A 56,019-nucleotide genomic window follows, 5' to 3' on the forward strand; every position below is an offset into this window, starting at 1 on the left:
AGAACCCGGCGCAGGCCGGCCTCGCGGTCGAGCAGCGCGGTGACGGCCGCCAGCTCGTCCGCGAGCTGCGCGGCGTCCACGGACGTGGAGTCCGTCAGCGCGTCGAGACGCTCACGTGCGGCTGCCAGGGCCTCGCGGCTCGCTCCGTTCATCGCGTGGCCTCGGCCTTCTCCTCGAGCTCGTCGAGGAAGCGGTCGATCACACGGCTCTGGCGGGCGTGGTCCTCGAGGGACTCGCCGACGAGCTTGCCGGCCAGGTCGGTGGCGAGCCTGCCGACGTCCTGCCGCAGCGACTGAGCAGCGGCGTTGCGGTCGGCCGCGATCTGGGTGTGACCGGCGGCGACGATCTCCTCGCGCTGGCGCTGGCCCTCCGCCCGCATCTCGGCGATGAGCGCGGCACCCTGCTCCTGCGCCTCCTGGCGCAGGCGCGCGGCCTCGTGCCGGGCTTCGGCGAGCTGGGCCTTGTACTGCTCAAGGACGCTCTGGGCCTCGGTCTGCGCGGCCTCGGCCTTCTCGATACCGCCCTCGATGGCCTCGCGACGCTCTTCCAGGACCTTGTTGATGGTCGGAAGAAGCTTCTTGGCGAGGAAGCCGAAGACGATGACGAAGGCGATCAGGCCGATGACGAGCTCCGGCCACGGCGGAATGAGGGGGTTCTCCTTCTCCGCCGCAAACTGAACCCATGCGTGGGTCATCTCAGTGCCTTTCGTCGAATGGGGCTGTCGCTGACGTTCGTCTTAGTAGACGAACGGCATGACGAGGCCGATAAGGGCCAGCGCCTCACAGAACGCGAAGCCGAGGATCTGGTTGGCACGGATCAGACCGGCCGCCTCGGGCTGGCGGGCGAGGGCCTGGGTGCCGTTACCGAAGATGATGCCGACGCCGACGCCCGGGCCGATCGCAGCGAGGCCGTACCCGATGGAGCCGATGTTGCCCTGGACGCCGGCGGCAAGGGACTGGAGAGCGGACATGCCGGTTCTTCCTTCTCTTTCAGTAACCGGTGGGGGTTGGCCACCGGATGTCTCTTGGGGGGTGGAGGCGGTGCTCAGTGGTGCTCGGCGAGCGCGCCCTGGATGAAGGTGCAGGTCAGGAGGACGAACACGTACGCCTGAACGGCCTGGATGAAGAGCTCGAAGGCGGTCATGATGATGACCATGACGAACGAGACGGCCGAGTACGCGATGCCGATGCCGTTGAGCATGTACCAGCTGGCGACCGTGAAGAGCACCAGCAGGGTGTGACCGGCGAACATGTTCGCGAAGAGTCGCACCGCGTGCGTGAACGGGCGGACCAGCAGGTTCGAGAAGAACTCGATGGTCATCGACAGCGGCAGCACCGCTCCCAGCGACTTGTCGTAGCCGGTGACGTTCTTGAAGAAGCCGACGAAGCCCTGACGCTTGAACGTCAGCGTGACCCAGGTGATGTAGACGATCGCGGCGAGCACGATCGGGTACGCGATGATCGACGTCACCGGGAACTGGGCGACCGGAATGATCGACCAGAGGTTCATCATCCAGATGAAGAAGAACAGCGACACGGCCAGCGGGACGTACTTCTCGCCCTCGCGCTTGCCGAGCGTCTGGTAGACGATGCCGGTGCGGACGAAGTCGTAGCCCGCCTCGGCGACCATCTGGAGCTTGCCCGGGACGACCTTGGGCCTGGCGAACGCGGCCCAGAAGAAGCCCACCACGATGATGGAGCCCAGCAGGGCCAGCAGCATCGGCTTGTTGAAGTAGAGGCCGTTGCCGTCTGCGTTACCCCAGAGCGGCTCGAAGAGGAACGAGTGCAGGCCCGGAGCGACGTTGTCGAAACCACACCCGTCGAACAGGTGGCAGCTCGAGTCGAAAGCGAGCGTCTGCGTCGGGTCAGCACTCACCGCGGGCTCCTTCAGCGTGGCGCATAGGTACGGCAACCTCGTTGTGTCGGCGCGGCGTGAGGCCGCAGTTCGGCACGGGACTGGTGTTACGGATGGTGGGGCGGCTGGGGGGCATCTCGCCTCGCGATTGAGCAGGCGTCAGCTCGGATGCCCGCGCCCGCGATGCCGCAGTTGGCACCGGACGATAGCAGGATCTCTCATGCGTCTTTATCCCGGCCCTACCTCTCACGACGAGTGCCCCGACTTGTGGGGCTTGCCGTCGTGGGAGGACGGGGTCGAATCGGGTTCGACGTACAGGATCTTGGACTTCATGTGCGCACGCGTCTGCGCGGCGATCCAGGTGAGGGTGCCGGCGACGAGCGTGAGCGCGAAGGCTTTGGGGTTGAACAGCGTGGTGTGCTTGAAGACGGCCACGAAGACGAACAGCAGCAGGATCTGCGCCGCATAGAGCATCAGCCCCATGGCCTGGAACAGATGCGGAAGCGATTTGGCAGTGCGCTGCAGGACGTACAGGCCGAGCCCCATGAAGAGGATCACGATCAGCGTCGCAACAACGGCTCCGATCGCTCCCTTGCCGCCCGCGACCACACCGCTGACGACGGCGGCAAGCGCGCCGACGGCAGCCGTGGGTACGGCGGCTTGGGCCAGGATCCGGACGTCATTGGACGGCATGGCGGCAACTCCGCTTTCACAGGGGGGCAGGGTGTCGTCATGGACGAGCGTAGTCCCGGGCTGAGTGATCGAGACCTCACACCAATGGACCGTCGCACTACGGTCCTTCGGCTCTATCCGGGGTTCTCGTGAACCGTATCACAAACTATTTGATGAGGTCTTTACCTGCTAAGTGTGCTTGCTGTCACACATGAGAGTGACAGTGCCCGTCTGTGCAAAAACCGAGCCCACTTGTCTGGTATTGGGGGTCTTTGCTCCCCCACGACTTGGTAACGCTCTCGTCAGATTCTTACCTTGTGGCCTTGCCGATACGCGAACGGGGGCCGATGGCAGTCGCACCGTTGACGCCTGTCGCACCAGCGGTGACGGGGGCCCGCTCCTCGTCCGCCGGGGCCTCGTGATCGACCGTTCCGACGGCTTCGGCCGGCAGTTCGGCGGCCCGACGGCGCCTGCGGTAGCGCGGGGGGACGAAGTGCTGTGCCCAGGCCGGTACGCGCGGGGTGAAGCGCGGGAGCAGCAGCAGGACCAGCCCGATCGCGCTGAGGAAGACCACCCCGAGCACGATCCACATCGACGCCGAGTTGACCGAGTACGCCAGCGCCCCGAAGCCGATCAGTGCCGACCAGAAGTACATGATCAGCACCGCCCTGCTGTGCGAGTGGCCGATCTCCAGGAGCCGGTGGTGCAGGTGGCCGCGGTCCGCGGCGAACGGCGACTGGCCGCGCCAGGTACGGCGCACGATGGCCAGCACCAGGTCGGCGGCCGGCACCGCGATGATCGTCAGCGGCAGCAGCAGCGGGATGTACACGGGCACCGTCTGGTGCACCGCCGCCTTCTCCGAACCCGTGAACAGGGCCAGCGCGTCCGGGTCCACCTGGCCCGTGATCGAGATCGCGCCTGCCGCCAGGACGAGGCCGATCAGCATCGAGCCCGAGTCGCCCATGAAGATCCGCGCGGGATGCATGTTGTGCGGCAGGAAGCCCAGGCACATGCCCATCAGGATCGCCGCGAAGAGGGTCGCCGGAGCGGCTGCCTCGATGCCGTACGAGTACCAGATGCGGTACGAGTACAGGAAGAACGCGCCCGCGGCGATGCACACCATGCCCGCCGCGAGACCGTCCAGGCCGTCCACGAAGTTCACCGCGTTGATCGTGATGACCACGAGGGCCACCGTCAGCAGGGTGCCCTGCCACTGGGTCAGCGCCACGTTGCCGACGCCCGGGATGGGCAGCCACAGGATCGTCAGGCCCTGCATGACCATGACGCCCGCGGCGATCATCTGGCCGCCCAGCTTGATCAGCGCGTCGATCTCGAACTTGTCGTCCAGGACGCCGATCAGCCAGATCAGGGCGGCCCCGGACAGCAGCGCCCGCGGCTCGTTGGACTTGGCGAAGACCTCGTTGAGGTTGGTGAGGTGGTCCGCGACCAGCAGGCCCGCGCACAGGCCGAAGAACATGGCGATCCCGCCGAGGCGCGGAGTGGGTTCCCGGTGCACGTCACGTGCCCGGATCTCCGGCATGGCTCCGGCCACGATCGCGAATTTCCGTACCGGCCCTGTCAGCAGATACGTCACCGCGGCCGTGATGCAGAGCGTCAGCAGGTATTCACGCACGGGCTTCCCCACAGGTCTCGCTGGCCATCACAGCCCCACACCCTAGCGACGGATGCTTATGGATGAGGACTTCCGGGTAGCGACGATGGTTGCACGTGTGGCTGTGCACGACGGTCACATCCGGCTGTACGGACGTCCGCCTACCCCCTCTCAGCGGGGATACGGCGGAAAGCCGCCGGTCAGCTCGCGTACCTCGTCCCGCGCCGCGGCCGGCTCCCTCTCGCCCCGCAGGACGGCCGCCAGCAGCGCGGCGATCCGGGCCATCTCCGGCCGCCCCATGCCCTGGGTGGTCACCGCCGCCGTGCCCAGGCGCAGCCCCCGGCCGTCGCCGTGCGGCAGCACACAGCAGTCCAGGACGATCCCGGCGGCGGCGAGCCGGCCGCGCGCGGCGCGCCCGTCCACGCCGAGCGGGGCCGGGTCCACGGTGATCAGGTGGGTGTCCGTGCCGCCGGTGGTGACCGCGAGCCCCTCGGCTCCCAGGTGACCTGCGAGAGTCCGGGCATTGTCGACCACCTGATGGGCGTACGCGCCGAACGCCGGTGTTGCCGCCTCGCCGAACGCGACGGCCTTGGCGGCGATGGTGTGCATCTGGGCGCCGCCCTGGGTGAACGGGAAGACCGCCCGGTCCACGCGCTCGGCCAGTTCGCTCCCGCACAGGATCATCCCGCCGCGCGGGCCGCGCAGCACCTTGTGGGTGGTGGCGCACACCACGTCCGCGTACGGCACCGGGCTGGGCGCCGCTCCCCCGGCCACCAGGCCGATCGGATGCGCCGCGTCGGCGATCAGATAGGCGCCGACCTCGTCGGCGACCTCGCGGAAGAAGGCGTGGTCGAAGTGGCGGGGGTAGGCGATGGAGCCGCACACGATGGCCTTGGGCCGGTGGTTGCGGGCCAGGTGACGCACCTGGTCGTGGTCGACGAGCCCGGTCTCGGCGTCCACGCCGTACCCGACGAAGTCGAACCAGCGGCCGGAGAAGTTCGCGGGCGAGCCGTGGGTGAGATGACCGCCGTGCGGCAGCCCGAGCGCGAGGACGGTGTCGCCGGGGCGCAGCAGGGCGGCATAGGCGGCCAGGACGGCCGAAGAACCCGAGTGGGCCTGGACGTTGGCGTGTTCGGCACCGAAGAGGTCCTTGGCCCGCTCCACCGCGAGGCGTTCGGCGACGTCGACCAGTTCGCAGCCGCCGTGGTGCCGGGCGCCGGGATAGCCCTCGGCGTACTTGTTGGCGAGCGCCGAGCCGAGGACGCTGAGCACGGCCGGCGACGTGAAGTTCTCGGCGGCGATCAGCTGGAGCGTCGTCGACTGCCGCTCCAGCTCCCCCTGCAGGATCTCGGCCAGCTCCGGGTCCTGCCGCCGCAGGACATCGGTCTCTAGGACGGGTGTGACCGACATGACGGGCTCCGGGCGGTCGTGTTCGACGGCGGTTCACCTCCGGGGCGCCGCAGCCCGTGCCGGGCGGGTGATCGTGCTCGGCCCTCCGGGCCTGCGCGCGTTCGCCCGCCCACCACCGGCGCACCCCTTGGGATCGCTCGCCACGGTGACGTAGGTCCAATGTAGGCCCGGGGCGGGTGGGGTGCGCGGTGTCAGGCCCGTGCGGGTACGCCGGTGAGCGCCGTCACCACCGGATCCAGCGCCTGGTGTATCTCGTCCCCGACCGAGCGGAAGAACGGCAGCGGCGCGCCGTAGGGGTCGTACACCTCGTCCGCCTCGGCGGTGGGCGCCAGCAGCCATCCGCGCAGCGCCGCGGCAGCCCGGACCAGCGCGCGCGCACGCGCGACCACACCGTCCTCCAGCGGCGGCAGCGTGGCCGGATCTATCGCGCGGACCAGCCGGGTGAACTCCTTCAGGGTGAACGTCCGCAGCCCCGCCGAGTGCCCCATCGAGATCACCTGGGCCCGGTGGTCGCGCGTGGCCGTCAGCACGAGGTCGGCCATGATCACGTGTTCGTCGAGCAGCTCCCGGCCGACGAACCCGGAGGCGTCCGCGCCGAAGTCGGCCAGCACCCGCTCCGCGTTGGCCTCCATGGGCGCGCCCTCGTGGCCCCAGGTGCCCGCGCTCTCCACGACCAGCCCACCGCCGAGCACGCCGAGGCGCTCCGTCACGAAATGGCGGGTCAGGCGCTCGGTGATGGGCGAGCGGCACACGTTGCCGGTGCTGACGTGCAGGATGCGGAACGTGTCACGCGGGAACCCGAACGTCGTCGTCTGCTCCGCCGCCCGTTCCCCGTTGTCTATGCCACGCCCCGCCTCAGGGGCCGTCAATTCGCCACCTCGAGGTCGGGTACGACCTTCCTCAGCTCGTCCGGGGAGATCGCGCCCTCGCGCAGCAGCACCGGCACCGGGCCGGAGACGTCGACGATGGACGACGGCACGATGCCCGGGGTCGGGCCGCCGTCGAGGTAGACGGAGACGGAGTCGCCGAGCATCTGCTGGGCGGCGTCGCAGTCCTCCGGGGCCGGGTGGCCGGTGAGGTTCGCCGACGACACGGCCATGGGGCCGACCTCGGTGAGCAGCTCGATCGCGACGGGGTGCAGTGGCATGCGCACGGCAACCGTGCCACGGGTGTCGCCCAGGTCCCACTGCAGGGACGGCTGGTGCCTGGCGACCAGCGTCAGGGCGCCCGGCCAGAACGCGTCGACCAGCTCCCAGGCCAGCTCGGAGAAGTCCGTGACGAGGCCGTGCAGGGTGTTCGGGGAGCCGATGAGGACGGGAGTGGGCATGTTGCGGCCCCGGCCCTTGGCGGCGAGCAGGTCGGCGACGGCCTCCGAGGAGAACGCGTCGGCGCCGATGCCGTACACCGTGTCGGTCGGCAGCACCACCAGCTCGCCCCGGCGGACGGCGGACGCGGCCTCGCGCAGACCCGTCGCGCGGTCGGTCGCGTCGTTGGTGTCGTATCGCCGTGCCATCTAGCTGGCCTCCTCGTACACGTACTGCGGGGTGTAGGTCGTCGGGGTGCTCACGGCAGCGCCTTGCGGGCGGTCGCGAACCGGGGGCGGTTGTTGAGGTCGGGGTGGTCGGCCGCGTCGGCCCAGCCCCGCTCCTCGGTGAAGATCCACGGCACCTGGCCGCCCTGGGTGTCTGCGTGCTCGATGACGACGACCCCGCCGGGGCGCAGCAGCCGGTGCGCGGTGCGCTCGATGCCACGGATGAGGTCGAGGCCGTCCTCACCGGAGAACAGCGCCAGCTCCGGGTCGTAGTCGCGGGCCTCCGGGGCGACGTACTCCCACTCGGTGAGCGGGATGTACGGCGGGTTGGAGATGACCAGGTCGACCTGGCCGTCGAGGTCCGGGAAGGCGGTCAGGGCATCGCCCTGGCGCAGGTCGACCCTGGAGCCCGCCACGTTCTTGCGGGTCCACACCAGGGCGTCCTCGGACAGCTCCACGGCGTGCACCCGGGAGCGCGGGACCTCCTGGGCGAGGGCGAGCGCAATGGCGCCGGAGCCGGTGCACAGGTCGACGATGCACGGCTCGACCACGTCCATGGCACGCACGGCGTCTATGGCCCAGCCGACCACGGACTCGGTCTCGGGCCGGGGCACGAAGACGCCCGGCCCGACCTGCAGCTCCAGATACCGGAAGTAGGCCCGCCCGGTGATGTGCTGCAGCGGCTCGCGCTGCTCACGCCGGGCGATGACCTCCCAGTAGCGGGCGTCGAAGTCGGAGTCCTTCACGGAGTGCAGCGCGCCCCGCTTCACGCCGTGCACGAACGCGGCGAGCTCCTCCGCGTCGTTGCGCGGCGAGGGCACGCCGGCGTCGGCCAGCCGCTGGGTGGCCTGTGCCACCTCTGCGAGCAGCAGGTTCACGCAAGTCCTCCGTGTGGTACTCGTACGTGCCTTTATGCAGCTGCCAGCTTCGCCGCCGAGTCGGCGTCGACGCAGGCCTGGATGACCGCGGCGAGGTCGCCGTCCAGGACCTGGTCCAGGTTGTACGCCTTGAAGCCGACCCGGTGGTCCGAGATGCGGTTCTCCGGGAAGTTGTAGGTGCGGATCTTCTCGGAGCGGTCGACGGTGCGGACCTGGCTGCGGCGGGCGTCGGCGGCCTCCCGCTCGGCCTCCTCCTGCGCCGCGGCAAGCAGCCTGGAGCGCAGGATACGCAGAGCCTGCTCCTTGTTCTGCAGCTGGCTCTTCTCGTTCTGGCAGGAGGCGACGACTCCGGTCGGCAGGTGCGTGATGCGCACCGCGGAGTCGGTGGTGTTGACCGACTGGCCGCCCGGGCCGGAGGACCGGTAGACGTCGATGCGGAGGTCGTTCGGGTTGATCTCGACGTCCACCTCCTCGGCCTCGGGGGTGACGAGGACACCGGCCGCGGAGGTGTGGATACGGCCCTGGGACTCGGTGGCCGGCACGCGCTGCACGCGGTGCACACCGCCCTCGTACTTCAGCCGGGCCCACACGCCCTGGCCGGGCTCGGTGGCACCCTGGCCGCCCTTGGTCTTCACGGCGACCTGGACGTCCTTGTACCCGCCCAGCTCGGACTCGGTGGCGTCGATGATCTCGGTCTTCCAGCCGACGCGCTCGGCATAGCGCAGGTACATGCGCAGCAGGTCACCGGCGAACAGCGCGGACTCGTCACCGCCGGCGCCCGCCTTGATCTCCAGAATGACGTCCTTGTCGTCACTCGGGTCGCGCGGGACCAGCAGGAGGCGCAGCTTCTCGGTCTGCTCCTCGCGCTGCTTCTCCAGGTCCTTGACCTCGGCCGCGAAGTCGGGGTCGTCGGCGGCAAGCTCACGTGCGGTCTCGATGTCGTCGCCGGACTGCTTCCAGGAGCGGTACGTGGCGACGATCGGGGTCAGCTCGGCATAGCGCTTGTTCAGCTTGCGCGCGTTCGCCTGGTCGGCGTGGACCGACGGATCGGCGAGCTTCTTCTCCAGATCGGCGTGCTCTGCGACGAGCTCCTCGACGGCCTCGAACATCTTTCGGCTCCTGATACTGCGGGTGAACGGCTGGCGGGCGACCAAAAACGCCGGTCCCGGGCACACCCCCGTGAGGGCGTGGCCGTGGACCGGCGAAATCGGGCTCGCTACTTCTTGGAGCCGGCGGCAGCCTTGCCGAAGCGGGCCTCGAAGCGGGCCACACGGCCACCGGTGTCGAGGATCTTCTGCTTACCCGTGTAGAACGGGTGGCACTCGGAGCAGACCTCGGCCCGGATGGTGCCGGACTCGATGGTGCTACGGGTGGTGAACGACGCACCGCAGGTGCAGCTGACCTGCGTCTCGACGTACGCGGGGTGGATGTCGCGCTTCAAGGTGTCTCCTAGGTTTCGGGAGGGCGCCGGGTCGCTGCCACGGGATGCGGAAGCGTGAACCGGAGCCGACGTACCAGTCTGCCAGGACTGGCGCCATCCCCCAAAACCGGGGGTGCGGCTGTTCTATTCCTGGTGCGCCCCAGAGGGGTGCCGCTTGACCATCGTGGGCGGGTGCGCAATCCGTTGCGGCTTGTCGCGGCCGCGCGGCGGAGCCGCACATCGATACGGCCGCGCGCCCCTCACGGGGCGCTGACCACGCCCTTGGCTTCGCCCGTGGCCGTGCCTTCGGTCGCCGACTTCGGGATCGGGCCGTCGTTCTTCAGGGCGGTCCAGATCAACCGGGCCTTGGACTTCTCCAGGAGGACCCGGTTGGGGTTCGCCGGGTCGTACTGCACCGGCATCGTCACCATCTTCATGTGGGACGAGCCGATGCCCTTCAGGCCGTTCGCGAAGTCGGCGAGGGCATTGACCGAGCCGAGGTCGGAGTCGGTGGTGACGGTCTTGGTGGCGGTGTCGGCGAGGTCGTACAGCTTCTTGGGGCTGCTGAGGACGCCGACCTGCTTGACCTGGTCGAGCAGCGCCTTGATGAAGGCCTGCTGGAGTTGGATGCGCCCGAGGTCGGAGCCGTCGCCGACGCCGTGCCGGGTGCGGACCAGGCCGAGGGACTGCTTCCCGTTCAGCGTGTGGGTGCCGGCCTTGAGGTTCAGGTGGCTCTGCGGGTCGGCGATGTTCTTGGTCGTGGTGACCTGCACCCCGCCGAGGTCGTCGATGAGCTTCTGGAAGCCCGCGAAGTCGACCTCCAGATAGTGGTCCATGCGGATGCCCGTGAGGGACTCGACCGTCTTCACGGCACAGGCGGCGCCACCGGTGGAGTAGGCCGAATTGAACATCACGCCCGACGCCGCCGGGTACGCGTGGCCCTTGGTGTCCGTGCAGGAGGGGCGGTCGATGAGGGTGTCCCGCGGGACGGAGACCACGGCGGCCTTCTTGTGGCCCTTGTAGACGTGGACGATCATCGCCGTGTCGGAGCGGGCGCTGCCGTCGTCGGTGCCGCCGCCGAGCTCCTTGTTGCTGCCGGAGCGCGAGTCCGAGCCCAGGACGAGGATGTTCTGCGAGCCGTTGTCGACCTTCATCGGACGGTCGGCACCGAGTGCCTGGTTGATGTCGACGCTCTTGATGTTGCCGTTGAGCTTGAAGTAGACGTATCCGAGGCCCGTACCGCCCAGCACGACCACGCCCGCGGCCGTCCAGGCCGTGACCCGCAGGGCCTGGCGGCCCTTGCTGCGGGGCCTGCGGCGGCGGCCCTTGCCACGACCGGAAGTGCCGATGGTGGTCGACTCCGGTATGCCGGGCTCCGGCGTGCTCTCGGCGGACACATCACTCCTAGGTCTCGTCCGGTCGGTTACCCCCTGCTGTCAGGGTCGGGTGCGGTCATCACCGCACCATCGTCGCTCTGTCGGGTCAGACGGAGAAACTCGGCACAGGGTTGCACAACGCACGGTGCCCACCGCGTACAGCGATGGGCACCGTGCGTAGTCGCCCAAACGGGACGATCCTCTGCTCACCTGCGATTTCAGCCGAACAGGTCGTATTGCTGGAAGCCGGTACCGATCGAGACACGTGTGGCAAAGATCTCGCTGGTCGCCTTGCCGGTGCCCTTGTACAGGTAGAGCGTGCCGCCCGGGGTGCGCGCCAGGAAGTCGGCCGAGCCGTCGCCGCTCACATCGCCGACCGCGTCGAAGGCGTTGTAGCCGGTCCAGGCGCTGCGCACCTTGACGCGGGCGGAGAAGGCGCCCGAGCCGGACGTGCCGGTGCCCTTGTACAGGTACAGGTCGTCGCTGCCGGACTTGCGGGCGATCAGGTCGGCCTTGCCGTCGCCGGTGAAGTCCCCGTGGCCGCGAACCGAGTTGTACTGGTTCCAGCCGGTGCCGACCTCCACGCGCGAGCCGAAGGTGCCGTTGCCCTTGCCCGGGTAGATCCACAGCGCGCCGGCGGAGTCGACGGACAGGATGTCGGGCAGGTAGTCGCCGGTGACGTCGCCCGGGGCGATGATCCGGGTGCGGGTCTTCCAGCCGCTGAAGATCTTCGTGTCGGTCCAGGAGCCGCTCGTGCGGGCGCTGTTGAGCACGAAGTGCTCCCAGTAGACGTCACCGGTGGAGCCGACCCGGTACACGAGGTCCTGGTAGCCGTCCCGGTCGAGGTCGGTCTGCAGGACCAGGTTGGCGCCGCTCCAGTCGCCCCAGGAGGACCGGGTGCCGAACGAGGTGCCGCTGGAGTCCTTCTCGTAGCCGGTCTTGCCGGAGGAGGCCCGCACGAAGATGTCGGCCTTGCCGTCCGGCTTGTTGTTGAAGAGGCTCAGGTTGGTGTCGTCGATCTGGTGATAGGCCGAGCTGACGTAGGCGCCGACCTTGGTGAAGACGCTGTAGTAACCCTTCTCCACGCAGTCCTTGATGCCCCAGGAGACCACTCCGGCGATCCGGCCGCCGACCACGAGCGGGCCGCCGGAGTCGCCGTTGCACGTCGCGCTGGTACCGGTGTCGCTCCCGCTCTGCGTGCCCGCGCAGACCATGCGCCCCGCGACGAAGGCCGAGCCGTAGACGCCGGAGCAGGTGCTGTCGGAGTGCAGGGTCAGCGCGGTCGTCTTCAGCGTCTGGGAGATGTCCTGGCTGGTGGAGCTGGTACGGCCCCAGCCGTAGACCTTGGCGCTGGTGCCGGCCGCGTACGACGCGGTGTCGCCGGAGGTGACCATGCGGATCGGCGTGGCCTTGACCGGGACGGCCAGGGTGAGCAGGGCGAGGTCGTCCCCGTTCTTCCCCTCCTCCTTGTCCACCGGGTCGTACCCCGGCTGCCACCACTGGCGCAGCACGGCCGTGGCCTGGCCGCCGTGCAGGTCCGTGGTGCCGGTGGAGTCCGTGGTGGGCAATTGGTCGGTGCCCGTGACGACGGTGCCGTGGGCCTGCCAGTTGTAGTCCTTGTTCTCGTCCCTGACGCAGTGGGCGGCGGTCAGGATCTTCGTCGGCGAGACGACCGAGCCACCGCAGAAGAAGCTCACGTCGTCGCTGGTGTCGGTGGTGTTCCTGTCGTCGTAGTACCAGAGCTGGGCCATCCAGGGCGCCGAGGAGATGGTGGTCTCGGTGCCACCGATGATCTTCGGTGATACGGCGGATCCGCTGCTGCTGGTGGCGGCCGGCCTGTCGGCACCGAGGGCACCCGCGATCCGCTTGTCCAGGGTGGCCCGGGAGGGCTGGCTGATGACAGGGGCGGCGCTCGGCTTCGGCAGCACGGTGGCCGCACCGGCGGAGGTGGCCATGAGAGCCGCGGTCACGGCAGCGGCGACACCTGCGGCGCCGAGGGGCAGAGCAAGACGTATACGCCGTCTGTGCCGCCCGGGCAGGGGCATGAGCAAGGGAGTCTCCCCAGGGAGAGATGAGACGGGAGGGGCGCGTGTTGCGCTCCGTACCTCTCAGCGCCAAAAGGCCGCCCCCCGTCACTTCTCGACGGGGGGCGGCCTCGGCACCCTGGGGGCGCGGGACTGTATTCAATGTGCGGCTCCGCCGCGCGGGCGCGGCCGGCCGGCAACAGTCACCTCAACGGTGCTCAGTCACCGTTGCCCGGAGTCGGCGTCGTCTTCTGAATCTGCATCAGGAACTCGACGTTCGACTTCGTCTGCTTCATCTTGTCGAGCAGCAGCTCGATCGCCTGCTGCTGGTCGAGCGCGTGCAGCACCCGGCGCAGCTTCCAGACGACGGCCAGCTCCTCGTTGCCGAGCAGGATCTCTTCCTTGCGGGTGCCGGACGCGTCCACGTCCACCGCCGGGAAGATGCGCTTGTCGGCGAGCTTCCGGTCGAGCTTGAGCTCGGCGTTGCCGGTGCCCTTGAACTCCTCGAAGATCACCTCGTCCATGCGGGACCCGGTGTCCACCAGGGCGGTGGCGAGAATGGTCAGCGAGCCGCCGTCCTCGATGTTGCGGGCCGCACCGAAGAAGCGCTTCGGCGGGTACAGGGCGGTCGAGTCGACACCACCGGACAGGATGCGGCCGGAGGCGGGCGCGGCCAGGTTGTACGCACGGCCCAGACGCGTGATCGAGTCGAGCAGCACGACGACGTCGTGGCCCAGCTCCACCAGGCGCTTGGCGCGCTCGATGGCCAGCTCGGCGACCGTGGTGTGGTCCTCGGCCGGGCGGTCGAAGGTCGAGGAGATGACCTCGCCCTTCACCGACCGCTGCATGTCGGTGACCTCTTCCGGACGCTCGTCGACGAGGACGACCATCAGGTGGCACTCGGGGTTGTTGTGGGTGATCGCGTTGGCGATCGCCTGCATGATCATGGTCTTGCCGGTCTTCGGCGGGGCCACGATCAGACCGCGCTGGCCCTTACCGATCGGCGACACGAGGTCGATGATGCGGGTGGTCAGCACGCCCGGGTCCGTCTCCAGGCGGAGGCGGTCCTGCGGGTAGAGCGGGGTCAGCTTGTTGAACTCCGGGCGGCCACGGCCGTGTTCGGGCGCCATGCCGTTGACGGAGTCCAGGCGGACCAGCGCGTTGAACTTCTCGCGCCGCTCGCCTTCCTTGGGCTGGCGGACCGCGCCGGTGATGTGGTCGCCCTTGCGCAGGCCGTTCTTGCGGACCTGGGCGAGGGAGACGTACACGTCGTTCGGACCGGGCAGGTAGCCGGAGGTCCGGATGAACGCGTAGTTGTCGAGGATGTCGAGGATGCCCGCGACGGGGATCAGGACGTCGTCCTCGGCGAGCTGCGGCTCGGCACCCATCTCGTCGCGGCCACGGCGGCCACGACGGTCGCGGTAGCGGCCGCGACGGCCACGGCGGCCGCCCTCGAAGTCGTCGTCGTCCTGCGGACCGGCGTTACGGTCCTGACGGCCGCCGCCCTGCTGCTGGCCCTGCTGCTGGCCCTGCTGGCGCTGGCCGCCCTGGCCCTGCTGCTCTTCGCCCTTGCCCCGGCGGTCGCGGTCACGTTCGCGGTCCCGGCCGCGCTCGCGGCGGTCGCGGCGGCCACGGCCCTCGCCGTCACCGGCGTCGCCCCGGGCCTCGCCCTGCTGCTGCGGCTGCTGGGCGGGCGTCTCGGCCTTGGCCTCGCTCTTGGCCTCGGCGACGACGGTCTCGGCGCTGCCCGCGGCCGGGCTGCCCGCCTCGGCGGTGGCGCGGCGGCGACGGCGCTCGGTCGGCGCGTCGTCGCTGGCCGGCTGGCCGGGGATCTCGATCTGCTGCTGGGCCACGGCCTTCTCGGCGGGGGCCTCCGCGGCCTTCTCCGCCGTCTTCTCGGCGGCGGCCTCGGCCGTACGGGTCTTCGAGGTGGCCCGGCGCTTGGGCTTGGTCTCGGTGGCGGCCTCGGCCTTGGGGGCAGCGCCCCCACCGGCCTGCGCCTCCTTGATGACCTCGATCAGCTGGCTCTTGCGCATGCGCGCGGTGCCCCTGATGCCGAGGCCCGAGGCAACCTGCTGCAGCTCGGCCAGCACCATGCCCTCGAGGCCGGTACCGCGGCGCCGCCGGGAGCCGGCACCGGTGGCAGGCGCGGAGGCGTCCGTGGCGGGCGCGGCAGCGGTCTCCTCGACACGTGCGCCCATCAGATCGGTGGTGTCGCTCACGAAGGGTCCTTCCCTGGAGCGGACGTCGGCCTGTCTGGCTCGGCGACCGGTTGTGCTGTCCGGATACGGTCCTGTCTCTGTGAACCGTGCCGGGGCGGTGGTCCGCCAAAGCGGCGGAACAGATTTCTGGTGATGGCGCTTCCGCGAGCCGTGGCACCCAGTGTCACGTGGCGTGGTAGCACCGGCTCCGGAGCGTGCCCGCTGTCCTGCTCAGTGCCCGCATGCGACGTACTGCCCAGGTACGGCGCACGGAACACGGAGTGGCTCGGGAGGCTCCCGGAAGAAGGTCTGTCCCGGACGGGGACACGAGGCACCTCGCCATGGTGGGGTCGGGTGCAGACTTGAGATTAACACTACCGGATCCAACAAACATTCCCCCTCTCCAAATCCGGCAACCGTGTGTCAGGTCGCAAGCGGCAGCACGCTCGCTCCCTGCACATCGAGACTCAGCCGGTTGGCGGCCCACTCGGCGCCGGCGAGGGCCTCCACCTTGTCGGCGGTGCCGGCGTCGGCCAGGGCCATGACGGTGGGACCGGCGCCCGAGATGACGGCCGGGATCCCGTCGGCCCGCAGCCGCTCCACCAGCGCGGCGCTCTCCGGCATGGCCGGGGCGCGGTACTCCTGGTGGAGGCGGTCCTCGGTGGCGGGCAGCAGCAGCTCGGGGCGCCGGGTGAGGGCCTCGACGAGCAGGGCGGCGCGGCCCGCGTTGGTGGCGGCGTCGACGTGCGGCACGGTGCGCGGGAGCAGGCCGCGCGCAGTCTCGGTCAGGACCGGCTTTCCGGGCACGAAAACCACCGGAACGATGGAATCGTTCGGCTCCATCCTGATCGCCCGGGCGGCGCCGGCCTCCATCCAGGAGAGGGTGAAGCCGCCCAGCAGGCAGGCCGCCACGTTGTCCGGGTGCCCCTCGATCTCGGTGGCCAGCTCCAGCAGCGCGCCGTCGTCGAGCCGGGCCTCGCCGCCTATGGTCACCGCGCGGGCGGCGACGATGCCGGCGCAGATGGCGGCCGAGGAGGAGCCCAGGCCCCGGCCGTGCGGAATCCGGTTGGCGCAGACGATCTCCAGGCCGCGGGGCTGTCCGCCCAGCAGATCGAAGGCGGTGCGCAGGGAACGGACGAGCAGATGACTCTCGTCCCGGGGCAGGGTCTCGCTGCCCTCACCCGCGATGTCGATGTGCAGCCCGGAGTCGGCCACCCGGACGACCACGTCGTCGTAGAGCCCCAGCGCGAGGCCCAGGGCGTCGAAGCCCGGGCCGAGATTGGCACTGGTGGCGGGAACGCGCACCCGGACGGCGGCGGCGCGGAACGCTGGACCGGCCATCGCTCGTTGACTCTCCTTGAGCTGCGTGATTGTCGAATGACACTCGATGGACATCCGATGGACATTCGATGACGTACGAAGACCCGTCGGGCCGCAAAGACGGCGCGGCGCCCTGCCACACACGGATGGCATATGCGGTGGGCGGGTTCAGTACAGCCTATCGAAGGAAGGTTCTGTGGCGACATAGGGCGCACAGGAGGCGCACGATGCGTGTCGTATGCCCCCTGTGCACCCCGTCGGGGTTTGCCCCTGCCGGGGCGGGGCTGCTCAGGGCCGGACCGCTCAGGGCCCGGCCCTGCACAGGCTGGTGGGGCCGGGGCTCAGGCCAGGCCGAGGCGCTCGGCCGCGGTGGCCGCGTCGACCGGGACGGTGACCGGCTGCGGAGCGCCGGCGACGGCCCAGTCGGGGTCCTTCAGGCCGTTGCCGGTGACCGTGCACACGATCTTCTGGCCCGGGTCCACCCTGCCCTGCTCGGCGGCCTTCAGCAGACCGGCCACGGAGGCGGCGGAGGCGGGCTCCACGAAGACACCCTCCTGCGCGGCCAACAGCCGGTAGGCGCGCAGGATTTCACGGTCCGTCACCTCGTCGATGGCACCGCCGGACTCGTCCCGCGCCGCCAGTGCGTACTGCCAGGAGGCCGGGTTGCCGATGCGGATCGCGGTGGCGATGGTCGAGGGGTCCTTGACCACCTCGCCGCGCACGATCGGGGCGCTGCCGGAGGCCTGGAAGCCCCACATCCGGGGGGTCCTGGAGGAGACGCCGTCGGCGGCGTACTCCTTGTAGCCCTTCCAGTAGGCGGTGATGTTGCCGGCGTTGCCGACCGGCAGGACGTGGATGTCGGGGGCGTCGCCGAGCATGTCCACGATCTCGAAGGCGGCCGTCTTCTGGCCCTCGATACGCACCGGGTTGACCGAATTGACCAGCGCCACCGGGTAGTTCTCGCTCAGCGCACGGGCCAGCGTGAGGCAGTCGTCGAAGTTGCCGTCGACCTGGAGGATCTTCGCGCCGTGCACGAGGGCCTGGCCCATCTTGCCGAGCGCGATCTTGCCCTGCGGCACGAGGACGGCCGACACCATGCCCGCACGCACCGCGTAGGCGGCGGCCGAGGCGGAGGTGTTGCCGGTGGAGGCGCAGATGACGGCCTTCGCGCCCTCCTCCTTGGCCTTGGAGATGGCCATGGTCATGCCGCGGTCCTTGAAGGACCCGGTCGGGTTCGCGCCCTCGACCTTGAGGTGGACCTCGCAGCCGGTGCGCTCGGAGAGCACCTGCGCAGGCACGAGGGGCGTGCCGCCCTCACGGAGTGTCACGACCGGCGTGGTGTCGGACACCGGCAGCCGGTCCCGGTACTCCTCGATGATTCCGCGCCACTGGTGGGTCATTGCTGGTTACTCTCCTTCAACCCGCATGATGCTGGCGACACCCCGCACGGTGTCGAGCTTGCGCAGCGCCTCGACGGTCCCGGACAGGGAGGCGTCGGACGCGCGGTGGGTGACGACGACGAGGGAGGCCTCGCCGTCCTTGCCCTGCTGCCGAACGGTATCGATCGACACCCCGTGCTCGGCGAAAACGGTCGCGACCTGGGCGAGTACACCCGGTTTGTCCGCGACGTCAAGGCTGATGTGGTAGCGCGTGACGACGTCACCCATCGGCGAGACGGGCAGGGCTGCATACGCCGACTCACCGGGCCCCGTTGCGCCGTTGAGCCGGTTGCGGCAGACGGCGACCAGGTCGCCGAGGACCGCGGAGGCCGTGGGCGCACCACCGGCGCCGGGGCCGTAGAACATCAGCTGCCCGGCCGCGTCGGACTCCACGAAGACGGCGTTGTACGCGCCGCGCACGGAGGCGAGCGGGTGGGTCAGCGGAATCATGGCGGGGTGCACCCGCGCGGTGACCGACGCGCCGTCCTTCGAGCGCTCGCAGATGGCGAGCAGCTTGATGGTGCAGCCCATCTCCTTGGCCGAGCGGAAGTCGGCGGCGGTGACCTCGGTCATGCCCTCGCGGTAGACGTCGTCCAGGCGCACCCGCGTGTGGAAGGCGATGCCGGCGAGGATGGCGGCCTTGGCGGCGGCGTCGAACCCCTCGACGTCGGCGGTCGGGTCGGCTTCCGCGTACCCGAGGGCGGTGGCCTCGTCGAGGGCCTCCTGGTAGCCCGCCCCCGTGCTGTCCATCTTGTCGAGGATGAAGTTGGTGGTGCCGTTGACGATGCCCAGCACCCGGTTGACCTTGTCGCCGGCGAGGGACTCGCGCAGCGGCCGGATCAGCGGGATGGCACCGGCGACGGCGGCCTCGTAGTAGAGGTCCTTGCCGTGCTCCTCGGCCGCCGCGTGGAGGGCGGCCCCGTCCTGGGCGAGCAGCGCCTTGTTGGCGGAGACGACGGACGCCCCGTGCTCGAAGGCGGCGGTGATCAGGGTCCGCGCGGGCTCGATGCCGCCGATGACCTCCACCACGACGTCGATGTCGCCGCGTTTGACCAGGGCGGTGGCATCGGTGGTGACCAGGGACGGGTCGATGCCCTCCCGGACCTTGGACGGCCGCCGGACCGCGACGCCCGCCAGTTCGACCGGGGCGCCGATCCTCGCGGCGAGGTCGTCGGCGTGCGTCGTCATGATGCGCGCCACCTCTGAGCCGACAACCCCACAGCCCAGCAGCGCCACCTTCAGCGGACGCGTACGCATCATCCGACCTCGTTTCCTCATACCGTCTACGGTTGGACCAGTCTCACTCACCGGACGGGAGTTTCTACCCTTCGTCCGGATCGTGAGACATCTATTTCATTTGTGCAGGGGTGGAAGACCGGAGATCTTCCACCCCGAAGCCTTCGGGTCGTCCGACCAGGTCATCCGACGTCGAGACGCAGGAGATCATCCTCCGTCTCGCGCCGGACGATGACCCGGGCCTCGCCGTCACGCACGGCGACGACGGGCGGACGCAGCACGTGGTTGTAGTTGCTGGCCATGGACCGGCAGTAGGCGCCGGTGGCCGGTACGGCGATGAGGTCACCGGGTGCCAGATCAGCCGGCAGGAACGCGTCCTTCACCACGATGTCCCCGCTCTCGCAGTGCTTGCCGACGACGCGCGCGAGCATCGGCTCGGCGTCGGAGGTGCGGGAGACGAGGGCGACGCTGTACTCGGCGTCGTAGAGGGCGGTCCGGATGTTGTCGGACATGCCCCCGTCGACGGAGACGTACGTCCGCAGCCCGTCGAGGGGCTTGACGGTGCCGACCTCGTAGAGCGTGAAGGCGGTGGGGCCGACGATGGCGCGCCCCGGCTCGACCGAGATCCGCGGGGTGCGCAGCCTGGCGGCGTCGCACTCACGGCTGACGATCTCGGTCAGCGCCTTGGCGATCTCGTGCGGTTCACGGGGATCGTCGTCGCTGGTGTAGGCGATACCGAGGCCGCCCCCGAGGTCGATCTCGGGCAGTTCGACGCCGTGCTCGTCCCGGATGTCCTTGAGCAGGCCGACCACGCGGTGCGCGGCGACCTCGAACCCGGACATGTCGAAGATCTGCGACCCGATGTGGGAGTGGATGCCGATCAGTTCGAGCCCGTCGAGCTGGAGGGCCCGCCGTACGGCCTCGGCGGCCTGCCCGCCGGCCAGCGGAATCCCGAACTTCTGGTCCTCGTGGGCGGTGGCGATGAACTCGTGCGTATGGGCCTCGACGCCGACGGTGATCCGGATCTGGACCTTCTGCCGCTTCCCGAGGGACTGCGCGATGTGGGCGACCCGCACGATCTCCTGGAAGGAGTCGAGCACGATCCGCCCGACGCCGGCCTCCACGGCCCTGGTGATCTCCTGGACGGACTTGTTGTTGCCGTGGAAGGCGATGCGCTCGGCGGGCATTCCGGCGGACAGCGCGGTGGCCAGCTCCCCACCCGAACACACGTCCAGGTTGAGCCCCTCCTCGTGCAGCCAGCGCACGACGGCACGCGACAGGAAGGCCTTGCCGGCGTAGAACACGTCGGCGTCGGCACCGAAGGCGGTGCGCCAGGCACGTGCCCGGGCACGGAAGTCGGCCTCGTCGAGGATGTAGGCGGGCGTGCCGAACTCCTCGGCGAGCCGGGTCACGGTGATCCCGCCGACGGTCAGGACACCGTCGTCGCCCCGGCCGACGGTCTGGGCCCAGACCTTGGGGTCGAGGGTGTTGAGGTCGGCGGGCGGGGCGGAGTAGTGCCCCTCGGGAAGGACGTCGGCGTGACGGGGCCCGGCAGGATGCGCGGAACGACTCATGACGTAGCTCTCAGACTCTCTGTCTCTTCTCCGGGGCGCATGACTTCGTTCTCCGGCCCTCAGAGGTGATCGGGTGCGTCGATGCCGAGCAGGGACAGGCCACCGGCCAGCACCGTCCCGGCGGCTTCGGCGAGGGCCAGCCGGGCGCGGTGGGCGGCCGAGGGTTTCTCCTCGCCGCACGGAAGCACGGAGGGCAGCAGCGGCAGGACGGCATCGGCGACGGTGACGAGATGCCGGGCAAGCCGGTCCGGGGCGCGATGGGTGGCGGCCGCGGTGAGGATGCGGGGGTGGTCGGCGAGGGCGGTGAGCAGCTCACGCACCCCTTCCTGCACGGGCACGGGCCCGGGCTCGGCACCGAACCCGAGGCGCCCGGCGTTACGGCTCAGCGCCCGCACACGTGCGTGCGCATACCGCACCCGGAACAGCGGGTTGCTCTCCCGCTGCACGAGGTGGTCGGCGGTGATCCGGGGTCTGTCGTGCGGCGCGGGGTGCAGCAGGGCCCACTGGGCGGCGTCGGCCCCGAGCGGCGCGGGATCCTCCGGCGCCGGAACGGGCCTCAGGTTCACGGGCTCACCGTGCTCGACCTCGCCCCGCCCGCCCTGCGTCGCGACGATCCGTACGACCGCATCGGCGACGGCCTCGGCCCGTGCCTCGTAGGGCACACGCAACACGACGACCTGCCCGGCGAGGGCGTCACCGCACCCGTAGGCGGCACCGCGCTCGCGGATGTCCTGCACCAGGCCGGCCACGAGGTCGCCCTGCTCCTCGAGGCTGATGTTGAGGAACCCGGGCCCGGTGACGACGACGTCCCGGACCCCCTCGGCACGGACGAGATGGCTCCGCAGGATCTCGGCCACGTCCCGCGGCGACCGCCCGGCGGGCCCGGCGAGCTGCAGGGCGACGTTGGTGGCGTAGTCCCCGCACCCCCCGGCCCCCGGCTCACTCACCACAACCCGCTCCGGCACGGTCACATTCAGCTCCCCCCGCTCCACAGCACACCGCACCGCGCGCAGCACGGTACGGGAGAGCTCGACGGGGGTCACGGGACAAGCGTAGGGGAGGAGGGGGGTGGGTATGCGAGGCGGTTTCTGTCGGGGTGGGGGGAGGGGGTGCTGGGGGCGGCGGTGGGCGGAGGGAGGTGGTGGGGGCCGACCGGGTGAGGGGGAGGGGATGTTGGGGCGGCGGGAGGTGGGAGGTGGTGGGGGCCGACCGGACGAGAGGGACGGGATGTTGGGGCGGCGGGTGGTGGTGGGGCCGACCGGATGAGGGGGAGGGATGTTGGGGCGGCGGAGGACGGCGGGAGGTGGCGGGGAGCCGACCGGATGAGAGGGAGGGGACACGGGGTGGGGCTGAGTACGACGGAGGTGGAGGGCTGGGTCGGGACCGGGCGAGAGGGAACCGGGGAAGGACCTGGTGGGCTCCAGTGGGACGGAGCCGAAGAATGATGGTGCGAGCCCGGGTCGGCTATCCGCCGTCGGAAACTCCGTAGGCCACCTTGGCCACCACAACCGCCTCGGCCACCTGAACCGCCTCAGTCACGGGAACCGCCTCAGTCACGGGAACCGCCTCAGTCACGGGAACCGCCTCAGTCACGGGAACCGCCTCAGTCACGGGAACCGCCTCGGTCGCCGGAACCGCCTCGGTCACCTCGGCCACAGCACCGATATGCCGTCGGCCACCACGATCGCCCGCCAGAAACCCTTCCCGCTACCTCGATCCGCGCCAGGAACCCTGTCGGCTACCTCGGTCCCCCGCCAGGAACCCTGTCGGCTGCCTCGGCTGCCGCGGCTGCCGCGCAGGAAGTGGAGCAGGGAGTGGAATCGATCGCCCCGCCGCCGGCACCCCCTTCACCGTCTTCCCCGTCACTCTCCCCCTCACTTTCACCATCGCCTTCATTTCTCTCCCCGCTCCTGCTTCCCTCCGGCCTGCGCTCGATGAGGTGCTTGACGAGCCGGACGAGTTCCGCGGGTTCGAAGGGCTTGGCGAGGAAGGCGTCGACACCGACGTCGAGGCCGGTCTCCACCTCGTACTGCGTGCAGGCGCTGATGATGGCGAGGGGAAGGTCGTGAGTGCGGGGATCGGCCCGCAGCCGAGCGGCGGTGCGGAGCCCGTCCAGCCGGGGCATGACGACGTCGAGCGTCACGACGTCGGGCCGCACCTGATGCACCACATCCAGACACTCGGCACCATCGGCCGCGGTCACGACCTCAAGCCCCTCCAGCTCAAGGTTGACCCTGATCAGCTGCCGGATGACCTTGTTGTCGTCGACAACAAGCACCCGACCCGACGCGCCTGGCACAAGTCGAGAGTAGGTCCGCCCCGGCCACCGCGTCCGGGTTTTCCCCACTTCCGCCCCCACCGGGGGACCCGTCCGGTCCTGCCTCGGGGATTGCCGGTCCTGCGTCGGGACTTGCCCGGTCTCGCCTCGGGACCCGTCCGATCCCACCCGGGGACCCGCCGTCGCTGCGCGCCGGGAAACCCGTTCCTGATCACCCCGAAAGACCTGCTAGGGTTCTACCCGTCGCCGCGAGCGAGAAGCTCAGCGCCCGACACGCCCCCGTAGCTCAGGGGATAGAGCAACGGCCTCCGGAGCCGTGTGCGCAGGTTCGAATCCTGCCGGGGGCACTCGCCGGTCAGCCAGCAAGAGTCAAGCTCTGACCAGCGCGAATGCCGACTTGAGAGAGCGGGAGTCAGTCTCACTGACTCCCGCTCTTTCTCGTTGTCTGTCACTGTCCGCGCACCATCTGCGATACACGCGACACACCTCCGACACACTCACGTGTGGATGCCACGCGGCGGCGGAAGGATGCGGATATGCCCAAGCCGACGAGCTTCACCGCGTGGTTGAAGACCCACGCCGATCAGGACAACGCTATTGGTGATCTCGCCCGGGATGTCTCGCGCGATCCCGACTGGCCCTCACGCAAGGGCCTGCCGGGCCAGCGCACCTACCTTGAAGAGCGAGGCGCCATTTCGGCCGCCGTTGAGACACTCGAACGTGCCTGGACCCAGTACGAGCGATACAAAGCCACTCAAGACAAATGACGGCGGCCCTCCCCTTCACTACTAGGTCGTCTCTTTCGGATCTTGCCGGTTAATACTCCAGCCTCCCGATGACGCCGCCGCCACCAGGCACGTGCCCGACGCTGTCACTAGATGCGGTGCGGGCACCCGTTGGTGGGACGACCTGTCCAAGACCGTCCCACGCATGCCGCACTCCCGCTACGCTCCCCACCGCCAGGCTGTTGACCAGCAGAAATACAGAAGTCCGGCTGGAGTACTAGTAATCCAGCTCCAGATCGTGATCTTGCTGATAAGGCCCAGGTCTCGATCGTGCGGATCCCTGTGCCGATGCCCCCGAGGCCCGTTGATCTCCCCGGAACTCATGGTCGGGCCGGTCACCACGGGCACCCCCACGATGGTGTCGGTACCGCACGACGGCAACAGCGATCCGGGGGCAGCAGCCCCCCTCCTGGCGAACTCCACCGGCTGACCTCCGGCGACAGCAGCGGGACCCGCCGGACCACACCGCGGCAATTCGAGTTGCAGGTTCCGCAGGGTCAGGAATATTTGGTCGTAGTTTTTCCTACTTAGCACCCCAGCAGCTTCCTGCTGCCTACGCCAACGGAGAGAACGCGGGAGGACCATCAGCGGTCAAGGTCGCCACCTGCCTCATGGCGGGCGGTGGTCATCTCGCACCAGGTTGCCGGAATTCTGAAGCCCCCGGCCGAGCATCGCAAGAAGATCGCCGCACAGGGCGGACCGAGATCTCCGCCGGCACCACTCGCTGTGCGCAGTTGTCCTCAAACGTCCCTGGCTCCTCTGTGCACTCCGCTTGTCGGAACGGCGGCAACGCTGGGCCAAAGCTGTTCGCGAGCAAAAGCCTCCGCGGAAAGGCACATCAGAAGCATGTCGACCACGGTAATCCAGCACGTTCTGAACCGGCTGCGGGACATCGGCGTACGTCACGTGTTCGGCGTCCCCGGCGACTACGCCTTCCCCATTGACGACGCCCTGGTTGAGCACCCGGACGTCGAGTGGGTCGGCTCCTGCAACGAGCTCAACGCCGCCTACGCCGCCGACGGCTACGCCCGTGTGCATGGCATCGGCGCTGTGTGCACCACGTACGGGGTCGGCGAGCTCAGCGCGCTCAACGGCATCGCCGGCGCCTACGCCGACCACCTACCGGTGTTCCACCTGGTCGGCATGCCCAAGATGCCCGTCCAGTCCCACCATTCGCTCGTCCATCACACCCTGGGCAACGGCGAATTCGACCTCTTCCAGAAACTGTCCGGGGCGGTGGTCTGCGCGAGCGCCATCATGACCCCGCAGAACACCGCGGCCGAGACGGAGCGTCTCATCGCCGCGGCGCTCTACCACCGCCGTCCGGTCTACATGGCCTTTCCGGCCGACCTGGCGAACATGCCGGTGGTCGGGGCGGCCCAGCCCATTCCCGCCCCCAAGAGCGATCCAGCGCAAGTGAAGGCCGCTGTTCAGGCGATCACCGACATGCTCGGCAAGGCCCGCAGCGCCTGCGTCCTTCCCGGCGTCCTCACGGCGCGCTCCGGCCTCGCCACCGAGCTACAGCAGTTCATCGACGCCACCGGACTGTCCTTCGCCACGATGATGGCCGACAAGGGCGTCCTGGAGGAGGAGCAGCCGGCCTACGTCGGCATGTACGAGAACGTCCGCCGCTTCGTCGAGGACAGCGACGTCGTCGTCCTGGTCGGCGCACTGATGCATGACTTCAACTCCGGAGGGTTCACGGCCAGCCTCGACCCGGCCCGCATGATCGACATCCGCCACCACCACGTCAGTGTGGACGGCATGACGTATCAGAGCGTGGAGATGAAGGACCTGCTCAAGGCTCTGGCCCAAAAGCTCCCCCACAAGGACTGGCCGACCCTGTCGGCTGAGGCGACCCGCATCGCCCCGGCCACCGGCAGCGGCGGCGACTCCATCACTGCCGAGAACCTCTACTCCCGCTGGGAGGGCTTCCTCAAGCCCAACGACATCCTCGTGGCCGAGACCGGAACCGCGTCGCTGGGCATGGTCTTCGCCCGTCTGCCCCAGGGCGCCACGTTCCACAACCAGACCCTGTGGGGCTCCATCGGCTGGGCCACCCCTGCGGCAGTCGGTGCCGCCCATGCCGCCGGAGACGACCAGCGTGTCGTCCTGGTCACTGGTAAAGGCTCCCACCAGCTCACCGCCCAGGAGATCAGCCAGCTCGGACGGTACGGCCTGCGCCCGGTCGTGTTTGTCCTGAACAATCACGGCTACCTGATCGAACGGCTCCTGTGCAAGCACCCGGACAGCGAGTACAACGACGTGGCCAACTGGAACCATGCGGATCTGCCCAAGGCCCTCGGCTGCAAGGACTGGTACACCGCCCGGGTGACAACCGTCGCCGAGCTCGACGAGGCCATGGGCAAGGCCGCCAAGACAAACACAGGCTGCTACATCGAGGTCATGACGGACACCTACACAGCACCGCCTCTGGCCAACCAGCTCCACGACAACATGGAGTCGCTCTACTCCACCTGATCCAGGGTCTGTCCACCCAACGGCTCTGTCGCGTAGTCAGTGGTGACGAAGCGATGCCGACGATCCCGGCCACGCTTCGGCACCACCGACCACGCGACAGAGCTGAAGACTGTACAGACCTCCATCACGCGGCCCACCGACTCGACTGGTCCCACTGGCGACGCCGCCACCAGGCCCGATCCCATGCCAACCACTACCAGCAGCAAGCCGCTCGGGCATGAAGATCACGATCTGGAGCTGGAGTATTAAAGCCCGCGTCGTCCGGTGCCATGGGGTCTGCCCAGGACCGCAGGGCCGAGGGGAAGCATCGGCGTGTTGGCGGGGCGCCTGCGTACTGGACGTACTTGGTGCTCCGCCGACGCGGCGAGGTGCGGTGCCGGGCGGCGCGGGTCAGGCAAGACCCGGAAGAGACGGCCTAGTTGTTGATGATGCGCCGCATCGGGCCGCAGGAGCCTTCCAGTATCTCCTTCGTCGCCCAGTCACCCACGCACGCCGCCCAGTCGACGTAGTACTCCTCCGCCAGATCCTTGTTCTTCCACCGCAGCGTCCCCGCGCCGTCCTTGTTCCACACGTTTCCGCCCCGCATCACGGAACCGTTGGCGTCCTTCAGCCGCCACAGCGCCACCGCCGAGTAGCCGTCCTTCGTCTTGTCCCGGACGATGAACCAGTCCCCGTACATGTCGAAGCAGGCCCGCGCGCCGGAGGTGTCCGGCGCGCAGTCCGACACCCCGCTCGGGTTCGGTGTGGTTCCCGCCAGATCCTGTTCCGTCGTCCACGCCTGCGCCGGGACCGTCGCGAGCGCCGTGAAGGCACCGGCGGCAAGGACGAGCGTCGCTATTCGTGATTTCTTCATGATGATCACGCTAGGCGGTGGCAGCCTCCGCTTCAGGGGGCAGACACGCCACCCGAAGCCGACTCTGCGCCAGATCTGCCGCTACCCGGACACATCCTGCACATCCCGCACCCGTCCCCCATACGCGCCCCGCGCGGTGCGCGGCCAGAGGTCCAGATCCGCTGCACCTCTGCCGCAGCTCCTGCACCATGTGCTCGTAGGCGCCCTGGGTCCGCGTCCATGCGGTGGACACCTCGGGACGTCCGGCCGCGCGCCGGTCGGCGTTGCCCCACTGCCGGAACAGGCGCCTGCGTTCGGGCTCGCCGCCGTCCTCGCGCAGCGGACGCCGTCGACGACATCGGTTGGACCGTGTCGGTCGACTCCACCGTCGTCCGGGCCCATCAGCACGCCGCCGGAGCACTCAAAAGGGGGCCGAAGGCCGCAACGAGCCGGCCGACCACGCACTCGGACGCTCCCGCGGCGGGCTGAGCACCAAGATCCACCTGGCCGCAGACGGCCATGCACGGCCCCTGGCTCTGGCCGTCACAGCGGGCCAGGCCGGTGACGCGCCCGCCTTCGAGACAGTGATGGCCCGCATCCGGGTGCCGAAATCTGGCCCGGGCCGGCCCCGGACCCGCCCCACCATGGTCCTGGCCGACCGCGCCTACTCATCCCGCGCAATCCGCGGCCACCTGCGCCGCCGACAGATCCGCGCGGTCATCCCGCAGCCGTCGGACCAGATCGGCCACCGTCTACGCCGGGGCCGCCAAGGTGGGCGCCCGCCCGGCTTCGATGCGGATGCCTACAAGCAGCGCAACACCGTCGAACGGTGCATCAACCGCCTCAAGCAGTGGCGCGGTCTGGCCGCACGAACCGACAAACTCGCGATCGCCTACCGGGCCGCACTCCACCTCGCCGCCATCCTCATATGGGCACGGCGATGACCAAAGAGACAGAACCTAGTCGAAGAGGTCGAGTTCGTGGAACTCCAGTCCGTCCGGGCCGAGTCCGGTGTTCTCCGCATGCTCGGCCATCCGCGCGGCGTACTCGGGATGCGCGGCGAGCGAGGTGTAGGTGTCGAAGTCCAGGTCCAGGACGTCGGCGAGGTCCGCGAGGTACACGTCGAGACCGGGGTACATCACGGCCACGTACGGCAGGTCGTCGATATCGGTCACCAGCACCGGGTACTCGCCCGTGGAGTCCGGCGAGCCCAGGTAGAGCAGGCGGCGCGAGTCGCTGCCGCCGACAAGCGGCAGGCACACGGCGGGCAGCAGTTCCTCGAAGTCGCCGAACATCGCGGCCATGCCGCCGCAGGAGCCGTACATCCACTCCGCCGTCGCCCCCAGCCCCCGGTCGCCGAGGACGGGCTCGGCCGGGTCCTCGTACCAGCCGACGTCGGCGAGCCAGGAGCCGTCGAAGGCCAGCCAGCGGCGCAGGCTGGGCGGCAGCGGCCGACCGCCGGGCAGCCTCAGCCGGTCGAGCACCTCGGGCGCCAGCGGCACCGGTTCATCGAGGTCCGGGGCGTCGCAGGTGGGCCAGCCCTGCTCCCGGACCCGTTCGATCACCCGGTCGATCAGCACGGCGCCGTGCATGTCCTCGTTCATGCGGTGCACTGTGCCACGGGCCACCGACAACGCAGGCCCCAGGCCGTCTCTTCCGGGTCTTGCCTGACCCGCGCCGCCCGGCACCGCACCTCGCCGCGTCGGCGGAGCACCAAGTACGTCCAGTACGCAGGCGCCCCGCCAACACACCGATGCTTCCCCTCGGCCCTGCGGTCCTGGGGAGACCCCATGGCACCGGACAACGCGGGCTTAACCGGCAAGATCCGAAAGAGACGGCCTACGCCGTATCCCCGTCTTCTTCCAGCGCCTTTGTGATCTTCGCGTTGCCGCTTCTTCGTGGCCATCGATGCAGCCGTGGTAGCGGCGGTGGATCACCTCGGGAGAGTTGCCGACCCGCCGAGCTACCTCGGCGATCGGTACTCCCGCGTTCAGCCACCGCGTGATGCAGGCGTGCCGCTGGTCGTACGGGCGCCCAGCCAAGGGCGAGTCGGCGCGCTCAGGGGGGAGCGCGTACTCCCGTGCTTCCTCCCACACCCGCCAATAGGTGGATGAGCCGACCACTCCCCCACGTTCGTTACCGAACACGCGCCCTTCCTTGGCCGTGCCGAACGTCTCTAGGTGAGCCCGGAGGATCGCCACGAGGACAGGCGGGATGGGCACCGGTCGGTCGCTCTTGGCCTCCCGCGCCTTAAGCCCCCGGCGGTCGTGACCTTCCCCGGAATCGGTCCACTGCTTTCCGGAGACGGGACGCGTCTCCCGGAGCGTCAGTGTGCCCCATCCTGTGTCCGGGAGATGGCAGTCAGACCGCCTCAGTCCTACCGCCTCAGCCGGGCGCAGCCCCGCGTAGTACAGGACCGCATAGAAGGCCACCAGGCGTCTCCCGCGGCACCGATCCCACGATCCGACGTAGGAGACTGCCGCGAGCAAGCGCACCGCGTACCGGTACCGCCCCACGCCTCCAGCACCCCCCGCTCCTCGACGGACCCGGCTCGTAGACGCCTCCGCCCCCGCTCCAACTGCAGTCGGGACAAAGAGGTCGTGGGTTCAAATCCCGCCACCCCGACGCCGGTCAGAGGGCCGACCGCATGATTGCGATCGGCCCTCTGGCGTGCTCGGGAGGCCAAACAGGGGGCCAAACGAAGTTGAACAGAGTCCTCGCTGTCAGGACTGCTTGTCCGGAGACGGACAGCATGGACGACAGCAGCGCTGCCGTGAAGCCGGGCAAGCCGTACACGGCGGTCACAGACATCGGTGCACCCTCTGAAGACGGCGGTATTCTCGCCGGTCATGGAGCTACGGACGCTTCGCTATTTCGTGGCGGTCGCCGAGGAACTCCACTTCGGCCGGGCCGCCGCGCGGCTGCACATGAGCCAGCCTCCGCTGAGCCGGGCGATCAAGCAGCTGGAGACCGACCTCGGCACCCCTCTGCTGCACCGCTCCGCCGCAGGCGTCACTCTCACCCCCGCCGGGGCGACGCTGCTGAACGAGGCGCGCTCCCTGCTCGACCGGGCCGACCGGGTACGCGTCCGCGTGGCCGCGGCGGGCGGCGCCGCGACCCTCACCGTCGGCATGCTGGGCGACAGCACCGACCGCGGTGCCACCCGGCTGGCCGCCGCGTACCGCCGCCGGCACCCGGGCGTCGAGGTCCGCGTCCGCGAGGCCGACCTGACCGATCCGACCTGCGGGCTGCGCGCCGGGCTGGTCGACGTGGCCCTGACCCGCGCGCCGTTCGATGAAACCGGCCTGACGGTGCACGAGCTGCGCGCCGACCCGGTGGGCGCGGTGGTCCGCGCCGACGACCCGCTGGCCCGCCGCGACCGCCTGGAGCGGGCCGACCTGGCCGGCCGGCGCTGGTTCCAGTTCCCGGAGGGCACCGACCCGCTCTGGCGGTCGTACTGGAACGGCGGCGAGTCTCGCGAGGGTCCGGTGGTACGCGGCGTCCAGGAGTGCGTGCAGGCCGTGCTCTGGAACGGCACGGTCGGCATGGCCCCGCTGGGGCACGAGCTTCCCGGGGAGCTGGCCGTGGTCCCGCTGACCGACATGGCGCCGAGCCGCGTGGTGGTCGCGGCGAACGGGGGCGACACGAACCCGTTGATCCGGTCCTTCGTGCGGATCGCGACGGCCGCCTACCGCCACTGAGGGGATCAGCACCCCAACGGCATGACCAGCACCTCCCGAGGATGGGCACGCGGTGATGGCGATCGGCCTCACACCGCGCCTTGGCGCTGGATCACGCCCCCGTGGTGCGCGTCAACGCCGTCCACCCCGGCTTCACGCTTACCACCCGTATCACCCGGCTTCACGCGGCACACCCGTATCACCGGTTTCACGCGGCACACCCGCATCACCGGCTTCACGCTGAACACCCGCATCACCGGCTTCACGCTGAACACCCGTATCACCGGCTTCACGCGGCACACCCGTATCACCCGGTTCACGCTGCACACCCGCATCATCGGGCTTCACACTGCACACCCACATCACCCGGCGTCACGCTAAACACCCACATCACCCGCCTTCACGCGGCACACCCGAGGGGGCATCCTCGCGTCGCGATGTGATCGCTCCGGACGTGCCCCGGAGGATCGGGGGAATCGTCGCTCGGTCAGGATCATCCTGCCGGGCGGCCTCCGTGCGCGGGGGCCGCCCGGGCCCGACAGCGAGATACTCCGGGAGGAACGACATGCCATTCCGCTGTGCCGTACTCGACGACTTCCAGAACGTGGCGACCGAGTTCGCCGACTGGTCGACGCTGGGCGACGGGGTCGACGTCGTCTCGTTCACCGAGCACTTCGCCACCGAGGACGAACTCGCCGCCGCCCTCGCCGACTTCGACTGCGTGGTCACCCTGCGCGAGCGCGTGCCCTTCCCGGCCTCCTTGCTGAACCGGCTCCCCCGTCTGAAGCTGCTGATCGCCTCCGGCATGCGCAACTCGGTGATCGACTACGCGGCGGCAGGGGCGGGCGGTGTCACCGTGTGCGGGACCGAGAGCTCCGGCACCCCGCCGGTCGAACTCACCTGGGCCCTGCTCCTCGGCCTCGCCCGCGGCCTCGTCCAGGAGAGCAACGCCCTGCGCGAGGGCGGCCCCTGGCAGTCCACCGTCGGCGCCGACCTGCACGGCCGCACGCTCGGGCTGCTCGGCCTGGGCAGGATCGGCAGCCGGGTGGCCCGGGTCGGGCTCGCCTTCGGCATGGAGGTCACCGCCTGGAGCCAGAACCTCACCAAGGAGCGCGCCGACGAGGTCGGCGTACGACTGGCTCCTGCCAAGGAGGAGTTGCTCGCGAGCAGCGACTTCGTGTCCGTCCACCTCGCGCTGGGCGACCGCACCCGGGGACTGCTCGGAGCCGCCGAACTCGCCCTGCTCAAGCCGTCCGCGTACCTGGTCAACACCTCGCGGGCCGCGATCGTCGACCAGGACGCGCTGCTCGCCGCGCTGTACGAGGGCCGCATCGCCGGCGCGGGCATCGACGTCCACGACGTCGAACCGCTGCCCACCGGCCATCCGATGCGCACCGCGCCCCGTCTGCTCGCCACCCCGCACCTGGGCTATGTGTCCCGTGCCAACTACGAGCGCTACTACGGCCAGGCCGTGGAGGACATCCGGGCCTACCTCGACGGCGACCCGGTCCGGGTCCTCGGCTGACGTGCCGTTGTGGGACTCGTCCTCAGCAGGACCCGGGCTTCGGCGAACTCGCCGGGGCCGGGGTCCTGCCCCTCCGGTGTGCGGGACCCGTCAGTCCGACAGCCCCTGCAGTGTCTCCTCTTCGTCGTTCGCGGCGTACGGATGGACGGACCGTTCGCCGTCGAACGGGGTGAACCAGTCGCCGGCCTCGCTGGGCAGGACGTCCAGGCGGTCGAGCGCCCTGTCCTCGCGCATGCCGTCCGCGAAGGTCTCCATGGCGGTGGAGATCTCCTCGGTGAGAAGGCCGTACATGTCGGCGGCCACCTCGGCCTGGGTGAGCAGGAGCCCCAGCAGGAGTTCCTCGGCCACGCAGTTCACCTGGCCGAACTGCGGCTGGGTGAGGCGGCCCGTCAGGGACACCGCCGTGACGACCAGACGGCGCACGAACAGGACCGTGTACTCGTCGGCGAACTGCGAGGGCAGGTCGTCCAGGATCATGAAGGCGGTGTCGCTGTCCGCGACCGTCGGGCCCTCCTCCTCCAGGGCGGCCAGGTCCGTGAAGAGTTCGTCGATCAGGAGGTCGATGGCGTACACGACGGCGCCGGCCGCGATCTCGGCCGCCTCCCGGCCGACGGTCCGCTCCTCGGGGACGGAGGAGTGGCCGAAGACGTCCAGGGGGAAGGCCTTCAGGCTCGGGGCCAGCGCGCGGAGGGTGGCCCGCATGGCTTCCGCCTCGGCCCGGTCCGGGCCGCCCGGTGCCACGGAAAGCGCCGCTGCCGCATGGCGCCGGGCACGTTCCGCCGGGTCGGCCGGCGGGGCGTCGGGGCCGTCGGCCGCGTCCAGGCTCTCCTGGAGCAGTTCGGAGTTCAGTTCCACCGCGCAGCGGGTGATCTGCCAGTCGGCGAGCGGTTCGGTTCGTTCCAGAAGTTCTGCCACGACCTCGCGGGCGGCGCCCTCCGCGAACTCCAGTGCCGGTGCGTCCACGAAGAGTTTCAGCAGGACTCCTCCGGGATGGGCGGCAATGACGTCGTCCATCAACTCGATGTCCATCCCGTCGGGCCCCTCGATCGCCTCGAGCGAGTCGAAGCCCTTCCGCAGCAGGAAGATCACGCCCTCGCGCTGCAGCACGTCGAGTTCCGGAGCGCCCTTGGGAAGGGCCATGGCCACGCTCACCACGTATGTCACCCCCTCATCGTGCCCGAGTCACCACAGTTCAAGGGCGGGAATTCCGGTCTGACCCGTCTCCGGTCCGTCCCGGCTCGCCCCGGCCCGCCTCTCCCCCTCGCTCCCGCGGCCTTCCTGCGTCTCCCCCGCCTCTCTTCCGGCTCGCTCCCCGCGCCCCCTACGGCCCACCTACGTCTCCCCTGCCTCCGCCCGGGGCCGCCCGTTCCGGGGCGGGGTGTCAGGGGGGTCAGGGGGGTCAGGGGTGTCAAAGGCGTCAGGGGCGTCACGCCGTGCGTTTGCGTGCGGTCGCCTTCTTCGCCGTCGTCGTCTTCGCCGCCGTCGTCTTCGCCGTCGTCTTCTTCCCCGCGGTCTTCTTCGCCGCAGTCGTCTTCTCCGTCGTCTTCCCGGTCGTCCTGGCCGTCGTCTTCGCGGTCGTCCTCGCCGTCGTCTTCTGCGCGGGCTGCCTGGCGGTCGTCGACTTCTTCGGAGCCGCGGTCTTCTTCTGGGCCGCCTTCTTCGCCGCCGCGGACGTCGACTTCTTGCCGCCCGTCTCCTTGGGGGTGGCGCGGCCCCGGGCCAGGTGTCTGACCTCGGCCTCCTCCGCCGGTTCCGCGCCACGGGACTCGCGGGCCGCGCGCACGCTGCTCTCCAGGGCCGCCATCAGGTCGAGCACCTTGCCCCCGGCGGCGGGCTCGGGGGCCTCGGGCAGGGCCTCACCGGCCGCCTTCGCGGCGATGACCTCCTCCAGCGCCTCGCGGTACTCGTCGTGCAGGTCGTCCAGGTCGACCTCGCCGAGGGTGTCCATCAGGGCGTCCGCGAGGTCCAGCTCCTTGTCGCGAACGGTGACGGTCACGTCCGGTGCCACGCCTTCGGGGGCGCGGACCTCGTCCGGCCACAGCAGGCCGTGCATGGCGATCGCGTCGCCGACCACGCGCAGCATGCCGAGGCGTTCCCGGCCGCGCAGCGCGTACTTGGCGATGGCGACCTTGTTGCTGCGCTTGAGGGCCTCGCGCAGGAGGGTGTACGGCTTGGCCGCGGGGGCTCCGCTCGCGGCGAGGTAGTAGGCCGCGTCCATCTGGAGCGGGTCGATCCGGTCGGCCGGCACGAAGGCGACGATCTCGATCGTGCGGGCGGTCGGGATGGGAAGGTGGGCGAGGTCCTCGTCGGTGATCGGGATGATCGTGCCGTCCGCGTCCTCGTACGCCTTGCCGATCTCACCCTGGCCGACCTCGCGGTCCTCCAGTTCGCACACCTTGCGGTAGCGGATGCGGCCGTTGTCCTCGGCGTGGATCTGGCGGAAGGAGATCGAGTGGCTCTCGGTGGCGTTCACCAGCTTGATCGGAATGCTGACGAGACCGAAGGAGATGGCGCCGTTCCATATGGATCGCACGTGCAGCAGCCTTCCTTTCGGTTTCTGGTGTTACGCAGCCGAATGTCTGGGATTGTCATCCTATGACGCCTATCACAGAGGTGGAGGGGCGACGGGTCGCGCTCAGCAACCTGGAGAAGGTGCTGTATCCGGAGACCGGCTTCACCAAGGGGGAACTGCTCCACTACTACGCGACCACCGCCGAGGTGCTGCTGCCTCATCTGCGCGACCGCGCGGTGTCCTTCCTGCGCTATCCGGACGGGCCGGACGGGCAGGTGTTCTTCACCAAGAACGTGCCGCCGGGTACGCCCGAGTGGGTGGCCACGGCCGAGGTGCCGCGGTCCGAGGGTCCGGCCCGCATGGTCGTCGTACAGGATCTGGCGAGTCTGGTCTGGGCGGCGAACCTGGTGACCGAGTTCCATACGCACCAGTGGCTGGTCCAGTCGCCGGACGAGGCGGACCGGCTGGTCTTCGACCTCGATCCCGGGGCGCCCGCGACGGTCGTCCACTGCTGCGAGGTCGCCCTGTGGCTGCGGGAGCGGCTGGCGGCGGACGGGATCGAGGCGTACGCGAAGACGGCCGGGTCGAAGGGGCTGCATCTGCTGGCGGCCGTGCGGGGGAGTTCGTCCGAGCGGACGAGCGAGTACGCGAAGGAGCTCGCGGTGGAGGCCGAGCGGGCGATGCCGCGGCTGGTGGTGCACCGGATGACGAAGAGTCTGCGGCCGGGGAAGGTGTTCGTCGACTGGAGCCAGAATGCCGGGCGCAAGACGACGGCGGCCCCTTATACGCTGCGGGCCCGGCGGGTTCCGCTGGTGTCCGCGCCGGTGCGGTGGGGCGAGGTTGCGGAGTGCCGGGATGCCGGCCGGCTGGAGTTTCTGGCCGGTGATGTTGCGCCGCGCCTGCAGGACCACGGGGATCTGCTGGCCGGGTTGCTGGATCCCGGGCGGGCGGCGCCGCTGCCCTGAGGGAGCCTCTATGCGGGAGGCCCTATTCAGGAGGCCACATGCGGGAGGCCCTGAGGAACGGTTTCGCCCCGCCGCTCCTACACCCTCCCCCACGTGTTCCGGTCCCTCGCCATCGCGTGCAGGGCCTCTGCGTCCGCCGGTTTCAGGACGCCGCAGAGGCGGGCGAGGGACGGCAGGTCCGGGTCCTGGAGGATGCGGACGCCCCGCGGAGGGGCCGTGACCCTCAGGTCGGCCGGGCCCGCCAGTGCCAGGACCGGGTGGACCTCGGCGGTCAGGGCGTGGGAGGCGCGGTCGGCGTCGGCGCGCAGGCGGCGCAGCAGCGGCTCGCCCTCGCGGCGGCCCAGGGTGACCATCGGGTCGGCCACCAGGACCCGCTGTTTGCGGGCGTACAGGGCGTGGACGGCGAAGAGGCCGCCGGGGCCGATGAGCAGGTGGTGGATGCGGTCGCCGCCGGGCAGGGGGACGGAGTGCAGGGTGTGCCAGCCCGTCCGCTCCAGCGCGTCCAGGGCCTCGCCGACGGTCTGCTCGGCGGTCAGGGCGCGTCGGCGCAGGTCGGGGCGGATCCGGTGGGTGGGGCCCGGATCGCGGTCCAGGGCGACGAGCAGCGCCTCGCCGGGGCGGTTGGGCGCGAGGTCGTCGTCCGGGTGCAGGGTCAGCCGGGCCAGTTCGGCGGGTGTGGGCACCGGGGGTGGTCCCACGGTCACCGGGCCGGTGAGGAACGGCTTCAGGGCTTCGAGAACGGCCTCCCGGCGATCCTCGCCGATCAGGTTGACCCGGCCCGTCTCACGGTCGTACCAGGCGACATTGCCTCCGTCCGGGCCACAGACGTACAGCCGTTCACGGCCGTGCTGCCAGGTCGGCACCACGCGCAGTCCGCTCATGCGCCATCACCCCTCGACCATGGGAACAGGAGGGGTGCTCATGGGGCAAGAACCCAGTTACTTTGGAGGGTGGCCCGGTGAGCGGGAGTTGGGGAGGCAGCGTTGCGGACCCACGAGAAGCAGCAGGACGTACCGGCTCCGGACCGCCCGTGGAGCGAGATCGAGCCCGGCCTGTGGATGGGCGGGCACAAGTTCCGGGGCCGGTCGGGCCGACTGGAGTTCGCCCTCGTACGGGACGAGTTCGATCTGGTCCAGACGCTGCTGCGGCTGCCCGGGTACGGGCCCGGTCCGGGGGCCGAGCATCACGTCTGGCCGATACCGGACGGCCCGCTGGACGGGACGCAGCTCGCGGGGGTGATGCGGCTGGCGCGAGCGGCGAACGAGGCCCTGGACTGCGGCCGCTCGGTCCTGGTGCGCTGCTACCACGGGTACAACCGTTCGGGACTGGTCGTCGCGCACGCCCTGGTCCGGCGGGGCCGCACTCCGGAGGAGGCGATCGCCCTGATCCGCGCCCGGCGCTCCCCCTGGGCGCTGCACAACGAGCTGTTCGTGGACTACCTGCGCGCGGGCCTGGCCACCGCCCGGCTCCTGGAGGAACTGGCCGAGTAGCCTCTGCTCCAGCACCTCCTTGGTGCGCAAAAAGGACTTCCCTACGAATAAGGTGTACGGGGCCACGACCGTCCCCGAAGCCCCAGGAGCACCGTGTCAGCCCGTCGCCCCATGCGCACCGCCTTCGCCGCGGCCGCCGTCGCCCTGCTCTGGGCGACGGCGGCGGCCTGCGGCGACGCGGGCGGCCTGGAAGGGACCGGGGCGACCCCCACCGCGATCAGCCCGGCGAAGCTCTGGCCGGACCTCAGGCCGGCGTCCAGCCCGGCCTATCCCTACGACGTGGCGACCAGGGAGACCGTCAAGGGCGTCACGGTTCCCGGTGACGACATCCAAAAGGTCGATCCGGTGGACGTGGTGGAGGCCGAGATCGCCGCGCATCCGGACGACTACGGCTCGAAGGGGGCGTACCACGCGACGGTGGACCGGATGAAGGAGTGCCGTCCGGGCGGGGACCGGGCGCGGTGCCCGCTGCTGAAGGCGTACTACCGGGACCTGACCGGGGACGGCCGGGACGACATGACGCTCGGCTTCCGGCTCTACCCGACCAACCAGACGGCCGTGCGGGTCTACACGGTCGAGAAGCACAGGCTGGTCCAGGTACTGGCCGACAACGACGCGATCATCGGGGTGGAGCTGGCGGGCCGGGCGCTGATCGAACGCTCTCCGGCCGGGATCGTCGGCTACGAGTACCGCACCACCTGGACCTGGGACCCGGACCAGCGCGCCATGGTGTTCTCCCGCGACGAGTTCCTGCGTACCGGCAACGTCCCGCGCGGCCACAAGCGGTCCCCGTCGCCGTCCCCGTCCGCCACCCCCTCCGCGAGCACTTCATGAGGGTCACGGTGCCCCGGTGGACCGGGACGCTCGCGGTGAAGGCGGCCACGTTCATCACGGTGATGTGCTGCGCGCTGGCCGCGCTGCTCGGCGTCCTGGTGCATGTGTCGGTGACCAACCAGACCGTCGGCCAGGCCCGTAGCCTGGCGCTGTCCCGGCTGCAGGACGCCACCGAGGCGTACGCGGCGGGCGATGCGCTGCTGCCGGGTGCCGGGGTGGATCCCGAGGGGCTGCCCGCGCCGCTGCGGGCGCTCGCGGTGGCCGGGAGGCGCGGCACGATGGTCTCCTCGCACCGGGGGCGGCCGACCATGTGGGCGGCGGGTCCGGCCGAGGGCCGGCGGGCGCTCGCGGTGGAGGTCGACTACTCGCAGCAGTCCGGCACGATCGCCGGTCTCGACCACTCGATCCTGTGGTCGTCGGCGCTGGCGATCGGCGCGACGGCACTGGTCGGCGCGTTCGCCGTGACCCGGGTGACGCGCCGGCTGCACGGCACCGCGCGGGTGGCCCGGCGGATCAGCGCGGGCGATCTGGACGCCCGCGTCGACGATCCCCGGACGAAGGACCCGACCCGGCCGCAGGACGAGGTGGCCGCGGTGGCGGCCGCGCTGGACTCCATGGCCTCGTCGCTGCAGAGCAAGCTGCTGAGCGAGCAGCGGTTCACCGCGGACGTGGCCCATGAGCTGCGCACCCCGCTGACCGGGCTGCACGCGGCGGCCGAGCTGCTGCCGCCGGGCCGGCCGACCGAGCTGGTGCGGGACCGGGTGGCGGCGCTGCGCACGCTCACCGAGGACCTGCTGGAGATCTCGCGGCTGGACACCGGCCGGGAGCAGCTGGACGTGGACACCGAGGAGCTGGGTGCGCTGGCGCTGCGGGTGGTGCGGGCCTCGGGCACGGACACCGAGGTGCGGATCGTGCGGGACGCCCGGGTGGAGACCGACCGGCGGCGTCTGGAGCGGGTGCTGGGGAATCTGGTGGCCAACGCGCACAAGCACGGGCGGGCGCCGGTGGTGCTGACGGTGAACGGGCCCGGGGTGACCGTACGGGACCACGGGGACGGCTATCCGGGGTACCTGGTGGCGCACGGGCCGCAGCGCTTCCGTACGGAGGGCGGGGCCAAGGGCCACGGGCTCGGGCTGACCATCGCGCTGGGGCAGGCGGAGGTGCTGGGCGCCCGGCTGACGTTCCGCAACGCGGTTCAGGGCGGGGCGGTGGCGACCCTGATGCTGCCTCCGGCCGAGGATCGCGTCTAGAGCCTCTCTTTCGGATCCTGCCGGGGCCACGGGGTCCGGCACGCACATCTGCGTGGTGCGGGTCGTGTGCGGCCTGTCGCGCCACGCGGCGGAGCCGCACGGGTCACGACTCCGCGCCCCTCCGGGCGCTTCGCGCCCCCGGGGCGCCTGCCCAGCTGGACTGCCCTGTTTGGGTAGGTTCCGGACATGACCAAGGCCGGAACCGTCGCGGCGACACAGGGATCCGCTCCCGCCGTACGCCTCCCCCGGCGCCGTGGCATCGAACTCGCCCTGATCGTGCTGGCCGTTCTGCTGTCCGTGTACGGCTACTGCGCCGTGGGCCTGGCGCGCACCGGCACCGTCCCGCCCGGCGCCGCCGGTTACGGCGCCGGGCTCGGCGTACTCGCCCTGTTCGCGCACGGCGCGGTGCGCCTGCGGGCGCCGTACGCCGACCCGCTGCCGCTGCCCATCGGGGTGCTGCTCAACGGGCTCGGTCTGGTGCTGATCTACCGGCTGGACCTGGAGACGCCGGGCGACCGGGCGGCCCCCGCCCAACTGGTGTGGTCGACGCTCGGGGTGGGTCTGTTCATCGTCGTCGTCCTGATGCTGCGCGACCACCGGGTGCTCCAGCGCTACTCCTACGTCTGTGTGGTCGCCGCCCTCGTCCTCCTCCTGCTGCCGATCCTCTTCCCGGCGGTCAACGGCGCCCGTATCTGGATCCGGATCGCCGGGTTCTCCATCCAGCCGGGCGAGTTCGCGAAGGTACTGCTCGCGGTGTTCTTCGCCGCCTATCTGGCCGCCAACCGCAACGCGCTCGCCTACACGGGCCGCCGGCTGTGGCGGCTGCAGTTCCCGACCGGGCGGGTGCTCGGCCCGATCGTGGCGATCTGGCTGCTGAGCGTCGGCGTCCTGGTCCTGGAACGGGACCTCGGCACCTCGCTGCTCTTCTTCGGCCTGTTCGTGGTCCTGCTGTACGTCGCCACCGGCCGCACCGGCTGGATCGCGGTCGGCCTGCTGCTCGCCACACTCGGCGCCTCCGCCGTCGGCCGCCTCGAACCGCACGTGGGCGGCCGGATCCAGGACTGGCTGCACCCCTTCGCCACGATCGAGGCCGGCCTGGGTCCCAACCAGCTCTCCCAGTCCCTGTTCGCCTTCGCGGCCGGCGGTGTCCTCGGCACCGGGCTGGGGCGCGGCCACTCCGTCCTCATCGGCTTCGCCACCAAGTCGGACTTCATCCTGGCGACGGCGGGCGAGGAGCTGGGCCTGGCCGGTCTCGCCGCGATCATCCTGCTCTACGCACTGCTCGTGGAGCGCGGTTACCGGGCGGGCCTCGCCCTGCGGGAGCCCTTCGGCCGGCTCCTCGCGGTCGGCCTCGCCTCGATCCTCGCGCTCCAGGTGTTCGTGATCGCGGGCGGGGTCACCGGTCTGATTCCGCTGACGGGCATGGCGATGCCGTTCCTCGCCCAGGGCGGTTCCTCGGTCGTCACCAACTGGGCGATCGTGGCCCTGCTGATCCGGGTGAGCGACTCGGCCCGCAGCCAGTACGACGGGCGGGTGGCCCCGTGACCGAGTACGGAAACGGCCGGCCGATGGCCAGGTACATCCGGCACGCCTGGTCGTTCTGCGCCCTGCTGCTGGTGGCCCTGCTCGCCAACGCCGCCCGCGTCCAGGTCGTCCAGGCCGGTTCCTACGACGCCAACCCGGCCAACCGCCGCCCCACGATCGCCCGTTACCAGCAGCCGCGCGGCGACATCCTGGTCGGCGGCGAGCCGGTCACCGGCTCCAAGGACACCAGGGAGCAGCTGCGCTACGAGCGCACCTACCGGAACGGGCCGCTGTACGCCCCGGTCACCGGTTTCGCCTCGCAGATGTACGGCGCCTCGCTCCTGGAGAACGCGGAGGACGGGGTGCTCTCCGGCAGCGACCCGATGCTCGCGCCCTTCCCGCTGTGGCACGACGTGACGCGACGGCCCAGCCCCGGCGGAAACGTGGTCACCACCCTGGACCGGCGTGCACAGCAGGCGGCGTACCAGGGACTGAGAGGGCGCAAGGGCGCGGTGGCCGCGATCGAGCCGACCACCGGCCGCGTGCTGGCGCTGGTGTCGACGCCGTCGTACGACCCGGCCGAGCTGTCCGGCAACAGCGAGGCGACGGCCTCGGCGTGGGAGCGGCTCAACCACGACCCGGAGAAGCCGATGCTCAACCGGGCGGTCGTGCAGACCTATCCGCCGGGGTCGACGTTCAAGGTGGTCACCGCGGCGGCCGCCCTGGACGCGGGCGTAGTCACGGACCTGGACGGCGCCACCCGCTCCCCCGACCCCTACCGGCTGCCCGGCACCACCACCCGGCTGATCAACGAGGGCGACGGCTGCCGCGACGCCTCCGTGCGGGAGGCCTTCACGTGGTCGTGCAACACGGTCTTCGCCAAGCTGGGCGTGGACGTCGGAGTGGAGAACATGTCGGCCACCGCCCAGGCGTTCGGCTTCAACGACAGCCGGCTGAGGATCCCCTTCCCCGTCTCCCCCAGCACCTTCGACACGCATGTGGACAAGGCCCAGCTGGCGCTGTCCTCGATCGGGCAGTACAACACGCGGGCGACCCCGCTGCAGATGGCGATGGTCGCGGCGGCCGTGGCCAACGGCGGCCGGCTGCGGGCGCCGTACCTGGTGGAGCGGACCACCCGGCGGGGCGGCGAGACGCTCTTGGGCGACTGGGTACGGCCCGACCGGCAGGTGATGCGCCCGTCGACGGCCGTACGGCTGAGGGAGCTGATGACCGACGTGGTCAGCGAGGGCACCGGCGCCAATGCGGCCATCCCGGGTGCCACGGTCGGCGGCAAGACCGGCACCGCCCAGCACGGCGTCGGCAACTCCGGTGTGCCGTACGCCTGGTTCGTCTCCTGGGCGCAGGCCGATGCCGACCTGGAACCGAAGGTCGCGGTGGCGGTGGTGGTCGAGGACGCCGCGGCGGACCGGGGCGAGATCAGCGGGGGCGGGGATGCGGCACCGATCGCGAAGGAGGTGATGCGGGCCGTTCTCGGATCGTGAGTCCTCCGGGCCCGGGCAGCCCGAGGAGGCGGCGGCGGTCAGCCGATCGGCTGGACCGTCTCGGAACGGATCTGGCGGGTGAACTTCGCATAGAACGCGAGGTCCACGTCCGACGGGTCCTGATGGGCCGTCTTGGGGGTCATCACCGCGACCGCGGCGCCCGTATTGCCGTCGTTCCAAGCACACAGCGGATAGGTCATGGTCACGCCGAGCTTCTTCTGGGTGAGCACCTCACAGCTGATCGTGGGTGCGCCGTCCTGGGTGAAGTCCCTTCGCGCCACGGCCACCGTCACGCCGTCCGCACGGCCGGCGCCCTTCAGCATGTTGCCGCGGGCCTCGTCGGTGTTCCTGAACCGGCCGAACATGCCGGAGATCACCAGCTGCCCCTTGGTGACGTCGTCACCCACGCTGTACCGGCCGATGACGGCGACGACGTCCTTGGCGTCCCAGGCGCCGTCGGCCTCCTGCTCGATCTGCTGCCCCGCGGTGTCGGAGAGATCCTGGGCCAGCTCGAAACGGCCGTCGGCGAGCGTCCTGGGCAGGGTGAGCTTGTTCTTCGCCGTGGGGAAGCCGCTCTCGAACAGCGCCCCGAGCAGCAGGACCCCCGCGATGCCGACCGCGACGACCCCGCCCACGATCCCGAGCACCAGACCGACCCGGCGCTTCTTCGGCGGCGGCCCCATGGGCGGCGCGCCCCACCCGGGGTACTGCTGCTGCGGATAGGGCTGCGGAGGGTACGGCTGCTGCTGGGGGTACGGGGTGCCGTACGGCCCCGGGGGCTGCGGGGGCTGCCCGCCGTACGGGTACTGCGGCTGCTGGGGCTGGTGCGGGTACGGCGGCTGCTGCGGCGCAGGAGGCATGGACACGCCAGCACGCTACTGCACCCGGGTGACCGGGCCCGCACCGCACCCGACAGCCGTCAGGCCTCGGCCGCCCCCGACTCGATCGCCTCGTGCACCTCCGCCACCCGTTCCAGCTCCTCCGTGGCGAAGCGTTCGGCGTCGAGTTGCTCGGCGATCTCCTCGTCCTGGGCCATCAGCAGGTCCAGGTTCGAGTCGCCCATCTCGAAGACACCCATGTCGACATAGGCCTCCTGGAGCCGCCTGCCCCACAGCCCGATGTCCTTGACGCAGGGCACGATGCGGCTGAAGAGGAGGCGCCGGAAGAGCTGGAGGAACTCGGAGTTCTCGCTGAGCCGCCCGGCCTCCGCCCTGGGGATGCCGAAGTTCTCCAGGACCTCGGTGCCGCGCAGCCGGTCGCGCATCAGATAGCAGCCCTCGATGACGAACTCCTCGCGCTCACGCAGTTCGGCGTCGGTGAGCTGCTGGTAGTAGTCGCGCAGCGCCATGCGGCCGAAAGCCACGTGCCGGGCCTCGTCCTGCATGACGTAGGCGAGGATCTGCTTGGGGAGCGGCTTGGTGGTGGTGTCGCGGATCATGCCGAACGCGGCAAGGGCCAGGCCTTCTATGAGGACCTGCATGCCGAGGTAGGGCATGTCCCAGCGGCTGTCGCGCAGGGTGTCGCCGAGGAGGGACTGGAGGTTGTCGTTGATCGGGTAGAGCATCCCGATCTTCTCGTGCAGGAAACGGCCGTAGATCTCGGCGTGCCGGGCCTCGTCCATCGTCTGGGTCGCCGAGTAGAACTTGGCGTCCAGGTCGGGCACCGACTCCACGATCCGTGCCGCGCAGATCATCGCGCCCTGCTCGCCGTGCAGGAACTGGCTGAACTGCCAGGAGGCGTAGTGCCGGCGCAGGTCGCCCTTGTCCTTGTCGGTGAGCTTGGCCCAGTAGGGGGTTCCGTAGAGCGCCATCGACTCGTCGGGGGTGCCGAGCGGGTCGTACGGGTCCACCTCCAGGTCCCACTCGATGCGCTTCTGCCCGTCCCACTGTTTGTCCTTGCCCTTCTGGTACAGGGCGAGCAAGCGGTCCCGGCCCTCGTCGTACTCCCAGCTGAAACGGGCCGCGCCGGTCGCGGGCACCTGCCACGGGGAGTCTGCGGGCTCGTTGGCGTACAGGTCGTAGGTCGGCATACTCCGCAGGCTCACACGTAGACGCCGAGTCAACAAGTCATGTGCAGGGGATTGACGGCCTTGCTGACAAGCAGTCTCATAAGAGGCGGACGATGTACCCCGGGTAACGAGGTGAGGGAGCCATGACGACCCTGACGGAGGCGGACGCGGTGGACGGACTGCGCGACGCGCTCGGCCTGCTCAAGGACCGCGAACAGGTGGCCGAACGGCTGCTCGTCTCTTCCGCCAAGCACTCCTTCGACCCGGACAAGGAGCTGGACTGGGACGCGCCCTTCGAGGACGGCAAGTGGTTCTGGCCGCCGGAGCTGGTCTCGCTCTACGGCACACCACTGTGGAAGCGGATGGGCGAGGAACAGCGGATCCTGCTGTCGCAGCACGAGGCCGCCGCGCTCGCCTCGCTGGGCATCTGGTTCGAACTCATCCTGATGCAGCTGCTCGTCCGGCACATCTACGACAAGGCGGCGACGAGCGCGCATGTGCGGTACGCCCTCACCGAGATCGAGGACGAGTGCCGGCACTCGAAGATGTTCGCGCGGCTGATCGCGCGGGGCGACGCCCCCTGGTACCCGGTGAGCCGGGCACACCTGAACCTCGGCCGCCTGTTCAAGACGATCTCGACCACCCCCGGCTCCTTCACCGCCACGCTGCTCGGCGAGGAGGTGCTGGACTGGATGCAGCGGCTGACCTTCCCGGACGAGCGGGTGCAGCCCCTGATCCGCGGGGTCACCCGGATCCACGTGGTCGAGGAGGCCCGGCACGTCCGCTACGCCCGCGAGGAGCTGCGCCGCCAGATGCTGACGGCACCGAAGTGGTCGCAGGAGTTCACCCGGGTCACCTCCGGCGAGTTCGCGCGGATCTTCTCGGTGGCCTTCGTCAACCCCGAGGTGTACACCAACGTCGGCCTCGACAAGCGGGAGGCGATGGCCCAGGTGAAGGCCAGCGGACACCGCCGGGAGGTCATGCAGACGGGCGCGAAGCGCCTGACGGACTTCCTGGACGACATCGGGGTGCTGCGCGGGGCCGGCCGGAGACTGTGGAGGTCCTCCGGGCTGCTGGCGTAGGTGGATGGTTAGACTGACGGGGCGACCGTGGTGATCATCCGACTATTCGCGGTCGCGATCGTCAACTGACTTCAAATCTACGGGGATTTATCCAGTGACTTTCCTCAAGCGCATCACTCGCTCGGCGGGGGTGATGGCCGCGGCCGGATGCATCGGCGTGGCCGTCATGACCACTCCCGCCCACGCAGCGAGCGGGGACTGCGAGACCAACTACACGTGCGTGTGGTCCAAGGAGCACTACACGGGCCGGTACGGGAAGGTGAACCCCCAGTTCGGCAAGTGCAACAACAGCCGTTCCGTGGCGGTGCGGTCGATCAACAACAACTCTCCGCACATGCTCAACCTGTACTCGAAGACGGGCTGCAAGGGCCAGGTCTGGTCGATGAACTGGGGCGTGAAGAAGCCCGACCAGTTCCCCTTCGGCGTCATGAGCTTCAAGGCCGTCACCTAGTCCCACGCCCACGGGGCTGATCGCCCGGGAGACCGGTTCCGGCCACGCGCCGGGGCCGGTCCGCCCGGCACGGTCCGCTCCGCCCGGCACGGTCCGGTCCGCCCGGTTACGCTGCCGGACATGACCCCGCAGGCCGCCACCCCCGCCTACCGCCGGCTCAGCGTCGAGGAACGCCGCAGCCAGCTCCTCGCCGCGGCGCTGTCCCTCTTCGCGCACCGCGCCCCGGAGGACATCTCGCTCGACGACGTGGCCGAGGCGGCCGGGGTCTCGCGCCCCCTGGTGTACCGGTACTTCCCCGGCGGAAAGCAGCAGCTGTACGAGGCCGCGCTCAGGTCCGCGGCCGAGGAGCTGCAGCACTGCTTCGACGAGCCCCGGCAGGGCCCCATGCTGACCCGCCTCTCCCGGGTCCTCGACCGCTATCTGACCTTCGTCGACGAGCACGACACCGGCTTCAGTGCGCTGCTCCAGGGCGGCAGCGTGGTGGAGACGTCCCGGACCACGGCCATAGTGGACGGGGTGCGCCGGGCCGCCGCCGAGCACATCTTCAGCCATCTCGGCGTCTCCGATCCCGGCCCGCGGCTGCGCATGACCGTCCGGATGTGGATCACGGCGGTGGAGGCGGCCTCGCTGATCTGGCTGGACGAGGACAAACAGCCCCCGGCCGACGAGCTGCGCGACTGGCTGGTCGAGCAGTTCGTGGCCGTCCTCACGGTGACCGCCGGGCGCGACCCGCAGACGGCGGCCCTCGTCGGCGCGCTCGCCGAGGATGGCCGAGACTGAAGCCGTGAAGAGTCAGGACACCCCCTTCGAGGGCGGCCCCATGGACGGGCGCGTGCTGCCCGTGCTGGTGGGCATGACCGGCCACCCCCCGAAGACGTATCGCATCCCCGTCCCGGACGCGGCCGGCGGCCCGCCCACCGTGCTCGTCTACCGCCGCGTGCCGAGGGGGCACAGCAGCAAGCTGGGCCTGGTGCAGGGATGGAAGTACCGGTACGACCCCGAGGGGGTGCTGGGCCGCGGCCGCCTCAGGTGGCCCTGGTCCAAGCCGGACAGTGAGCCGTCCGGCAAGCCGGGTGACCCGACCGGGTGAGAACGTTGCGCCGAACGGCGCACACATGCTCCGCACTGCGCACCTACACGTCTGATTATCACGATGCGGCAGTGGGCGGACGGTCCGTCCGCTGCGCACCGGAGGTGATGACGTGTCAGGAGTGCTTCTGCGCCTGGCGTGTACGGCCACGGTGGCGGCCCAAGTCGTCCTCGCACCCGTACCGGCGACGGCCGCACCCGCCCCGCAACGGTCCGTCTCCCAGCTGCTGACGGACCTTCAGCAGCTGTACCGGCAGACCGAACAGGCCACCGAGACCTACAACGCCACCGCGGTGAGGCTCAGGCGGCAGCAGGCCGAGGTGACCCGCGTCGACGGCGAACTGGCCCGCGCCCGGCTCGCCCTGCAGGGCAGCCGGACCGACGTCGGGCGCCTGGCCCGGCAGCAGTACCAGAGCAGCACCGACCTCTCCCCCTACGTCCGCCTGCTGCTCGCCCGCGACCCGCAGCACGCGCTGGACGAGGGGCATGTCATCGGACAGCTGGCCCGCGAGCGCGCCGAGACGGTGGCGCGGCTGACCGGTACCGAGAAGAGGAAGGACGCGCTGGCCCGGGCGGCCCGCAAGGCCCTGGACACCCGGCTCGCCCTCGCCGACCGGCAGAAGAGGGAACGCGACGCCGTGCGGACCAGGCTCGCCGACGTCGAGCGGCTCCTCGCCACGCTCACTCCGGATCAGCTGGGGGCGGTGACCAGACTGGAGCAGCAGGGCGTCGCCGACGCCCAGCAGAAGCTCACGGACTCGGGCGCCCTCGACGACAGCCGGCCGGCGTCCGACGAAGGCAACCGCGCGGTCCAGTACGCCATGGACCAGATCGGCAAGCCGTACCAGTGGGGCGCCCAGGGCCCCAGGTCCTACGACTGCTCGGGCCTGACCTCCCAGGCCTGGGACCACGCGGGCACCCCGATCCCCCGCACCAGCCAGGAACAGTGGTCCCGCCTGAGGAGAATCCCCCTGGCCGAACTCCGCCCCGGCGACCTGGTCGTCTACTTCCCCGAGGCGACCCATGTGGCGATGTACGTAGGGGCCGGCACCGTCGTACAGGCCCCGAGAACCGGCGAGAAGGTGAAGCTCTCCCCTCTGGCGTCCTTTCCGGTACTGGGCGCCGTACGCCCCGACGGCCCCCAAAGGACTCGGGGTTCTTCCTGACCTGCGGCTCCGCACACGGAGCAGGCATGCGGGGGGGGAGCGGCCGGGGGAACGTGCCTCGCCGTTCAGACCCGTATCCGGGGTGAGCGCCCGTCAGGCTGGTTCGGAGGGGGTGACGGCAACGAGTTCGACCTCGAAGCCGTCGGTGTTCTCCAGGTAGGCGGCGTAGGTCTGTTCGCCGCCGGCGTGCGGGTGGCGGTCGGGGAACATCAGGCTCCAGCCGTGTCGCGGTCCCTCGGAGACCAGCGCCTCCACGGTGCGGGCGTCCTCGACATGGAACGCCAGATGGTTCAGCCCGGGCCGGCACCGGTCGTGCTCACCCGCGGTGAGGGCCGGGGACTGCTCGAAGACCAGGTAGGTCGCCCCGAGCCGCCAGCTGCGCCCGTTGCTCCAGCTCTGGAACGGCGTGTATCCCAGCGCCTCCAGCAGCCAGCCGAAGGAGACGGCGGCCCGGCCGAGGTCGGGCACCCAGATCTCGACGTGGTGCAGCATCCCGCCGCTCGGCCGGATCACGCCGCCACCGCCGGGGACATCCTGGAACGCAGGCAACTCGCCCTCGTCATCATCGATCCTCCCCGTGGGACCGGCCCAGGACGCGCGCATCGGACCCACCGACGCGCGCTGTCCCTCTCGGCATCCGCTGTCCGCAAACGTCCGGCACGCGCCGCAGAGCTGCCACAGCGCTCACCGACAGGCTCCCCCGGCTCGGTCAACGACCTGTGGCTCACCCGGCGGCCCGTGGAGCCGGCCGCACCAGGGACCCCGCAGGACCTCACGTGAACCGTCTGTCGACAACGACGGCCCGACCGCAGGTCAGAGGCTCGTCAGGCGCCGGCGACCGAGGCCAGGCAGGCGCCCGTCTTCTCCGGCTCGGAGAAGCAGTCCCACGGCACCGCACGGCTTCTACTACCAGCTGATCCTACCGAACTGGGCTCCCTGTACGGGGCCGTGGACCGTCTGTGGGCCGTCAGACAGAACGTTGAGCCGTGACGTAGCCCGTCGCGATCGCCGTACGGGTCCGCTCCTGGCTGCTCGGCATGAGGTGAGCGTAGATCCGTAGCGTCAAGGCAGCGTTGCTGTGCCCGAGATACTCGCTGACTGCCTTGATGCTCTCCCCGCCATCCAGGAGCGCGGACGCGTAGAAGTGCCTCAGTGCATGCATGCCGTGCTCACGAGCCGCCGGGTCACCGTCGGCCCCTCAGGCGTTCTCCAGGGCAACGTGATCTCAACCGGGGGCACTGCTTCATGTGGGCCCTGAGCACGTCGGCCACGGGGCCGGGAAGCGGTACATCCCTGGTCTTGCCGCCCTTGGGCAACGCGAACACGGGCTTGCTGCGGCCGAGTTTGAGCTGTTGAACCACGTGCAGCGTGTCGGAGTCGAAATCGGCCGAACCGACGGCGGTACCCAGGATCTCCCCCTGGCGCACGCCGCAGCCCGCTCCCAGGTCGACCATGGCCCGGTACCGTTCCGGCATCGTTGCCCGTACGGCGAATGCCCGCTCTGCCGACCAGGGCACCACGCGCTTGGGGTCGAGCGCCGGCGGCTTCACGGATCGCGCGGAGACCGGGTTACGGCTCAGGCATCCGTCGTCAACGGCAGCTCTCAGAGCCGCTCGTACGTTCGCGTAGATGATCCGACCGTACGAGCCGGGGAGAGTGGTGGGTCGAGGTGGTACGTCGGTGCGGGGGCACGATGGGCTTGACGCGCCCATCAAAGTTCCAGCTCATCGACGCGTGACTCCGTCACTGGCCCATTTGCTCCCTTTCAAGAGTTCGAGTCCTCCAGTAGGCCATGGCCTCTGCGCCGAAGCCAGCCACGACGAACAGGCATCCCAGCCAGAAGAGCGACGCGACCTGCCGCTCCACGCCGCCAAGCAGCATCACCACCATGCCGAGGACAGGAAGGAAGACCGCGCCAGCCCTCCACCACCGGCCCTTGCGAGCCTGAACAACCGCGGAGGCCAACCCGAGCACGAAGACCAGCGCCATCACTGCCGTTGCTATCCACATGACCGCAGTCTGCCGTGCCCTTCTGCCACATACCCGCCACGGCCTCGATCGGCAGTGGGCTGGGCCGCCTGCGGGGCCTCCGACGCCGGTCAGCAGTTCACAATCGTCTTCAGGGGAACGATGACGAGTGGGCTGACCGCGACGGGTCGAGCTGTCAAGAGGGGCTTGGCAGGGTGACACCCACGGCTGACACCAACAGACGCGAACAGCAGCGGTCAGCGCCGAACCTCAGCGGACCGTCGGCCCAGAATTCCAGCCGGTTGACCGATGCCGCCGACTCCTCGTGATCGACCTGATGGAGATGGGGCCAGACTGCAATGCCAGCGTGGCGTCGTCGCCAGTCGATGAACGGCGCCACGCCGACTTGCCGCAGTCACTGAGGCTCCGCCGGCCACGCGAGTGCGTGACCGTTGAACGAGACCAAATCGCGACCTACTGGGATCCAGTCGGAATCAACCACACTTGGAAACATGGGGGATTTATCCGATCAAGACCAGTTCGCATGTGACCGCTGCGGTGACGCAAGCCCTACCGTTCGCGAGCGAGGGCGAATCGACCTCATGGCGAGGTACTGCGAGAAGTGCTGGAACATCCTCGCCAACGAGATGGCCGAGGCCGACGGGGCCACAGCCGCCCCCAGGCCCGACCCCGACCCCGACGACGTGACATGGATCGAGTCACCGGTTTGCCAGGAATGCGGCACTTCGATTCGCGTGTACCCCACCAACTACGACCGATGGGTCAGCCTCGCCATGGTGGAACTGCCCGCCAAGGACGTCCCAGAGGCCTTCAGGTGGCGCTTGACGAGACTCCCGACCCGATCTGCCACCCCCGCCGACATCGTGGCCGTACGGGTTCGCGGAATCGATCCATTGCCGAGCGAACCCGTGGTGCCGGCTCACAGCATGATGTGCGTCCCCGAGTGGGGTGAGCCGTAGGTCACGCAACAGCGACCGACGAGCATGCACCGCGCCTCCCACGTGCCCGATGGGGCGGCGAGCGGCGGGGAGTAGCGGGGAACACCGGAGTGCGACCCGAGAATCCGCAAGTCAGCGAATTGACAGCTCAGACCGGATCCGCCTACGCGATCTTCCAAGCTCGGGCTCCAGTGTTCAGGAAGCCCGCTTGACTGAGCCATTCAGGCTCCGCTGACCTCACAGTGCGTCTGCCGAGTGCAGTTGAATACCTCACCAGTGGGGCGCGGACCAAGGTTTGGGGTTGTTCGCATCGTCGCAGACTCCACAGAAAACATGACAGCGCATGCGGAACATCTACTGCACTGCCCATTTGCGCCATTGAGAGCTCCATGATGTGCTGGGAGAGAAGCCCCCTTGGAGCCGATACCGTTGCACCGTCAACAAGAGCTGCACGAATGAACTGGCTCCGGGGAATTGCTGGACCCAATCCCAGAACCTGGATGCGATCGGATTGAGGTCCAATACTCGCCCAGTTCGCAACCAATGAAACCGCAAACCGCCATGAAGATCTCCCCAAGCATCAGTCGAACAATGCGGGTTACCGTCGTTTTCGTCCTGGCAAGTGCGGGCATGGCCGGCCTCGCTGCTCCCTCCAGCGCTGCGGCGTCAGCCATGATGTCGACGACTGCCGCTACGCTTGCGCCGACGCTGTACTGCACCTCCGATGCCGACTTCGGGCTCCCGGTCCGCTACCTGTACTGCGACAACGGCGTTACCTACGACGCCCGGACCGGACAGGCAGTCAACAGTTCCGGCCGCATATCCCAAGAACAACTCCAGGCCATTTTGAATGCCATCGGCTCTTGAACCACAGACCTCCAGGGCTGGCGGGGTGGCAAGAGGGGGCACTCCTGGTGCCCGTAGTTCACATAGAAGGGGCTAAACGGCGGGAAGCACCAGCGGCCCCCGGACTACCCCCCAGGGGCCGTCGAAAAGTGCTCGCCGACGACCAACGCTGACAAGCATCGACAGCTAAACCGCCGGTCGCGGCGTTGATCGATTGCACGGCTGTAGGTCAGAGACCCAGCCCTTCACTCCTTCGGCCGCCCGTCCAGCCATCGGAATCAATCACAGCCGCAGACTACCGAAGGTGGGCGACGGTATTTCTCCACTCAACACACCTAGATCGCAACGAGCCTTCGCATAGAAAACGTTCCGCAATCGCACACTCTCCTTATAGGCCGCAACGAAAGTGGCAGAATCTACGCCTTGCCTCCGAGTGAGCATCTCCAGTCTCCACACGGACTCATGCCATGTGCGAGCCGCCGATATCGTTGCCGGTTCACCTAACAGCAGGACCGTCTCCCATTTAGCGGCACGCTCGTTCTCTATTTCAGCAAGCGCGATCACGCCAGCTTCAGGATCAATGGGTTGGCCTGCCGGCACAAGATTCCTGCCGGCTGCGATCCGATAGCACACCCGCACACTCAGCTTCACAGCATTGGCATATTCACTGTAAGCAGTAAGGCGCTTCTCATCCCACCGAGTGGACTGAGACCTCTTCCATTTGGATCGCTCGGTCATGGTCGCCGCTCCGTAGGAAGCAACGACGCCAGCGAGTACGCCGATGATTGTCAAGACTTGCTGCAGTACAGCATTCACCTTGAACAGTCTCCCCCTCACGAGCCGTCCCCGGCAGATTCCTTGTCACGCTGACGTGACACGAAACGCTCCGGGGGGTGTGACAAGGCAGCCGGGCTGCATACAGGCAGAGACCCGACCGCTCGGCTGTTGCGCGCGTACGCCGTCGCTGGAGGCGACCCCGGCAGCACACCGGGGCCGTCTCTGGGCAGTCCGAGGGCGACCGACATCAACCAGCAACGACAGGTAACGGCGGTCGGATTGCTGGTCAGCAGCCCGTCACGCTCCGGCGACCGAGGCCAGATAAGCGCCCGTCTTCTCCGGCTCGTAGAAGAAGTTCTCGAAGTCGGCCGGATCGTTGAATGCATTGGCGAAACGATCAGCCACCGGCGGCAGCTGACCGGCCGCGCCGAGGAGGTTGAGGACGTGCTCCGGCGGCGGCGCCAGCATCGCGTTGGTCCACTTGGTCACATGCGACGCAGTCGCCCAGTACCGGTCGAACGTACTCTGCATCCACTCCTCGTCGAACGGCTTGTCCTCCCGTTCCAGGATCGAGGCGAGGTAGGCCGCCGCGCACTTGGACGCGGAGTTGGAGCCCTGCCCGGTGATCGGGTCGTTGGCCACGACCACGTCGGCCACGCCGAGGACCAGTCCGCCGGAGGGCAGCCGGCCGATGGGGTTGCGCACGGTCGGGGCGTAGCGGCCCGCCAACGTGCCCCCGGCGTCGGTCAATTCGGCCTTCGTGGCCCGCGCGTACTCCCACGGAACGAACGTCTCCATGAGTTCCAGGGTCAGGGAGAGGTGCTCCGCCGGGTCCTTGACGCCGTTGAAGACATCGAGCGGGCCGCCGGGTATGCCCTCCCAGAACAGGATGTCGGCGCGGCCGGAGGTGGTGAGCGTCGGCATGATGAACATCTCCCCGACACCGGGGACCACGTTGCAGCGGACCGCGTCGAACTCCGGGTGCTCGGGGCGCGGGCCGAGCCCGTGGACGTACGACACCGCGAGGGCGCGCTGCGGCTCGTTGTACGGGGAACGCTCCGGGTCGCGGCCGAACATCGACACCAGTTCGCCCTTTCCGGCCGCGACCAGGACGAGGTCGTAGGTCCGGGAGAAGTAGTCGAGGTCGCCGACCGCCGCGCCGTGGATGACCAGCTGGCCGCCGCGCTGGGCGAACGTCTCCATCCAGCCGGCCATCTTCACGCGCTGGTCGACCGACTGCGCGTGCCCGTCGAGCCGGCCCACCCAGTCGATCGCGCGCTGCGAGGGGCCCGGGTCGAAGGAGCCGGGGGCGGCGACCGAGACACCGAGTCCTTCGATCTTCGGGGCCTGGGACTCCCAGAAGTTCAGCTGGAGATCGCGTTCGTGCTGCAGGGCCGTGTCGAACATGCACTGCGTCGACATGACCCGGCCGACGCGGATCTCGTCCGCGGTCCGGTTCGACATCAGGGTGACCTCGTAGCCGTGGGACTGCAGACCGAGGGCGAGCTGGAGTCCGGACTGGCCGGCTCCGACGACGAGTATCTTCCGCATGCGGGTGGTTCTCCTACGGGGGCTGGGGACTACTCGGGGGTTTCGTCCAGCGCGTGGCCCACCAGGGCCAGGAGGGTCTCGATCACCGAGATCCGGCGCCGCGCGTCCATGATCATGACAGGGATGTGCGCGGGGATCGTCAGTGCCTCGCGCACGTCCTCCGGCTCGAACAGCTCGCTGTCGTCGAAGTGGTTGACCGCGACGACGTACGGCAGCCCGCAGCTCTCGAAGTAGTCCAGTGCCGGGAAGCAGTCCTTCAGGCGGCGGGTGTCGGCCAGCACGACGGCGCCGATCGCGCCGCGCACCAGGTCGTCCCACATGAACCAGAACCGCTGCTGGCCGGGCGTGCCGAACAGGTAGAGCACCAGGTCGTCGTCGAGCGTGATGCGGCCGTAGTCCATGGCGACCGTGGTGGTCAGCTTGCCCGGCGTGGCGGAGAGGTCGTCGGTGCCCTCGCTCGCCTCGGTCATCAGCGCCTCGGTCTGCAGCGGCGTGATCTCCGAGACGGTGGTGACCAGAGTGGTCTTGCCGACGCCGAAGCCGCCCGCGACCACGATCTTCGTGGCGACGGGGGCCCGGTTACGGTCCCTCTGCCAGGCCTTCAGGTCCTCGTCGGGCTCGGCGAAACCGGCGACGAGGGGGCTGACGCCGGTGGCGTCAGAGACGGCGGAGTCCACTCAGCACCCTTTCCAGCAGAACGCGGTCCGGGCGGCCGGTGCCGTGACCGGTTCCGGTGCCGTACACACGGATCTTTCCCTGGTCCGCAAGGTCGCTGAGCAGGACACGGACCACGCCGAGCGGCATTCTCAGCAGCGCGGCTATCTCGGCCACCGTGCGCATACGGCGGCACAGTTCGACGATGGCCCGCATCTCCGGCATGACCCGGGAGAGCGGCGCACTTGTCAGTTCCTTGCGTGCCCCGGGTGCTTGGAGGGCGGCGGTGCCCGCCGTGCTTCCCACGAACGTCTCCACGAGGAGGACGTGCCCGAAGCGGGTACGGCCGCCGGTGAGCGAGTAGGGACGGACGCGGGCCGGCTTGCGGTCGCCGCCGCGCACAGGGAGCCGGTGCCTCCTGGCCGGGCCGCTCATCGGGGGCTCCCGGTCGACTCGGCCTCCATGGATTTCCGCAGCTCGCTGCGGAGTTCCGGGGTCAGGACGTGACCGGCACGGCCCACGAAGAGAGCCATGTGGTAGGCCACCACGCTCATGTCGCACTCCGCGGAGCCGTGCACGCCGAGCAGCGAGCCGTCGCTGATCGACATCACGAAGAGGCTGCCCTCGTCCATCGCGATCATCGTGTGCCTGACCCCGCCGAAGTCCATCAGCCGGGCGGCGCCGACGGTGAGGCTGCCGAGACCGGAGACGATGGTGGCGAGGTCGGCGGAGGAACCCCGGGGGCCCCTGGCCGGCCGCTTCTGCCTGGCCTCTGCCGTCCGCGCGGGGTCGGAGGAGAGCAGGAGCAAGCCGTCCGAGGAGACGACTGCGACGGACTGGATCCCGGGTACTTCCTCGACCAGGTTGGTCAGAAGCCAGTGCAGGTTGCGGGCTTCACTGCTCAGGCCGTAGGTACTGGGCGCGGTCAACTGCTTGCCTCCTCGGCTGTTCCCCCCGTGGCTTGTTCGGTGCGTGTTGCGATCTCTGCCTCTACGTCCCGGTGGCCGGCCTGTGCTCCTTGGCGGAAGCCGCCGAGCCTGCGGCGGAGGGCTTCGGCGTCCACCGAGCGGGCCCGCTGGCGCGGGGGCTGGGTGGGGCTGGTGAGTTTCGGGGTGCGCTTGGGGAGGCCCTTGCTGGTGACCGCCTCGGCTTCGCCGTCGGCGTGGTCGTGCCCACCCGCACCACCGGTGCGGCTCTCGTCGTCGGGTGCGGGTGGCCCCAGCGGGGCGTCCTCGCCATCGGCGGCCGCGGGATCCGTTGCGA

Annotated in this window: 54 protein-coding genes, 1 tRNA gene and 4 pseudogenes (1 of these 59 only partly in view); 19 read left to right on the forward strand and 40 right to left on the reverse strand. The window is 69.7% G+C overall.

Annotated features, from left to right (window positions below; translation table 11 throughout):
* The 22 genes and pseudogenes from AB0H32_RS03565 to AB0H32_RS03670 all read right to left on the reverse strand — a co-directional run.
* A pseudogene (locus AB0H32_RS03565) lies at positions 1-152 on the reverse strand (F0F1 ATP synthase subunit delta); the annotation flags it as partial.
* Entirely contained in the window at positions 149-694 is a 546-nt protein-coding gene (locus tag AB0H32_RS03570) for a F0F1 ATP synthase subunit B (RefSeq protein ID WP_361113578.1), read from the reverse strand. The gene AB0H32_RS03570 and the pseudogene AB0H32_RS03565, both read right to left, overlap by 4 nt.
* A 42-nt stretch (positions 695-736) precedes the next feature.
* Entirely contained in the window at positions 737-970 is a 234-nt protein-coding gene (atpE, locus tag AB0H32_RS03575; protein ID WP_361113581.1) for an ATP synthase F0 subunit C, read from the reverse strand.
* 74 nt (positions 971-1,044) lie between these two features.
* On the reverse strand, positions 1,045-1,875 hold the full coding sequence (atpB, locus tag AB0H32_RS03580) for a F0F1 ATP synthase subunit A (protein ID WP_361113584.1): 831 nt from the start codon (positions 1,873-1,875) through the stop codon (positions 1,045-1,047).
* A gap of 225 nt (positions 1,876-2,100) precedes the next feature.
* Positions 2,101-2,547, reverse strand: a complete 447-nt coding sequence (locus tag AB0H32_RS03585; protein WP_361113587.1) for a hypothetical protein — start codon at positions 2,545-2,547, stop codon at positions 2,101-2,103.
* A 289-nt stretch (positions 2,548-2,836) separates the two neighbouring features.
* Positions 2,837-4,159 (reverse strand): MraY family glycosyltransferase, encoded by a 1,323-nt coding sequence (locus AB0H32_RS03590; protein WP_361113590.1) that lies wholly within the window; start codon positions 4,157-4,159, stop codon positions 2,837-2,839.
* Positions 4,160-4,309: 150 nt separating this feature from the next.
* Positions 4,310-5,548, reverse strand: a complete 1,239-nt coding sequence (gene glyA / locus AB0H32_RS03595) for a serine hydroxymethyltransferase (RefSeq protein ID WP_361113593.1) — start codon at positions 5,546-5,548, stop codon at positions 4,310-4,312.
* Positions 5,549-5,739: 191 nt separating this feature from the next.
* Positions 5,740-6,417, reverse strand: coding sequence for a protein-tyrosine-phosphatase (locus AB0H32_RS03600; protein ID WP_361113596.1), 678 nt, complete (start codon positions 6,415-6,417; stop codon positions 5,740-5,742).
* A complete protein-coding gene (locus tag AB0H32_RS03605; RefSeq protein WP_361113599.1) occupies positions 6,414-7,061 on the reverse strand; it encodes an L-threonylcarbamoyladenylate synthase in 648 nt (215 codons plus the stop codon). Before AB0H32_RS03605 ends, AB0H32_RS03600 begins: the two co-directional genes overlap by 4 nt.
* 50 nt (positions 7,062-7,111) lie before the next feature.
* Positions 7,112-7,957 carry a peptide chain release factor N(5)-glutamine methyltransferase gene (gene prmC, locus AB0H32_RS03610; RefSeq protein ID WP_359071807.1) on the reverse strand — a complete coding sequence of 282 codons (846 nt, stop codon included), beginning with the start codon at positions 7,955-7,957 and terminating at the stop codon, positions 7,112-7,114.
* A 32-nt stretch (positions 7,958-7,989) separates the two neighbouring features.
* Positions 7,990-9,066, reverse strand: a complete 1,077-nt coding sequence (gene prfA / locus AB0H32_RS03615; protein WP_361113602.1) for a peptide chain release factor 1 — start codon at positions 9,064-9,066, stop codon at positions 7,990-7,992.
* Between the two features lie 107 nt (positions 9,067-9,173).
* Positions 9,174-9,398 (reverse strand): 50S ribosomal protein L31, encoded by a 225-nt coding sequence (gene rpmE, locus AB0H32_RS03620; protein WP_014675000.1) that lies wholly within the window; start codon positions 9,396-9,398, stop codon positions 9,174-9,176.
* 239 nt (positions 9,399-9,637) lie between these two features.
* The gene (locus AB0H32_RS03625) at positions 9,638-10,774 is read right to left on the reverse strand and encodes an LCP family protein (RefSeq protein ID WP_361113606.1); all 1,137 of its coding nucleotides are present in this window, start codon (positions 10,772-10,774) and stop codon (positions 9,638-9,640) included.
* A gap of 197 nt (positions 10,775-10,971) precedes the next feature.
* Positions 10,972-12,798, reverse strand: a complete 1,827-nt coding sequence (locus AB0H32_RS03630; RefSeq protein ID WP_361113964.1) for a trypsin-like serine protease — start codon at positions 12,796-12,798, stop codon at positions 10,972-10,974.
* Positions 12,799-12,995: 197 nt separating this feature from the next.
* Positions 12,996-14,999, reverse strand: a complete 2,004-nt coding sequence (gene rho, locus AB0H32_RS03635) for a transcription termination factor Rho (RefSeq protein WP_361113609.1) — start codon at positions 14,997-14,999, stop codon at positions 12,996-12,998.
* A 402-nt stretch (positions 15,000-15,401) separates the two neighbouring features.
* Positions 15,402-16,319, reverse strand: a complete 918-nt coding sequence (gene thrB, locus AB0H32_RS03640) for a homoserine kinase (protein ID WP_361113612.1) — start codon at positions 16,317-16,319, stop codon at positions 15,402-15,404.
* Positions 16,320-16,639: 320 nt separating this feature from the next.
* Positions 16,640-17,698 carry a threonine synthase gene (thrC, locus tag AB0H32_RS03645; RefSeq protein WP_361113614.1) on the reverse strand — a complete coding sequence of 353 codons (1,059 nt, stop codon included), beginning with the start codon at positions 17,696-17,698 and terminating at the stop codon, positions 16,640-16,642.
* 6 nt (positions 17,699-17,704) lie between these two features.
* Positions 17,705-18,997, reverse strand: coding sequence for a homoserine dehydrogenase (locus tag AB0H32_RS03650; protein WP_361113617.1), 1,293 nt, complete (start codon positions 18,995-18,997; stop codon positions 17,705-17,707).
* A gap of 158 nt (positions 18,998-19,155) precedes the next feature.
* Entirely contained in the window at positions 19,156-20,547 is a 1,392-nt protein-coding gene (lysA, locus tag AB0H32_RS03655) for a diaminopimelate decarboxylase (protein ID WP_361113620.1), read from the reverse strand.
* A 59-nt stretch (positions 20,548-20,606) separates the two neighbouring features.
* Positions 20,607-21,590: an ArgS-related anticodon-binding protein NrtL gene (nrtL, locus tag AB0H32_RS03660; protein WP_361113623.1), complete on the reverse strand. Its 984-nt coding sequence runs from the start codon at positions 21,588-21,590 to the stop codon at positions 20,607-20,609.
* A gap of 421 nt (positions 21,591-22,011) precedes the next feature.
* Positions 22,012-22,203, reverse strand: coding sequence for a hypothetical protein (locus AB0H32_RS03665; protein WP_361113626.1), 192 nt, complete (start codon positions 22,201-22,203; stop codon positions 22,012-22,014).
* A gap of 82 nt (positions 22,204-22,285) precedes the next feature.
* Positions 22,286-22,894: a response regulator gene (locus tag AB0H32_RS03670; RefSeq protein ID WP_361113628.1), complete on the reverse strand. Its 609-nt coding sequence runs from the start codon at positions 22,892-22,894 to the stop codon at positions 22,286-22,288.
* A 206-nt stretch (positions 22,895-23,100) separates the two neighbouring features.
* Between AB0H32_RS03670 and AB0H32_RS03675 the strand changes: the two genes are divergently transcribed.
* The 3 genes from AB0H32_RS03675 to AB0H32_RS03685 all read left to right on the forward strand — a co-directional run bounded on the left by AB0H32_RS03675 (position 23,101) and on the right by AB0H32_RS03685 (position 26,091).
* Positions 23,101-23,172: transfer RNA gene (locus AB0H32_RS03675), tRNA-Arg, on the forward strand.
* A gap of 189 nt (positions 23,173-23,361) precedes the next feature.
* The gene (locus AB0H32_RS03680; protein WP_361113631.1) at positions 23,362-23,592 is read left to right on the forward strand and encodes a YozE family protein; all 231 of its coding nucleotides are present in this window, start codon (positions 23,362-23,364) and stop codon (positions 23,590-23,592) included.
* Positions 23,593-24,456: 864 nt separating this feature from the next.
* A complete protein-coding gene (locus AB0H32_RS03685) occupies positions 24,457-26,091 on the forward strand; it encodes a thiamine pyrophosphate-binding protein (protein ID WP_361113634.1) in 1,635 nt (544 codons plus the stop codon).
* Positions 26,092-26,506: 415 nt separating this feature from the next.
* On the opposite strand, the gene AB0H32_RS03690 is transcribed toward AB0H32_RS03685, so the two are convergent.
* Complete coding sequence (locus AB0H32_RS03690) at positions 26,507-26,944, reverse strand: hypothetical protein (protein ID WP_361113637.1); 438 nt, start codon at positions 26,942-26,944, stop codon at positions 26,507-26,509.
* Positions 26,945-27,262: 318 nt separating this feature from the next.
* On the opposite strand from AB0H32_RS03690, the pseudogene AB0H32_RS03695 reads away from it, so the two are divergent.
* Positions 27,263-27,867, forward strand: a pseudogene (locus AB0H32_RS03695) (IS5 family transposase); the annotation flags it as partial.
* Positions 27,868-27,882: 15 nt separating this feature from the next.
* Here AB0H32_RS03695 and AB0H32_RS03700 read toward each other — a convergent pair.
* Positions 27,883-28,527: a hypothetical protein gene (locus AB0H32_RS03700; RefSeq protein WP_361113640.1), complete on the reverse strand. Its 645-nt coding sequence runs from the start codon at positions 28,525-28,527 to the stop codon at positions 27,883-27,885.
* Positions 28,528-28,734: 207 nt separating this feature from the next.
* A pseudogene (locus AB0H32_RS03705) lies at positions 28,735-29,412 on the reverse strand (site-specific integrase); the annotation flags it as partial.
* A gap of 360 nt (positions 29,413-29,772) precedes the next feature.
* Here AB0H32_RS03705 and AB0H32_RS03710 point away from each other — a divergent pair.
* Positions 29,773-30,624: a LysR substrate-binding domain-containing protein gene (locus AB0H32_RS03710; RefSeq protein ID WP_361113643.1), complete on the forward strand. Its 852-nt coding sequence runs from the start codon at positions 29,773-29,775 to the stop codon at positions 30,622-30,624.
* A 68-nt stretch (positions 30,625-30,692) separates the two neighbouring features.
* Here AB0H32_RS03710 and AB0H32_RS03715 read toward each other — a convergent pair whose 3' ends face one another.
* Complete coding sequence (locus tag AB0H32_RS03715) at positions 30,693-30,923, reverse strand: hypothetical protein (RefSeq protein ID WP_361113646.1); 231 nt, start codon at positions 30,921-30,923, stop codon at positions 30,693-30,695.
* A 245-nt stretch (positions 30,924-31,168) separates the two neighbouring features.
* Here AB0H32_RS03715 and AB0H32_RS03720 point away from each other — a divergent pair, with 245 nt between their 5' ends.
* Positions 31,169-32,128 (forward strand): D-2-hydroxyacid dehydrogenase family protein, encoded by a 960-nt coding sequence (locus tag AB0H32_RS03720; protein ID WP_361113649.1) that lies wholly within the window; start codon positions 31,169-31,171, stop codon positions 32,126-32,128.
* A 90-nt stretch (positions 32,129-32,218) separates the two neighbouring features.
* On the opposite strand, the gene AB0H32_RS03725 is transcribed toward AB0H32_RS03720, so the two are convergent.
* Positions 32,219-33,292: a hypothetical protein gene (locus AB0H32_RS03725; RefSeq protein WP_361113652.1), complete on the reverse strand. Its 1,074-nt coding sequence runs from the start codon at positions 33,290-33,292 to the stop codon at positions 32,219-32,221.
* Between the two features lie 262 nt (positions 33,293-33,554).
* Positions 33,555-34,670, reverse strand: a complete 1,116-nt coding sequence (locus AB0H32_RS03730) for a Ku protein (RefSeq protein ID WP_361113967.1) — start codon at positions 34,668-34,670, stop codon at positions 33,555-33,557.
* Between the two features lie 53 nt (positions 34,671-34,723).
* On the opposite strand from AB0H32_RS03730, the gene ligD reads away from it, so the two are divergent.
* Positions 34,724-35,605: a non-homologous end-joining DNA ligase gene (gene ligD / locus AB0H32_RS03735; RefSeq protein WP_361113655.1), complete on the forward strand. Its 882-nt coding sequence runs from the start codon at positions 34,724-34,726 to the stop codon at positions 35,603-35,605.
* A gap of 77 nt (positions 35,606-35,682) precedes the next feature.
* On the opposite strand, the gene AB0H32_RS03740 is transcribed toward ligD, so the two are convergent.
* Entirely contained in the window at positions 35,683-36,486 is an 804-nt protein-coding gene (locus tag AB0H32_RS03740) for a nuclease-related domain-containing protein (RefSeq protein WP_361113658.1), read from the reverse strand.
* A gap of 102 nt (positions 36,487-36,588) precedes the next feature.
* Between AB0H32_RS03740 and AB0H32_RS03745 the strand changes: the two genes are divergently transcribed.
* The 5 genes from AB0H32_RS03745 (at position 36,589) to AB0H32_RS03765 (ending at position 42,205) form a co-directional block, all read left to right on the forward strand.
* Positions 36,589-37,095 carry a protein phosphatase gene (locus AB0H32_RS03745; protein WP_361113661.1) on the forward strand — a complete coding sequence of 169 codons (507 nt, stop codon included), beginning with the start codon at positions 36,589-36,591 and terminating at the stop codon, positions 37,093-37,095.
* Positions 37,096-37,206: 111 nt separating this feature from the next.
* Positions 37,207-37,929 carry a hypothetical protein gene (locus AB0H32_RS03750; protein ID WP_361113970.1) on the forward strand — a complete coding sequence of 241 codons (723 nt, stop codon included), beginning with the start codon at positions 37,207-37,209 and terminating at the stop codon, positions 37,927-37,929.
* Positions 37,926-39,179, forward strand: coding sequence for a HAMP domain-containing sensor histidine kinase (locus AB0H32_RS03755; RefSeq protein WP_361113664.1), 1,254 nt, complete (start codon positions 37,926-37,928; stop codon positions 39,177-39,179). Before AB0H32_RS03750 ends, AB0H32_RS03755 begins: the two co-directional genes overlap by 4 nt.
* 186 nt (positions 39,180-39,365) lie before the next feature.
* On the forward strand, positions 39,366-40,724 hold the full coding sequence (locus AB0H32_RS03760; protein ID WP_361113667.1) for an FtsW/RodA/SpoVE family cell cycle protein: 1,359 nt from the start codon (positions 39,366-39,368) through the stop codon (positions 40,722-40,724).
* A gap of 23 nt (positions 40,725-40,747) precedes the next feature.
* Entirely contained in the window at positions 40,748-42,205 is a 1,458-nt protein-coding gene (locus AB0H32_RS03765) for a penicillin-binding transpeptidase domain-containing protein (protein ID WP_361113973.1), read from the forward strand.
* A 38-nt stretch (positions 42,206-42,243) separates the two neighbouring features.
* Here the strand turns inward: AB0H32_RS03765 and AB0H32_RS03770 are convergent, their stop codons facing one another.
* Entirely contained in the window at positions 42,244-43,065 is an 822-nt protein-coding gene (locus AB0H32_RS03770; protein WP_361113976.1) for a hypothetical protein, read from the reverse strand.
* A gap of 59 nt (positions 43,066-43,124) precedes the next feature.
* Positions 43,125-44,234, reverse strand: coding sequence for a ferritin-like domain-containing protein (locus AB0H32_RS03775; RefSeq protein WP_361113670.1), 1,110 nt, complete (start codon positions 44,232-44,234; stop codon positions 43,125-43,127).
* 122 nt (positions 44,235-44,356) lie between these two features.
* On the opposite strand from AB0H32_RS03775, the gene AB0H32_RS03780 reads away from it, so the two are divergent.
* The 5 genes from AB0H32_RS03780 to AB0H32_RS03800 all read left to right on the forward strand — a co-directional run bounded on the left by AB0H32_RS03780 (position 44,357) and on the right by AB0H32_RS03800 (position 48,001).
* Entirely contained in the window at positions 44,357-45,295 is a 939-nt protein-coding gene (locus tag AB0H32_RS03780) for a diiron oxygenase (RefSeq protein WP_361113673.1), read from the forward strand.
* A gap of 94 nt (positions 45,296-45,389) precedes the next feature.
* Positions 45,390-45,746, forward strand: a complete 357-nt coding sequence (locus AB0H32_RS03785; RefSeq protein WP_361113676.1) for a peptidase inhibitor family I36 protein — start codon at positions 45,390-45,392, stop codon at positions 45,744-45,746.
* Between the two features lie 120 nt (positions 45,747-45,866).
* Positions 45,867-46,526 (forward strand): TetR/AcrR family transcriptional regulator, encoded by a 660-nt coding sequence (locus AB0H32_RS03790; RefSeq protein WP_361113679.1) that lies wholly within the window; start codon positions 45,867-45,869, stop codon positions 46,524-46,526.
* A gap of 4 nt (positions 46,527-46,530) precedes the next feature.
* Positions 46,531-46,836 (forward strand): hypothetical protein, encoded by a 306-nt coding sequence (locus AB0H32_RS03795; protein ID WP_361113681.1) that lies wholly within the window; start codon positions 46,531-46,533, stop codon positions 46,834-46,836.
* Between the two features lie 112 nt (positions 46,837-46,948).
* Positions 46,949-48,001 (forward strand): C40 family peptidase, encoded by a 1,053-nt coding sequence (locus AB0H32_RS03800; RefSeq protein ID WP_361113684.1) that lies wholly within the window; start codon positions 46,949-46,951, stop codon positions 47,999-48,001.
* Positions 48,002-48,094: 93 nt separating this feature from the next.
* Here AB0H32_RS03800 and AB0H32_RS03805 read toward each other — a convergent pair whose 3' ends face one another.
* From AB0H32_RS03805 to AB0H32_RS03815, 3 genes and pseudogenes are all read right to left on the reverse strand, one after another.
* On the reverse strand, positions 48,095-48,493 hold the full coding sequence (locus tag AB0H32_RS03805; RefSeq protein ID WP_361113979.1) for a VOC family protein: 399 nt from the start codon (positions 48,491-48,493) through the stop codon (positions 48,095-48,097).
* A 475-nt stretch (positions 48,494-48,968) separates the two neighbouring features.
* Positions 48,969-49,656, reverse strand: a pseudogene (locus tag AB0H32_RS03810) (site-specific integrase); the annotation flags it as partial.
* Between the two features lie 88 nt (positions 49,657-49,744).
* A complete protein-coding gene (locus tag AB0H32_RS03815) occupies positions 49,745-50,011 on the reverse strand; it encodes a hypothetical protein (RefSeq protein WP_361113687.1) in 267 nt (88 codons plus the stop codon).
* 605 nt (positions 50,012-50,616) lie between these two features.
* On the opposite strand from AB0H32_RS03815, the gene AB0H32_RS03820 reads away from it, so the two are divergent.
* Both AB0H32_RS03820 and AB0H32_RS03825 read left to right on the forward strand, forming a co-directional pair.
* Complete coding sequence (locus AB0H32_RS03820) at positions 50,617-50,949, forward strand: DUF6083 domain-containing protein (RefSeq protein ID WP_361113982.1); 333 nt, start codon at positions 50,617-50,619, stop codon at positions 50,947-50,949.
* 540 nt (positions 50,950-51,489) lie between these two features.
* Entirely contained in the window at positions 51,490-51,795 is a 306-nt protein-coding gene (locus AB0H32_RS03825; protein ID WP_361113690.1) for a hypothetical protein, read from the forward strand.
* A 261-nt stretch (positions 51,796-52,056) separates the two neighbouring features.
* Here the strand turns inward: AB0H32_RS03825 and AB0H32_RS03830 are convergent, their stop codons facing one another.
* From AB0H32_RS03830 to AB0H32_RS03855, 6 genes are all read right to left on the reverse strand, one after another.
* A complete protein-coding gene (locus tag AB0H32_RS03830; protein ID WP_361113693.1) occupies positions 52,057-52,590 on the reverse strand; it encodes a hypothetical protein in 534 nt (177 codons plus the stop codon).
* A gap of 258 nt (positions 52,591-52,848) precedes the next feature.
* Entirely contained in the window at positions 52,849-54,102 is a 1,254-nt protein-coding gene (locus tag AB0H32_RS03835; RefSeq protein ID WP_361113696.1) for a styrene monooxygenase/indole monooxygenase family protein, read from the reverse strand.
* Between the two features lie 29 nt (positions 54,103-54,131).
* Positions 54,132-54,779, reverse strand: coding sequence for an ATP/GTP-binding protein (locus AB0H32_RS03840; protein WP_361113699.1), 648 nt, complete (start codon positions 54,777-54,779; stop codon positions 54,132-54,134).
* Positions 54,760-55,191, reverse strand: coding sequence for a DUF742 domain-containing protein (locus AB0H32_RS03845; RefSeq protein ID WP_361113702.1), 432 nt, complete (start codon positions 55,189-55,191; stop codon positions 54,760-54,762). The genes AB0H32_RS03840 and AB0H32_RS03845 overlap by 20 nt, the downstream gene beginning before the upstream one ends.
* On the reverse strand, positions 55,188-55,685 hold the full coding sequence (locus tag AB0H32_RS03850) for a roadblock/LC7 domain-containing protein (protein ID WP_361113705.1): 498 nt from the start codon (positions 55,683-55,685) through the stop codon (positions 55,188-55,190). Before AB0H32_RS03850 ends, AB0H32_RS03845 begins: the two co-directional genes overlap by 4 nt.
* A protein-coding gene (locus AB0H32_RS03855; RefSeq protein ID WP_361113708.1) for a nitrate- and nitrite sensing domain-containing protein crosses the window boundary here: on the reverse strand, positions 55,682-56,019 show its 3' end. The gene runs 2,869 nt beyond the window's last position; the window shows 338 of its 3,207 coding nt (coding positions 2,870-3,207); its start codon lies off the right edge, out of view; its stop codon occupies positions 55,682-55,684. Before AB0H32_RS03855 ends, AB0H32_RS03850 begins: the two co-directional genes overlap by 4 nt.

This window comes from Streptomyces sp. NPDC020362, from assembly GCF_040642095.1.
Taxonomy (GTDB): Bacteria; Actinomycetota; Actinomycetes; order Streptomycetales; family Streptomycetaceae; genus Streptomyces.

Excerpts from the sequence above, each read along its gene's own strand:
- AB0H32_RS03570 (WP_361113578.1), bottom strand. The coding sequence starts at position 694 with ATGACCCACGCATGGGTTCAGTTTGCGGCGGAGAAGGAGAACCCCCTC.
- atpE (WP_361113581.1), bottom strand. The coding sequence starts at position 970 with ATGTCCGCTCTCCAGTCCCTTGCCGCCGGCGTCCAGGGCAACATCGGC.
- AB0H32_RS03585 (WP_361113587.1), bottom strand. The coding sequence starts at position 2,547 with ATGCCGTCCAATGACGTCCGGATCCTGGCCCAAGCCGCCGTACCCACG.
- glyA (WP_361113593.1), bottom strand. The coding sequence starts at position 5,548 with ATGTCGGTCACACCCGTCCTAGAGACCGATGTCCTGCGGCGGCAGGAC.
- AB0H32_RS03605 (WP_361113599.1), bottom strand. The coding sequence starts at position 7,061 with ATGGCACGGCGATACGACACCAACGACGCGACCGACCGCGCGACGGGT.
- prfA (WP_361113602.1), bottom strand. The coding sequence starts at position 9,066 with ATGTTCGAGGCCGTCGAGGAGCTCGTCGCAGAGCACGCCGATCTGGAG.
- AB0H32_RS03630 (WP_361113964.1), bottom strand. The coding sequence starts at position 12,798 with ATGCCCCTGCCCGGGCGGCACAGACGGCGTATACGTCTTGCTCTGCCC.
- thrB (WP_361113612.1), bottom strand. The coding sequence starts at position 16,319 with ATGGCCGGTCCAGCGTTCCGCGCCGCCGCCGTCCGGGTGCGCGTTCCC.
- thrC (WP_361113614.1), bottom strand. The coding sequence starts at position 17,698 with ATGACCCACCAGTGGCGCGGAATCATCGAGGAGTACCGGGACCGGCTG.
- AB0H32_RS03650 (WP_361113617.1), bottom strand. The coding sequence starts at position 18,997 with ATGATGCGTACGCGTCCGCTGAAGGTGGCGCTGCTGGGCTGTGGGGTT.
- lysA (WP_361113620.1), bottom strand. The coding sequence starts at position 20,547 with ATGAGTCGTTCCGCGCATCCTGCCGGGCCCCGTCACGCCGACGTCCTT.
- AB0H32_RS03680 (WP_361113631.1), top strand. The coding sequence starts at position 23,362 with ATGCCCAAGCCGACGAGCTTCACCGCGTGGTTGAAGACCCACGCCGAT.
- AB0H32_RS03685 (WP_361113634.1), top strand. The coding sequence starts at position 24,457 with ATGTCGACCACGGTAATCCAGCACGTTCTGAACCGGCTGCGGGACATC.
- AB0H32_RS03690 (WP_361113637.1), bottom strand. The coding sequence starts at position 26,944 with ATGAAGAAATCACGAATAGCGACGCTCGTCCTTGCCGCCGGTGCCTTC.
- AB0H32_RS03700 (WP_361113640.1), bottom strand. The coding sequence starts at position 28,527 with ATGAACGAGGACATGCACGGCGCCGTGCTGATCGACCGGGTGATCGAA.
- AB0H32_RS03710 (WP_361113643.1), top strand. The coding sequence starts at position 29,773 with ATGGAGCTACGGACGCTTCGCTATTTCGTGGCGGTCGCCGAGGAACTC.
- AB0H32_RS03720 (WP_361113649.1), top strand. The coding sequence starts at position 31,169 with ATGCCATTCCGCTGTGCCGTACTCGACGACTTCCAGAACGTGGCGACC.
- ligD (WP_361113655.1), top strand. The coding sequence starts at position 34,724 with ATGACGCCTATCACAGAGGTGGAGGGGCGACGGGTCGCGCTCAGCAAC.
- AB0H32_RS03740 (WP_361113658.1), bottom strand. The coding sequence starts at position 36,486 with ATGAGCGGACTGCGCGTGGTGCCGACCTGGCAGCACGGCCGTGAACGG.
- AB0H32_RS03750 (WP_361113970.1), top strand. The coding sequence starts at position 37,207 with ATGCGCACCGCCTTCGCCGCGGCCGCCGTCGCCCTGCTCTGGGCGACG.
- AB0H32_RS03755 (WP_361113664.1), top strand. The coding sequence starts at position 37,926 with ATGAGGGTCACGGTGCCCCGGTGGACCGGGACGCTCGCGGTGAAGGCG.
- AB0H32_RS03760 (WP_361113667.1), top strand. The coding sequence starts at position 39,366 with ATGACCAAGGCCGGAACCGTCGCGGCGACACAGGGATCCGCTCCCGCC.
- AB0H32_RS03765 (WP_361113973.1), top strand. The coding sequence starts at position 40,748 with ATGGCCAGGTACATCCGGCACGCCTGGTCGTTCTGCGCCCTGCTGCTG.
- AB0H32_RS03770 (WP_361113976.1), bottom strand. The coding sequence starts at position 43,065 with ATGCCTCCTGCGCCGCAGCAGCCGCCGTACCCGCACCAGCCCCAGCAG.
- AB0H32_RS03775 (WP_361113670.1), bottom strand. The coding sequence starts at position 44,234 with ATGCCGACCTACGACCTGTACGCCAACGAGCCCGCAGACTCCCCGTGG.
- AB0H32_RS03780 (WP_361113673.1), top strand. The coding sequence starts at position 44,357 with ATGACGACCCTGACGGAGGCGGACGCGGTGGACGGACTGCGCGACGCG.
- AB0H32_RS03790 (WP_361113679.1), top strand. The coding sequence starts at position 45,867 with ATGACCCCGCAGGCCGCCACCCCCGCCTACCGCCGGCTCAGCGTCGAG.
- AB0H32_RS03805 (WP_361113979.1), bottom strand. The coding sequence starts at position 48,493 with ATGCTGCACCACGTCGAGATCTGGGTGCCCGACCTCGGCCGGGCCGCC.
- AB0H32_RS03815 (WP_361113687.1), bottom strand. The coding sequence starts at position 50,011 with ATGTGGATAGCAACGGCAGTGATGGCGCTGGTCTTCGTGCTCGGGTTG.
- AB0H32_RS03820 (WP_361113982.1), top strand. The coding sequence starts at position 50,617 with ATGGCCGAGGCCGACGGGGCCACAGCCGCCCCCAGGCCCGACCCCGAC.
- AB0H32_RS03825 (WP_361113690.1), top strand. The coding sequence starts at position 51,490 with ATGAAGATCTCCCCAAGCATCAGTCGAACAATGCGGGTTACCGTCGTT.
- AB0H32_RS03835 (WP_361113696.1), bottom strand. The coding sequence starts at position 54,102 with ATGCGGAAGATACTCGTCGTCGGAGCCGGCCAGTCCGGACTCCAGCTC.
- AB0H32_RS03845 (WP_361113702.1), bottom strand. The coding sequence starts at position 55,191 with ATGAGCGGCCCGGCCAGGAGGCACCGGCTCCCTGTGCGCGGCGGCGAC.